The organism is Nonomuraea thailandensis (assembly GCF_024172165.1).
GTDB classification, from domain to species: Bacteria; Actinomycetota; Actinomycetes; order Streptosporangiales; family Streptosporangiaceae; genus Nonomuraea; species Nonomuraea thailandensis.
In genome coordinates this window covers 1,847,346-1,902,270 of sequence record NZ_JAMZEB010000002.1, presented here as the reverse complement: position 1 = coordinate 1,902,270, position 54,925 = coordinate 1,847,346, and the positions used below count along the sequence as shown (strand labels likewise).

Here is a 54,925-nt window from a genome sequence, read left to right as displayed (position 1 = left end):
GCACGGGCAGCACGGGGCGGGCGGTCGCGGTGCTCGCCGGGCAGGGGCCGGAACGGTGGAAGGAGCTGGTGTCCGGCCGACCGGCCGACGAGAGGGTGGCCGTCACGTTCGTGCCCGCCGAACGTGCCTCACACGCCGACGCCCAGCCACCTCACACGCCCACGAACGCAGGCGCAGATCCGAGTGCAGGCGCGGACGCGGACGCAGGCGCCGGCTCGGGCTCGGGCTCGGGCGCGCTGAGGGCCATCGCACGGGCCTTCGACGTGCTCCCCGCATCCGTCAGGCGCTCCCTGTACGTCGTGACCCGCCCTTCCACCGCCGGACGACCCCACGCCCCCGCCGACACCACCATCCACGAGGCCGCCACATCCATCGCCCGCGACCATCCCGCCCTCCATCTCCCCCGCATCACCCTCCACCCCGGAGACACCCTCGCCGCCGACGCCCGCAGGCTCGCCCACGAACTCCTCCACCCCACCCCGGACGAGCACGAGATCGTCCTGACCCCAAGAGGCCGCTTCGTCATCCGCGAGGTGCCCCACACCCCTCCCACCCCCTACGTCCTCGACCTCGAACCCGCGGGCCCCGCATGGACCCGCACCACCCCACCCCCACCCCCCGGCCCCGGCATGGTCGCCCTCGAAGTACGCGCCGCCACCCTGCCCCGCCCCCCGGGAAACAGGCCGCGGCGAACCGGACCCCCGCACGGCTGGTGGTCCTGCGCCGGCCTGGTCACCGCCGTGGGCGCCGGCGTGTCCGGCATCAGACCCGGCGACCGCGTGGCCGGGCTCGCTCCCGGCGCGCCCGCCTCCCACGTCCTCACCTCAGCACGCCTCCTGACCACCGTCCCCGCGGGCACGACCGACGCCGAGGCCGCCACCACCCCCCTGCCGAACCTGCACGCCCACCTGGCCCTGACCATCGAGGCCAAGCTCTCACCGGACGAAACCCTGCTCCTGCACGACGACGCCACCGGCCTCGGCCTGGCCGCCCTGCGGCACGCCCGCCACTGCGGCGCCCGCGTCGTAGCCGCCGCCCGGACCCCGGCCCAGCGCGACCTCCTGCTCACCTTCGGCGCGTGGCACGTGCTCGACGCCCTGGCCCCCGACGCACCCCGCCGGATGCTGGAGCTGACGGGCGGCCGGGGCGCCGAGGTGATGGCGGGGCCCGCTCCGTCCGGCTGGGACCGCGCGCTGTCCCCGGACGGGCGGTACGTGGAGCCCGGCGCCGCGAATCCCTCTGATCCGGACGTGTTCGCCGAGGTCATGACCGGAACGGCGCAGGACTGGTGTCGGCCGCTGCCGTACGGCGCCTACCCCGCGGCCCGCGTACGGGATGCCCTGGCGTCGATGCGAGACGGGGCGGCCCTCGGCGAGGTCGTGCTCTGCTTCGACCTGGCGGACGGCCCTGTTCCCACCCGGCCCGCGCCCTTTACAAAGTAGATCAACAGAATGCCCCTGTCTGATCAAGGGCCCGGATTTGTCTAGCATGGGCAGGGTTCGTGCGCGGAGGGAGGCCTGTGGAAGAGAGCGCGGCGCTGGCCCAGCTCGCCCGGCGGCTCGAAGAGGTGGTGAACGACCTGCGGGGGCTCCCCGTGGACGTCGAACGGCTGGCGGACAGCCCGCTCGTCCGGCAGCGCATCTCCGAGGCCGCCGCCTCAGCCGACGAGTTGCGCGCCATGCAGCCGGTGGGGCTGGCCGACACGGCGCGCGACGAGCGCACCACCCGGCGCGAGAACCTGGACGCCCTGGAGCGCGGCATGCGGATGCGGACGATCGTGCACGCCGACGTGCTGGCCAAGCCGCTCCACGCCGCGCGGATCAGGCAGTTGCACGCCGCCGGCGACCTGCATCGCGTGGTCGACGAGCCGATCCAGCAGCTGGTCATCTTCGACCGCACGGTGGCCTTCCTCCGGCCCACCCCCGTCGCCTACGCTCCCGGCGCGCTGCTGATCAGGCAGCAGAGCCTGATCACCGCCCTGATCGACCTGTTCGAGCGGACATGGGCCAGGGCCAGGGAGGTCACCGAGCCGACGCACCGGCTGACCGCGAGGGAGCACGAGGTCCTCGCGCTGATCGCCGAAGGACGCTCCAACAGCGCCGTCGCCCGCGCGCTGTCGATCACGGAGGCGGCCGTGGGCAAGCACGTGGCCAGCCTGTTCGCCAAGCTGGAGATCCCGGCCACGGCCGACGACAACCGGCGCGTGCTGGCGGTGCTCGCCTACCTGCGGGGAACGGCCAGATGAGCCCGCCCGGCGTGGCGGGCTCGTCCTCGCGCCGACGCCACCGGCCCCCGGGAAGCCTTGCGCCACCTGCCGGCCCGGCCGGCGCCCCGAACGTCAGCAGGCCGCTGCCGCGTGGCGCATCAGGGGCTCGGCGGCGCCGCGCAACTCGTCGCTGAACGGGGTGGGCCGCAGCGTGGCCGGATCGAGGTTGACGTTCACCCGGTAACCATCGGCGTGCACCACCTCCCGGTCCGGGGACAACACGCGGAACCCGTACACCCCGCTGGTACGGCCCAGCCGTTCGATCCAGAAGTGCACCAGAGGCTCGCCCGCCCCCACGATCGGCGCGTGGTAGGTCACCTTGAACTCCCGCACCGCCAGGAACACGTCCTTGAACACCGACCGAGCCGCGTCGGGCGACCAGCCGAGCCGCTGCCAGTACGCCCCGATGGCCCGCTCGACGAGCAACGCGTACCGGGAGTTGTGCAACAGGCCCATGGCGTCGAGATCGTCGAAATGCACCTGGACGGGCTCGTGCACGCCGTCTTCCATCATCATGATCAATCCTCCGGGAGAAGTGCGGGCTCAGGGCAGAGCGCGCGCAGCCGCTGCAGGACGGCGCGGCGGGCGTGGCCGAGGGCGGCGGGCCCGTCATGCAGGCGGGAGTGGATGATCACCATCTCCCCGAGCGCGTCGATCTCGTACGCGAGCTGCGCCGGATCCGCGCCGTCCACCAGCTCGCCCAGCTCCTTGGCCTGCGTCACCAGCCGCTGGATGAACTCCTGCCACTCGCGCATGGCCCGCGCGACGCGGTCGTGCACGGCTCCCGGCCGGTCGTCGAACTCGGCCTGCACGGTGAAGAAGAAGCACCCGCCCGGCAGCACGCCGTCGCCGTAGAACCGCAGCCGCGCCTCGTGCAGCGCGAACAGCCGCCGTACCCCGGCGGGAGCGCTCATGGCGGGGGCCACGACGTGCTCCTTCCACTGGCGGGCGGCCCATTCCACGGCGTCGAGCTGCAACTGCTCCTTGTCGCGCCAATGAGCGAAAAATCCGGACTTGCTGGTGCCAGTGGCCGTCGCCAGCCGCCCCAGCGAGAGCCCGTCCAGCCCTTCGACCGAGGCCAGGCCCACCGTCCGCTCGAGAATCGCCTCCCGGCTGCGCAACCCGCGCAGCCGCCGGCCGTCCTGCGTCATGTCGCCAAACTATACGAACGATCGGTCGTTTGCATAGTTGGGAGCGGCGATGCGCACCTCACCCGCCCTTGATCTGCCTGAGGATGCTCTCGTCGGTGATCTCCGTGTCCCTGGCCAGGAGGAGGGCCTTGCTGAGGATGAGCGCCAGCCGGTCGTCCTCCTCGAACGGCAGGAACAGCCGCTCGTCCCGCCCCCGCTCGGGCACGATGCACAGGTAGACGTCGCCCGGGTCCATGAGGACGTTCGCGCTGCCCACGTGGATCTTGTACGTGCGCAGGTCGCCGCGCACGACCAGGAACCGGTCCGTGAGCGTGCAGCGACCGCCGATGGCCGTGCGCGGCAGGATGCGCGCCAGGGCGTCGCGGCGCACCTCGCCCGAGGGCTGCAGCGGGCCGGCGGAGGTGTCGCGCCAGTAGGCCAGGTGGCGGTCGTGCCCGCGGTCGGCCCAGCCGGGGTCGCCCGCGATCGAGGTCACCGCCACGAACAGGTCCACGTCCCGCATGGCCTCGCTGAACACCAGCGGCGGCACCTCGGCCAGCGGCGCCTCCCGCCAGGCGCCCTCGTCGCCGCGCCGGTGGAAGCGCACCTGGTCGGTGCCGGCGTACTCGCCCGGCTCGTCGTAGAGGTAGTCGTGGTGGAACGACACCCGCCAGCGGCCCTCCGCCAGCACGCGGGTGGCGGCGTCCGTGTCGCCGCCGTCCCACGGGCCGAGCATCTTGGACTCCCAGTTCCTGGAGCGGAACATCGCGTACAGCCGCCGGTAGTCGACGACGTGCGCGGCGAAGCGGTCGGAGTAGGCGGCGGTCTCCTCCTCGGCCGGAGTCAGCGGGTAGACCTCGCGGAACGCCTGCTTGAACGGCTGCCTGACCCGCCCCTCGGTCACGGCCTCCCGCCGGCGGGCCACCTCCTCGGCGCCCGCCCGCGCCGGATGCCACAACCGCACCCGCCGCCCCTCACCCTCCGGCCCGCCCGGCCCGCCGAGCTCGCCCAGCCCGTCGAGCCCGTCGAGCCCGTCGAGCCCGTCGAGGCCGGCTTCCGGCGCGAACGCGGGCGGCAGGGCCCGCCACTCGCCGGGAGCGGTCTCCACCTCCCAGATCAACCGGGCCACCACCGTGCCCGCGATCGGGTGCCCGGCGACCTGCTCGCGCCACGTCCCGTACGGCCACGACATCTCCCCCGCGAACCCGGCCTCCAGCGCCCGGCACAGCGTCGTCACCTGCCGCCGCACCTGCTTGACCAGCTCGCGCAGCCGCTTGACCTCCTCGGGATGCTCCCTGCGCACCGCCGCCGGCACGCTCTTGAGCGCCTTGCCGCCCTGCCACCAGCCCAGCTCGAACTCACCGCCCGCGCCGGGCGCGATCACCGCCGTGTGCTCCCCCAGCGGCACCTCCAGCCGCCCTCCGGGCCCGAACCCCAGGTCCGGCATGCGGAAGGCCACCTCGACCCGGTCGGCCAGCCCCGGCTCGGCCTTCTTGATCATGCGGTCGAGCTGCTTGACCACCCCGGCGTGCCGGGTCGCGGCGCGGGCCGCGCGCAGCGCCGTGACGGCCTCGGGCGTCGGGAAGCGCCCGACCGCCCTGCCGAGCTCGAACAGCAGCGCCTGCGACGGCAGCGTCTTGGCCTTCGTCGGCGCGACGGCCACCCGGGCCAGCAGGCTGCCGAGCAGCTCGGGCAGCCACGGCGCGTCGCAGTGCAGCGCCAGCCGCGCGGCCCGGCCGAGCGCCGGCACCTCGGCCGCGCTGAACGCCTTGTCGGCCCGGTACGGCAGCTCCCCCGCGTGGATCGCGGCCAGCCGCGCCTCGGCCGCCTCCAGCGCGGAACGGGCGAAGCCGGCGTACGGCCTCAGCGCCGCCAGCCGCTCCCAGACGCCGGGCAGCTCGGGCGGCGACCCGTACGAGCGCGGCCCCACCTCGGCCACCAGCGCCCGGCCCGCCGGATCGAGCCCCAGCACCACCTCCCGCTCGGCCACCGCCAGCGACCCCGGCGCCTCGTCCATCGGCTCGCCCTCCACGTCCATCCCGGCGACCGCGGCCACGGCCAGCAGCGCGTACGGCGCCTCGAATCGCGAGTGCGCCACCATGAACCCGGTCAGCACCCGCGCGATCCCGGCCAGCTCCGCCCGCGGCGCCCCGCCGGGGCAGCGCAGCAGCGCGCCCGCCGCCAGGCACACGTCGGCCCACCGGCGCCTGCCCAGCCCGTCGGCCAGCGCCTCGTAGAGCGCGAGGCAGGACTCGGGGGTGAACTCCGGCTGCCGCCGCCTGACCTCGTCCTCGACGGCGCACCGCATGGAGAAGGCGGGGCCCGTGCCCCTGGTCCGGTAGGCGAGCGGCAGCAGATGCCCCAGGTCGGCCGCCGTCAGCCGGGACGCGTCAGGCCACGGGTCGGGGTAGCCGATGCCGGGCTCGGTCAGGTGGCGGTGGAGGTGCCGGGCCTCCGGGGAGAGCAGGTCGATCACGTTCACGGGTCAGCAGAGTGCCGCACCGGACCGACAAAAGCACATCGCCGCAGGCCGCGCGCGGTCCCGCGCTCCGCGCGGCTCTCTTCCTCATCGGCTCCTGCCCGGCTCGAAGCGATCCCCGGGTCAGGACTCGGGCCGGCAGACGGTGCCCGGCGGCGGCAGCGCGCCGCCGGGCTCGACGGTGTTGCGCGGCGCGAGGCTCACCACGTCGAACCGGTCGCGCAGCCGCGCGAACCGCCCGTGGAACTGCTTCAGGTCGTCGATCCCGGACGCCCCTGGGCCGCCCGGGATCGAGAGGACCGTGCCGATGCGGCGTTCCGCGCCCGAGGCAGGGAGCAGGCCCAGCGGGAATGGTGATCTTCCCAGGCAGGCCCGTCGTCCGCGAGCCGCCGCGCGTAGCGGGCGCCGTCCCGCAGTCCGCCCCGTCCGCGGGGCGTCGCACGTGGCGGGCGCCGTTCACCCGGCGCCGGGGCGCGGGGCCTGGAAACGCTCGTGGTTGGCGACGGTGGACAACGAGCGCGGCTCGGCCCGGTCGAGGTACAGGACGCCGTTCAGGTGGTCGGTCTCGTGCTGGGCGATGCGGGCCGGCCAGCCGGACAGCTCCAGCTCGTACGGCCGCCCGCCGCCGTCGGCGGCCGACAGCCGGACCAGCGCATGCCGCGCGACGACGGCGGTCAGCCCCTCGACGCTCAGGCACCCCTCGTAGAAGGCGCGGTAACGCGACCCGAGAGGGGTCACGACGGGGTTGACGAGCTCCAGCCGCGGTTGCGGCGCGCGCTCCCGCTCGGCGGCGATCTCCGCCGGCACCTCGGCGGGGTCCTCGATGACCGCCAGCGCCAGGGGGATGCCGACCTGCGGAGCGGCCAGCCCCACGCCCACGCCCGGCAGGTGCCGGAACATCGCGTCGAGCAGCTCGCGCAGCAGGGCGTCGGGGAGCTGGCCGTCGTACGGCTCGGCCGGGCGGCGCAGCACCGGGTCGCCGACCTGCGTGACGGACCAGGGTCTGGGCGCCGCCAGGAGGGCCTGCACCTGCTCGACCAGCTTCGCCGCGCCGCTCATCGCACGCCTCCCGCCGTGTGCTCGTGTTCCATGCGAGAGAGTCCTTCCGCGCGGTGGGCGTTCATCGGTCGCTCAGCAGACGGTAGAGCATGGGTGCGCCATGGCGCACCACCCCCTGCCCCTTCGGCTCCCGCTCACGGGGCGGGCTCGGCGGCCTCGGGCGGTGAGCCCGTCAGCGGCGTGGTGTCGTGGTACCTGACCCCTCGATCCGGATGACGCCCGGATGCGTCGTCTGCACCAGGAACTCCACGAAGCCCGGCACCCGCCGCCCCCACGCGCGGATCTCCTCGGGCCCGGCGAGCTCGGCCGGGATGTCGGGCATCCGCAGCACGCCGTCCGGCGTGAACAGCGACGCCAGGCGGTCGTAGTCACGCATCATCGCCGCATCGGTGAACTCGCCGCGCAGCGCCTCGATCTCGACGCGGTCGGCGATGGCCTGAAAATCGTTCATCGGTTTCCTGCTCGCTGGATGGGGTGTCCTTCTCGGCAGTACGACGAGGCGGCGCCGCGAATTGTGACGCGGCCAGGCGCGCGGTGCCGCCGGTTGTGGGAGCCTTTGCCCCATGCTCCCGAGCGAGGTGGAACGTGCGGTCTCCCGCTACCTGTCCGTGGCCGACCGGCTGCTCCCGGGGCGGATCCGCGGCTTCTACGTCGTCGGCTCGGTCGCGCTGGGCGCCTGGCAGGCAGGCCGCAGCGACATCGACTTCGTCGCCACGGTGGACGACGACCTCGGCGAGCGTGACCTGCGGCGGCTGTCCCTGCTGCACAAGGCCGGCAACGTGCCGGCGGCCTGGCAGGCCCTGACCCGGGCCCGGCCGGCCATCCCGGGCACGCTGAACGGCGTCTTCGTCGCAGCGGGCGACCTGGGCGAGCCGGTCACGCGCATCCGGCCGGTCGCCTCGCACAGCGGCCCGTCCTTCAGGCGAGGGCGGGGGTTCGAGGCGAACCCGGTGGTGTGGAAGGTGCTCCTGGACCAGGGCGTCACCGTACGCGGCCCCGCCCCGGGCGAGCTCGGCCTCGACCCCGAGCCTGGGCGGCTGCGCGAGTGGAGCCTGCGGCAGTTGCGCGGTCACTTCAGCGCGTGGGCCGGCAGAGCGCTGTCGAGCAGGCCGCCGCGCAAGCCGCTGCAGCCGGCGCATCGGGTGGCGATCGCCGCCGTGCTGTCCCCGCCCCGGCTGCACCACACGGTCGTGACGGGCGAGGTGATCTCGAAGGAGGCCGCGGCGGCGTACGCGCTGGACACCTTCGGGGCGCGCTGGCATCCGCTGATCCGCCTCGCGCTGGCCCGGCGGCTCGGGCTGCCGGCGCCCGCCGGCGGCGGCACGGCCCTGAGCGATCGGCGTGCGCTGCCTCGTCTGGCGGGCGAGTTCACGCGCGAGGTGATCGCGAGCGCGGGCTCCAGAGTGTGATCGCCCTGCGCGGGACCGGGCTCACGGCTCCTGCCCGGCGCAGCCGGCGAACAGGCCCGGCAGGAAGTGCTCGCGGTCCCCGATCTTCCAAGGCCGCCCGCTCGGCGGAGAGCCCGGACGGGAACGCCCGGGCGGGCGTCGTCAATGTCACGGGCCAGGATGGGGAACGGCCGAAGGGCCCCATTGAAATGGCTCGCCCCCGGCGGCTGCGCGCTTTATCCTCCGCGTATGCCTGGTCTCCTAAAGTCCGCGTGCCGCGGGCATGAGGAAAGGCCCCCTATTGAAGAGGCCTTTCCCGGGCCAATCTAGTGCGCGGCCTCGTACTTCTGGATCACAGAAGAGGCGATGCGGCCGCGTTCGCTGACCGGCAGACCGTGCGCCTTCGCCCACTGCCGGATCTCCTGGCTCTTCTCCTTGCTCATGGCCCGCGTCGCGCCGCCGGCGGTGCGGCGGCCGCGCGGCCGCGACGTGGCAGTTGTCTCGTCGCGCCGCGCCTTCGCGATGAAGGGCGCCAGGGCCGCGCGTAGCCTGTCCTCGTTCTCGGGCTTCAGATCCATGACGAACCGGTCACCCTTGATGCTGAAGGAGACGGGGTTCTCGTCCTCCATGGGGGAGCCGTCGAAGTCGTCCGTGATCGTTTCAATCAACCTCTTGGCCATGCTGGCACTCCAATTCAGCCCCAGGTTGTGCGGTACTGTAGCGCTCTGCGCGATGCCGTCAAGCCGTATCGAGATTTACCGGAAATTTTCTGTGCGCGGACAGGCGGACCAGCATGAGTTCGCCTTGGTCATTCTACCTAAATAAATCTCCGCACCGGAAGATTCAGACTTCAACCGTGCCGCATTGCGCCGCCGGTCGTTTCATTGGAACCCCGGCCGCCCCTGCTCCGAAGGTCTCCCGGCCCGGCTTTTCGGGTATGTCAATTTGGACATTTCGACCGCTCAGCCACTGTGATGAATGCGGCGGGCGAAGTAATTTGCAGCCATGCACAGGTCATGGGGCGCAAGTGCCCTGCCGCGAAAGACCGCTCGCCTGTCCGTCGCCGCCGCCGTTCTCGTCGCCGCCGTTCTCGCCGCCGTCTGGGCCGGCCCGCCCGCCGGGTACGCGGCCGACGGCGCGCCCACGAGTCCCGATCCGGTCGTCGTCTGGGACAGGAACGCCCAGACGGCCATCTACGAGGTCGCCGGCCAGCCGCCGCAGGTCACCGCGCGCAGCTTCGCGATGGTGCACGGGGCCGTCTACGACGCGGTGAACGCGATCGCGGGCGCCCCGTACGAGCCATATCTGGTCGCGCCGCGCGCCAGCGGGCGCGAGTCCACGAGCGCGGCCGTCGCCACCGCGGGCCACCTCGTGCTGGACGCCCTCTTCCCCGCCCAGCGCGACCGGCTGCGGGCCCAGTACGACGAGGCCCTGGCACAGATCCCCGACGGCAGCGCCAAGCAGCAGGGCATCGCCATCGGCACACGCACGGCCGGTGCGATGATCGCCGCGCGGAAGGACGACGGGGCGTTCGGCGGCCAGACCTGGCCCGTGGGCACGCAGCCGGGGCAGTGGCGGCCCACGCCTCCCGCCTTCGCCTCGGACGGCGCCTGGGTCGGGCAGGTCAGGCCGTTCGTCATCCCCAGCGCGTCCATGTTCCGGACCTCTGGGCCACCCGCGCTCACCGGCCGCCGCTACGCCCGCGACCTGAACGAGGTCAAGACGGTCGGCTCGGCCACCAGCACCGTCCGCACGGCCGACCAGACGCAGGCCGCCATCTGGTGGCACGACCGGCGGCTGACCGAGTGGGAGATCAAGCGGCAGCTCGCGGCGTCCCAGCGGCTGGACACGCTGCGGACGGCGCGCATGTTCGCGATGACGAACCTGGCCGAGGCCGACGCCACCATCGCCTGCTTCAACGAGAAGGCGGCGTGGAACTTCTGGCGGCCCGTCACCGCGATCCGGCTCGCCGGCGACGACGGCAACCCGGCGACGGCCCCCGACCCCGAGTGGACGCCGCTGCTCGTCACGCCGCCGCACCCCGACTACACCTCCGGGCACGCCTGCTTCACCGCGGCGAGCATGTCGGCGCTGACCCACTTCTTCGGGCGCGACGACCTCCCGTTCAGCGGCTACAGCGCCGACTCGGGGACCACGCGGCACTTCCGCGGCTTCTCGCACGCGCTCGCCGAGGTGATCGAGGCCCGGGTGTGGGGCGGCATCCACACGCGGTCGGCGGACGTGGCGGGGGCCGGGATCGGGAGGAACGTCACGGCCTACGTGGTCGCCCACGAGCTCCGGCCGAGGCGCTGACACCCCCGTGGCCGCGCACCGGCGCCGGTGCGCGGCCACGGGTCACCTTCCGGCTTCCTGCCCCGGGCTCATCCGGCGAAGTCGACGTCCTTCGTCTCGACCGTCCCGCCCGTGCGGCCCGGCGCCGCCTGGTACTTCCAGTAGAGGTTGGTGTGCGCGATCACCAGGTCGGGCGTGGGCGCGCCCCACTTCGACATGTCCTCGGTCGTGTGGGCGTCGCTGACGAGGATCGCGTCGTACCCCCTGACGAGCGCGCCGTGCAGCGTCGAGCGGATGCAGACGTCGGTCTGCGCGCCGGCGACCACCAGCCGCCCGACCTCGAGCCCCGCCAGCACGCTCTCCAGCGTGGTGTCCTCGAAGGAGTCGGGGTAGCTCTTCTCGACCAGCGGCTCGTCGTCCGACCTGCCCAGCTCGGGGACGATCCGCCACTCCTCGCTCTCCCGCTGGAGCTCCTCGTCGTTGTGCTGCACCCAGACGACGGGGACCTGCTCGACCCGGGCCTTGTCGACCAGGCTCGCCACGTTGGCGACCACCGCGTCGCGCTCGTGTGCCTGCCCCACGACGCCGTTCTGCACATCGATGACGATGAGCGCGGTCTTCGGCCGGTTCTCCAGTGTGGTCATGTTGCCCCCTTAATCGTGCTTTGTCGTGCACGACCGTACCGCTGGGGCTCCGCGTACCGGAAGTGCGCGGCCGGCCTCGGGGACGTCGCGCCTGCCCGCCGGAACTACCGGCTCGGACGAGCCGTTCAGCCGGTATGAGCACTGAGTCGAAGATCGATCGGTTCCGGCACCTTCCGGAGCGGCCCGACCCGGCCGCCTGGCAGGCCGGGCGGGACGAGGGGCCGTTGCCGCAGGCGATCGCCGAGCCGGTGGAGATCGGCGACACGGGCATGCGGTGGGTGGCGCCCGAGCTGGAGGCGGCCCGCCGGATCAGCGACGCGATCGTACGCCGCGCCCGCTGACCCGGCGGGCGGGCACGTGATCGGCTCTGCCGCGGCTTCCAGCACATCGCCGAGCTCGTCGGCCGCCGCTGGACCAGCGCGATCCTGCTCGCCGGGCAGCGCGGCGCCCGCCGCTTCAGCGAGTACCACCTGTCGGTGCCCGGCATCTCCGACCGGCTCCTCGCGCAGCGGCTGAAGGAGGTCGGCGGGGGCTTGCGGCGCAGCGGCGCAGCGCCGCCGGCCGGTCACCTTCCTGACCTGCGGTTACCAGCCGCCGCGGGCCCCTGACCGCGCACGCCCGCGCGACATACCGGCGGCATACCGGCGCGCCGTAGTGTGGCGTACCGCACCCATCGGCTGCGGGAGTGGGGAGCACGACGGTGGCCCCGGCGTACCAGTTCCTACGAGCCGTTCCAGTCGAGCGGCCCGTAGATGGACGCGGGGGCGCCCGTCGTGAGCGCCCAGTACCTGTCGCCGTAGGACCAGTGCCACCACTCGGTCGGATAGTTGATGAACCCTGCCGCGCTCATGGCCCGAGCGAGCAGGCGCCTGTTGGCTCGCGGCCGGGAGGAGACCGCCGGATGATGCGTGTAGCAGGCGCCGCCGCTCTCCTCCGGGCCGGCGTTGACGGGGGTGCCCATGTCGAGCTCGGCGCCGTCGGCGTCGATCAGTGTGAGGTCGACGGCGGCCCCGCACACGTGGGGCGCCACCTCGGGCGGCGCGAGCGAGCGGCCGGCCTGGACGTGGACGCGTTCCTCGGGCCACGAAGGGTTGGCGTCGCGGAGCTCGGCGGCGTACCGGTCGAAGTAGTGCCGCTGCAGTGTCAGCGGCCGGTAGCCCTCGACGATCAGCAGCCGGTGTTCCCCGGGCAGGTGTTCCTGTGCCGACAGCAGCCGATCGACGAGGCCGATGCGCAGCCGGGCGTACGCGCCGGCGTCGTCGGCCTGGCGGCCGTCGAGCGCCAGCTCCGGCACCCTGCGCAGGTCGAACAGCGGTTCACCGCACTCCATCACCGGAATGGCCAGGAGCCGGCGATCCGACATCAGCACGATGGATTCATCTGTCATGTGCAACGGTCCTTCGCTCGCCTTTCTCATCGAGCATGAGGGGGCCCGCTGTAAGTTCGCTGCAATTCCACGGATGCGAGGCTGTCGATGGAATTTCGCCTGCTCGGGCCCGTCGAGGTGTGGGACGGAACGCAACGGGTGCCGCTGGGCGGGCCCAAACCGCGGGCGCTCCTCGCCTCGCTGCTCCTCAGCCCCGGGCGCGTGGTGTCGGTCGACCGGCTGGTGGACCTGATCTGGAGCGACCGTGTTCCCGGCACCGCCAGGGAGCTCGTCCAGACGTACGTCTCCGCGCTGCGGCGCAGGCTGCGGACCGAGGTGATCGTGACCCGTCCCCCCGGTTACCTGCTGCACCTGGACGGCGAGCGGTTGGACCTCCAGGTGTTCGAGCGATTGGCCGCGGACGGCCGGCTGGCCGCGCAGCAGGGCAGGCATGAGGACGCCGAGCAGGCGCTGCGCGCCGCCGAGGCGCTGTGGCGCGGCCCCGCGCTGAGCGGGATCGGCGAGACGCTCCGGGCGGAGGCGGCCCGCCTGGAGGAGCTTCGCACAGCCGTCATCGAGGAGCGCATCGCCGCCGAGCTGCTCCTGGACCGCCACAGCGACCTGGTGGCGGAGCTCACCGCGCTGGTCGCCGCGCACCCGACGCGGGAGCGGATCCGCGGCCAGCTCATGACGACGCTGTACCGGCTGGGCCGCTCGGCCGAGGCCCTGGCGGTCTTCGACGACGGGCGGGTGAGGCTGGCGGAGGAGCTGGGCCTCGATCCGGGCCCGGAGTTACGCGCGTTGCAGGAGGCCGTCCTGCGTGGTGATCCGTCGCTGTCCGGGGCGGCGCCGCCGTACCTCAGGCGGCAGTTCGTGCCCGAGCAGCTTCCGCCGGACGTGCCGGACTTCACGGGCCGGGCGGAGGTCATCGGCGAGCTGACGCCGATGCTGGCCGGGAGCCGCACGGCGCCGCCCGTGGTGATCATCTCGGGGAAGGGCGGGGTGGGCAAGAGCGCCGTGGCGGTCCACCTGGCGCACCGGGTCGCCGAGCGTCATCCGGACGGCCAGCTCTTCGCCGACCTTCGCGGTACGAGCGGCACCCCGGCCACCGCCCAGGAGGTGCTCGGCCGTTTCCTGCGCGCGCTCGGCGTCGAGCACGAGGCCCAGCCCGAGTCACCGGCGGAGCGGGCCGCCCTGTACCGCAGCCTGCTGGCGCAGCGGCAGGTGCTGGTCGTGCTGGACGACGCCCGCAGCGAGCAGCAGATCAGGCCGCTGCTGCCCGGCGGGGCCGGCTGCGCGGTGCTGGTCACCTCACGCGCGCGGCTCGCCGGTCTGGCGGGCGCGCAACTGGCCGACCTCGACCTGCTCGACGGCGAGGCCGCGCTCACACTCCTCGGGGCCGTCGCCGGGGACGACCGCGTCGCCGCCGAGCCGGAGGCCGCCCGTGAGATCGTCCGGCTGTGCGGCCTGCTGCCCCTCGCGGTGCGGACCGTGGGCGCGCGGCTGGCCACGCGCCGGCACTGGCCCCTGGCCACCATGGCCGCCAGGCTCACCGACGAGCGCCGCAGGCTGGACGAGCTCACCGCCGGGGACGTGGAGGTCCGCGCCAGTGTCAGCCTGAGCTACCGGCTGCTGGACGAGCAGGACAGGAAGGCCTTTCGCCGGCTCGGCCTCCTGGGGGTGCCCGACTTCGCGCCGTGGATCATCGCCCCGCTGCTCGACGTGCCGGCGACGGACGCCGATGACATCGCCGAGCGCCTGGTGGACGCCCAGCTCGTGGACTTCGCCGCGATCGACGCCACCGGGCAGCCCCGCTACCGGCTGCACGATCTCCTGCGGGTCTTCGCCGCGGAACGCGCCGAGGCGGACGACACCGCGGACGAGCGCGCGGCGGCCGTCGCGCGCACCCTCGGCGGCTGGCTCTGGCTGATCGACAGGATCGACTCCCGGACGCCGTCCGGGGAGGTCGTCCTGCGCGGCGGCTACGCCTCGGCCCGCCCGGTCGACGACCTCGTCGCCGGCCGGGCGGCGGCGGATCCCGCGGCCTGGCTGGACGCCGAGGCGCCCTGCCTCATCGTGGCCGTGTCGCGCGCCGCGGCGCTGAACCTGGACGCCGCCGCCTGCGACCTGGCCGCGGCGCTGTCCTTCTCGCACGTCTTCAACGCCAACCGGCTGAGCGAGTGGCGCGCCAGCCACGAGGCCGCGCTGGCGGCCGCCCGGCGCGCCGGGAACCGGGCCGGCGAAGCGGTCCTGCTGGCCGGGCTGGGCCACCTCCACTACAAGCTGGACCGCTTCGACCAGGTGCACGAGCACCTGTCGGCGGCCCTGCCGCTGTTCGCGGAGACCGGGAACGTCAGGGGCGAGGCCGTCGCCCTGGCGGGCATGGGCACCGCCTGCCGCGAGCAGTGCCGGATGCGCGAGGGGCTCGCGTACCTGACCGGCTCCGCGGCGATCTTCCGGCGGCTGGGCGACCACGCCGCGATCGGCGCGACCTCGCGGATGGCCGCCGCCATCCATCTCGAGCTCGGCGAGTACGAGGCCACGTGGCCGCTGCTCGATGAGGCCCTGGACGCCTACCGCCGGGCGGGCAGCCGGCGCGGTGAGGCCCTCACGCTGCGCACCACGAGCCTCGTGCATCGCGCCCTGGGCCGTTACGCCGAGGCCGCCGAGCTGAGCACCCGGGCGCTGGACATGTTCCGCGCCGTCGGCGACCCGCTCATGGCCGCCTTCGCGGTGCAGTCCCTCGTCAAGGCGCGGATCCGGCAGGGCGACGGAGGCGGCCTGCCGCTCCTCCTCGACGCTCTGGAGGTGTGCACGAACCACTTCGACCGGTTCGGCCAGGCGCTCATGCAGCGCACCATCGGCGAGCTCCATCTGGTGAACGGCCAGCTGGATCTCGCCGAGGCCCATCTCCTGCGGTCGATCGCCCTGTCCGAGGAGATCAGGACGCCGCTCCCCGTGGCGCGGGCCAGGCGCGACCTGGCGGCGGTGCTGGAGGCGCGCGGCGACACGGCGGGGGCGGAGCTCCTGATCGCCGAGGTGTCGGCCGTCTTCGCCCGCCACGGCGCTCGGGAGAGCGACGAGCTCGGGCACCTTCGAGGGGTGACGAGCTCGGGGTCGTCTGGTCCGGGCATGCGGAAGGGCCGGATCCCGGGGACCCGGCCCTTCGGTCGTCAGGATCAGAAGTAGGGGCTCCAGCCGGGGCCGATGGGGGTGGCCGGGCCGAACTCGTTGCCGCCCTCGCCGTTCCAGACGTGCAGGGTGCCGTCGGTCACGGCGGCGATGTCGTCATGACCATCGCGGTTGACATCACCGATCGAGGTCAGCGTGCCGTCGAAGCGCGCCCAGCCGGCCCCGATCTCGACGGCCGGGCCGAACCGGTTGCCGCCCGTGCCGTTCCAGACGTGCAGCGCGCTGCCGTCCTTGATCGCGGCCAGGTCACCGATGCCGTCGTTGTTGAAGTCACCACCGACCGGCTTGCTGAAGGCTGACCAGCCGCCCCCGATCTCGACCGCCGGGCCGAACCGGTTACCGCCCATGCCGTTCCAGACATGCAGCGCGCTGCCGTCCTTGATCGCCGCGATGTCGTCATGACCGTCACGGTTGACATCACCGATCGAGGTCAGCGTGCCGTCGAACGGCCCCCAGCCGGCCCCCACCTCGACCGCCGGACCGAACTCGTTGCCGCCCTCACCGTTCCAGACATACAGCGTGCTACCGCCCTTGACCGCGGCCAGATCGCTGATCCCGTCGTCGTTGAAGTCACCCGCCACCGGCTTGCCGAAAGCCGACCAGCCGCCCCCCACCTCCACCCGCGTGGCGAAGTTGTTGCCGCCCCTGCCGTTCCACACGTTCAACGTGCCGGTCGCCGCCGAGAAGATGTCCCCGACACCGTCACCGTTGAAGTCCGCGCCGTGTACGGACGCGTGGTCGTCGACGATGTTCTTGTACCGGATGGGCGTGTAGTCCTGCATGCTCGCCCACGACTCGTCCCCGCGTTCGCCGTGGGAGTTGACCGACGGGCCCTTGGCCCAGTCGTTCTGCCATCCGTCGCCGTCGGGATCGCTGCCGCCGTTGAGCGAGTAGGTCCACGCGCCCTGGGTGTGGTCCTGCTCGTTCTTCCACCGGGCGAACAGCTCCATGTGGCCGCTCTTGAGGATCGCGTCGCCCGGCTTGAGGTCGTGGAGACTGCCCAGGTTGATCTTTCCGGAGTAGCCGGCGAAGTCGACCGTGCTGTTGCCGCCCTTGCCGGAGTTGGCCGTGATGTGCCAGGCCATGGAGACCAGGCCGGAGCAGTCCGGCCCGTACTTGTCGTCCCCCTCCGCGTCCGTGACCAGGGTGTTGGACCGGCGCGTCAGGTTGTAGCGGACGTTGCGGTCGACCCAGTTCTGGGCGCGTGCCAGCACCTCCGAGCGGGTGATCCTGCCGTCCGGGGAGCTAGCGGCCTGTGCGGCCCGGGGCGTGACCGTGGCGTCCAGGGCGGTGAAGGAGAACGTCGCGGCGATGAACGCGAGGCCGGCCAGGAGGCGGGCGGGGGCTGACGTGCTCGGCATGGGATTTCCTCCGGGTGAGGGGGCCGGTGTTCCGGCCCCGGGCAACGCCAGAGTGCCGAGCGGTGCTGGAAATCCCCTGCAATGCTTTTTCAGCGCCTTTCATCCGGCGCGCCGCCGTGCCCGCGGGTACCGCGCGGCCGGGGTGTGCCGTCCGGCACGAGCTCGCCGCAGGGGCCGGAGGAGCCCGTACGGGGCCGGACATGGGTCGGGCCCGCACCCGGTGGCGGGTGCGGGCCCGGACTCAAGGCCGCGTCAGATCAGGCGGGGACGATGTTCTCCGCCTGCGGGCCCTTCTGGCCCTGGACGATGTCGAAGGACACCTTCTGGCCCTCGTGCAGCTCGCGGTAGCCGCCGTTGGAGACGATGTTGGAGTAGTGAGCGAAGACGTCGGCGCCGCCGCCGTCCTGCTCGATGAAGCCGAAGCCCTTTTCCGAGTTGAACCACTTGACGGTTCCGGATGCCATGGCGATCTCCTTAGAAGAGATGTGGAGTGACGCTATTCGCACCGTGCGAATTGCGGTGTCGCCGTGATGAAAGCCCATCCGGAGATGACCGGAAACACAAAACGCACCTGGGGGATCGATCTGCCAGGTGCGTACGAAGTCTTTTATGGGTACAACAACTGCAACACTGACCAGTCTAGCACAGGCTTTCCGGCCATCCGACCGGCCCCGCCCGTCACCGCGAAAGCCGGGGCCGGGGCGGTGGCGGGCGGGGCGGTGTCAGGCCTCCTCGGGCGCGAGGGCCCGTACGGACGCCCGCCGCGTGGACAGGGCCCAGCGGCCGGGCCCGAAGACGGCGATGAGCAGGAAGCCCCAGCAGAAGAGGGCGGCCTTCTCGCCCCCGTTCTCGATCGGGAACAGCGCCTGGGGCTGGTGGACGACGAAGTAGGCGTAGGCCATGGTGCCCGAGCAGATGACGGCGGCGGCGCGGGTGGCCACCCCGAGGACGACGAGGGTGCCGGCGACCAGCTCGATGACGGCGGCCCACCACCCGGGCCACTGCCCGAAACCGGGCGCCGGGCCCTGGGGGCCGCCCATCACGTCGAAGAGGGTCGCCGCGCCGTGGCAGGCGAACAGCAGCCCCACCACGAAGCGGTAGAAGGCCAGGAACAGCCCCTGCTGTCTGAGCAGCGCATCCACGACGACGTCCTTTCTATCGAGGCGAATCCGGGGTTGCTGACCGGCGCGGCGCACCGGCCGCCTGGCCGGCAAGGCTTTGCGTTGAGTTGTCATACCAGGTCTTGTTTCCTGAACGGCGGAAAAATGTATGGGAGCGCTCCCATGAGCATCAAGAGTTGGACCCGGGAATGTCAAACATGAGCCACCCGCAAAACACCGGCCCATAAACATCCCGGGCGTGCTCACATGGCCGGACACCGATTCGCCAAAACTTTCTTGACCATGAAATTTTCACCGGAACGGCCGCCCCGGCATCAGGGATGCGGGGGCGCCGTCAGGCCCGCGGTGATGAAGGCGATCACGGTGGCGGTCTCGGGCAGCGGCGCGGCGGCGGCCGGGGCGGGGGCGACCGACCGGCCGTAGACCTCCAGCAGCAGCGTGAACGCCAGCCGCCACCGGTCGCCCACCTCCCGCACGGGCAGCCGGGGCAGCGCCCGGCCGAGCATGACCTCGAAGGGCGTGGTGCCGAACCAGGCCGAGACGTTGACCAGCCGCCCGCTGCGCAGCGCCGAGCGGGCCAGCAGATGGCAGAGCATGCGCCCCTTCTCGCCGCGCGACAGCTCCTCGAACGGCTCCACGATGGCCGCCACCAGGTCACGTACCTCGAACGGCTGCCCCTCCCCCTGGGAGCGGCGGGAGAGATCGTCCAGCCGATCGGCCCACAACGGCGCCAGCTCCTGCTCCAGCAGCGCCGCGATCAGCCCCTCGCGGGAGCCGAAGTGGTAGTGCACGGCGCCGGGGTTGAGCCCGGCCTCGGCGTTGATCGCCCGCACCGAGACCTGCTCGAAGCCCCTGTCGAGGAACAGCCGCTCGGCCGCGGCCAGCAGCCGGGCCCGGGTGGAAAGAGCGTCCTCCGTCATGTTCGCATCGTATTCAATCAGTGATTGGATGATGTCACACCGGATGACCAGGAGCCCGACATGGACGTGTTCGGCCAGGCCAGACTCGGCCCGCTCACCCTGCGCAACCGCATCATCAAGGCCGCGACCTTCGAGGGCATGTCCAGAGGCGCCCTCGTCAGCGACGACCTCATCGCCTTCCACCGCGCCCACGCGGCCGGCGGCGCCGCCATGACCACCGTCGCCTACTGCGCCGTCGCCCCCGAGGGCCGCACCCAGCGCAGCCAGCTCTGGATGCGCCCCGAAGCCCTGCCCGGCCTGCGCCGCCTCACCGACGCCGTGCACGCCGAGGGCGCCGCCGTCTCCGCCCAGATCGGGCACGCCGGCCCCGTCGCCAACAGCAGGTCCAACCGCCTGCCCGCGTTAGCCCCGTCGGCCTCGTTCAACCCGCAGGCCATGACCATGACCCGGCGCGCCACCGCCGCCGACATCGAGCGCGTCATCGCCGCCCACGCCACCGCCGCCGAGCTGGCCGTCGAGGCGGGCTTCGACGCCGTGGAGATCCACCTGGGCCACAACTACTTCGCCAGCTCGTTCCTCTCCCCCAGGCTCAACAGGCGCCGCGACGAGTACGGCGGATCGCCGGCCGCCCGCGCCAGGGTCGCCCTCGGCGCGGCCCGCGCCGTCCGCGACGCCGTCGGCGACCGCATCGCCATCCTGGCCAAGCTCAACATGGACGACGGCGTCCCCGGCGGCCTCTGGCTGGACGAGAGCCTTCAGGTGGCCCGGTGGCTGGAGCGCGACGGCAGCCTCGACGCCCTGGAGCTGACCGCCGGCAGCTCCCTGCTCAACCCGATGTACCTCTTCCGCGGTGACGCGCCCCTGCGCGAGTTCGCCGCCGCCTTCAGGCAACCCGCGCGCCTGGGCATCAGGCTCGCGGGCGACCGGTTCATCCGCGCCTACCCCTACAGGGAGGCGTACCTGCTGGACTCCGCCCGCCAGTTCCGCGCCGCGCTGAGGCTGCCGCTCGTCCTGCTCGGCGGCATCAGCCAGCGCGCCACCCTGGACCTGGCCATGGACGAGGGCTTCGAGTTCGTCGCGATGGCCCGCGCCCTGCTGCGCGAGCCCGACCTGGTCAACCGCATGCGCAAGGACGCCGGCACCCGCTCATTGTGCGTCCACTGCAACAAGTGCATGCCGACGATCTTCACCGGCACCCACTGCGTCCTGGCCTGAACGGGACGCCGGCCGATGACTTTCGCCGGGGTCCGCAGTCTGTATCGGCACATGCATCGACCGTACGCGAGGAGGGCCTCATGACCGCCACCTACACCTTCGACGTCTTCTCCAGCCTCGACGGCTTCGGCGCCGCCGGCGGCAACTGGACCGGCTACTGGGGCAAGCAGGGCCCCGAGCTGCTCGGCCACCGGCTCGCCGTGTACGAGCAGGAGCAGCGGATGGTCTTCGGGGCGAACACGTACCGGGCGTTCACCCGGATGCTGGCCGAGAGCCCCGAGGGGGCCGACGTGCGCGACCCCTGGGTGAAACGGATGCGGAACCTGCCGGCGACGGTGGTCTCGAACACGCTGGACGAGCCCCTCGACTGGCCGGACGGGACCGTCGTGCGCGGCGACGCCGTCGAGGCCGTCGCCCGGCTCAAGGAGGAGTCCAAGGTGCCGTTGCGCTCGCATGGCAGCCTGTCGCTGAACCGGGCGCTGATGGCGGCCGGTCTGGTGGATCTCGTCCAGGTGACGCTGTTCCCCGTGATCACCGGACGGACCGGGCTGGACCCGATCTTCCACGGCGGGGCCGACTTCGACCTCGAACTCGTCGAGCGCCGGACGCTGGACGGCCACATCCAGGAGCTCGTCTACCGGCCTGCCCTGCATCTCTGAGCCGGGCTCGTCTAGCCGAGCTGTTCGGCCAGCCCGACGATAAGGCCCTCGGGGCCGCGCACGTAGCAGAGCCGGTAGCTGTCCTCGAACCGCGACAGCTCGCCGACCAGCTCCGCGCCACGGGCGCGCAGGCGGGCGACGACGTCCTCGATGTCGTCGACGGCGAACATGATGCGGCGGATGCCCAGCGTGTTCACCGGCGCGTCCTCCGGCGCCGGGCTGATCGCCCGCGGCGTGTGGAACCTCGCCAGCTCGATCCGCCCGTGCCCGTCAGGGGTGCGCAGCATGGCCACGTCCTGCCGGACGCCGTCGATCCCGATGATCCGCTCCACCCACCGCCCCTCGACGGGCCCCCTGCCCTCCAGCTCCATGCCGAGCTCGACGAAGAACGCGATGACCGCGTCGAGGTCGTCGACCACGATGAGGACGTTGTCCATCCGCTGGATCGTCATGCCGGTCCTCCTTGTCCGGTGCGGCCACGGTGACCCGCATCTGCCCCTGGGACGGAGCCGCCGGGCCGTTCTCGACATCACGGCGAGCGGCATGCCGGCCCGCCGTCACCGCCCCGTCACCGCCCCGTGGCCGTCATCGCGGTCTTCAGCAGCGTGCGCAGTGTCCCCAGCGCCCGGTCCGGGTCGACCAGGGCGGGCGCCAGCAGCCACTGCTGGTGAACGCCGATCCCGGCCCCGATGATCACCGCGGAGAGCGCGTCGGCGGGCAGCTCCGGCGGCAGCGGCAGCCGTTCCAGTGACCGCCTGCAGTGCTCGCGCAGGGTCTTGTGGATCTCGACGTACCGGCCCTGGATCGGCGAGCCCGGCTCCAGCGCCTCCACCAGCAGGGTCACGAACAGCTTGGTGGTGGGCAGCGTGAACAGGGCGGCCACGGCCTCCGCCATCCGGTCGAGGCCCTCCTCCCCGCTCCGGCCCGGATCCTCCTCGCTCTCGCCCGGCTCGTCGCCGAGGCGCGCGCGGATCAGGCCCGTCGAACGTTCGAGCACGGCCAGCAGCAGGCCCTCCTTACTGCCGAAATGCCACGGAATCGACCCTCTGCTGATGCCGGACCGCTCCGCCACGTCCGCGAACGTGGTCTGCCGATACCCCTTGGCGGCGAAGAGGTCGGCCGCCGCGGCCAGGATCAGCTCGCGGCTCTCCTGGCTGGTCTGCTCTCGTCGTGTTGTCACACCATCGCCTCCTATGCTAGCAATCATAATCTATGCTGGCCAACACAGGAGGCCGAGGAGAGATGAGACTTCCCGACACCGCGCACACCACCCGCCCCTGGCGGATCCACGCGCTGACCGGCGACTTCCGGGTCGAGGACGTGTGGGCGCTGCCCACCCCCGGCGGCCCCGGCGACCTGACCCTGCTGGTGCGGCAGATGTCGACCCGCGAGGGCGGCTTCTCCGGCGCCGCCCGCGCGCTGTTCGCGCTGCGCTGGAGGATCGGCCGGCTGTACGGCTGGGACGGCCCGCGCACCGGCGTCGGCGCGCGGGTGCGCAGCCTGCGCGAGCGGCTGCCCGCCGACCTGCGTGACGGCGACCGCGGGCCGGACCTGCGTGCCGTCCCGCTGACCTCGGTCTTCCTGACCGGCGACGAGTGGGTGACCGAGACGGCCAACCGGACCGTGCACACGATCATGCACATCGGCTGGGTCCCGGACGGCTCCGGCGGCCACAGCGCGCAGATGGCCGTGCTGGTCAAGCCGAACGGGCTGTTCGGCACCGCGTACATGGCCGCGATCAGGCCGTTCCGTCACCTGATCGTCGACCCGGCGCTGGTACGGCTGATCGGGCGCGGCTGGCGGGACCGCTCCGGCGAGCCCGGCCCCGCCTGACCCTCCCGGCACATGCCGGCCGAGACCTGGCTGACCGGCGAGGCGGTGGTCTCGTGCGGTGGGAGCCGGAGGAGGCGCCCGCCGCCTCGCTGACGGCCGTCAGGCCGGGTGGCGATCTCCCGTGCCGGGATCTGCCTGCCGGTGCCCAGCCACCAGGTGATGGACCGCAGGAACATGCCGCCCAGGAGGGCCGGCACCAGGTCGCCCGGCTGCTGGGGCGTGCGGGTGCGCCGGACCCGGACGTTCTCCCGGGACATGCCGAGCCTCCTGTCCCCTGGAGTGCGGACAGTGCGTCCGTCGAAAGACGGCATGTCTCGCGCGTCCGTCCAGGCGGCCTGTCCCCCGTGCGAGCTACCCGCGAATGCCCTCTGGATGGTGACGCTTCCGGAACCGCCGATTCCATAGCGTTACGACCTGGCCGCCGGGCACCCCGCCGGGCAATCGGCCCCCCTCGTTCCCTGGAGGACATCGTGCTCCGCAAGCGCAAGGCATTCCTGGCGGCCGCACTGTGCGGCACCGTCATCGGCGTCTCCGGCTGCAACGCCGACTCGCTGGAGAACTGGGACCCCCTCGCCCCCGCGTCGAGCACCCCCGACGCGAGCCCGATCACCGGCGCCCGGAAGATCGACGTCGCGGGCCGGTCGGTGAACGTGTCCTGTTCGGGCGAGCCGGCGAAGGGCGAGCCGGTCGTCATGCTGATGCACGGAGGCGGTGACGGGCTCGACAAGCTGGCCGCCCTCCAGAAGACGCTGAGCGAGCAGCACCGCGTCTGCTCCTACGACCGGCTCGGCGCGGGCGCGAGCGACCAGCCGCAGGGCCCGCAGGACTTCGCCGCCGCCGGCCGGACCCTGACCGGGGTGCTCGACCGCGTCGCCGGCGACAGCCCGGTCGTGCTGGCCGGGCACTCGCTGGGCGGGCTGCTCGCCGCCAGGTACGCCCCCGGCCACCAGGACAGGGTCAAGGGGCTGGTCCTGATGGACGCCACCCCGCCCACCATGGCGGCGGACATCGCCAGGACGATCCCCGAGTCCGCCACCGGCCCGGCGGCCGAGCTGCGCGCCCAGAACCTCGCGATGTTCCAGGGCCAGAACCCGGAGAAGCTGGTCATCGCCGACGGGAAGGTGCTGTCCGCCGGGGACATCCCGGTGGAGGTGATCCAGCACGGCAAGCCGTACCTGGCGGCCGTCCCCACGTACGGGGCGCGCCTGGAGAAGGCGTGGGCCGCGGGCCAGCGCAAGTGGCTCGCGCTGTCCAGCGGCAGCAAGCTGAGCACGGCCGCGAACAGCGGCCACTACATCTACCTGGACCAGCCCGAGGTCGCCGCGCAGGCCGTCGCGCGCGTCACCGCGCAGGCCGCGCGTCAGGGCCGGTGACCGGCCCGCCCGGCGGTGACCCTCCGGAGGGCGGCTCACGGAGCGGGACGGCAGCGGTTGCCTTCACCCGGAGCCGGTCCCTACTCTGAAGGGAGCGTGCGAGGGCGCTGCCAGTCCGCGGGCAGGGATCTTCCCACCTCGAGCGGCACCTCGACGCACTGGACGAGTCCAACCTCTTTCCGGCCGGGCCAGCGGACCTCGGCGACGAAGGAGGTTGCCATGCGCGATCGCCATTTCGAGCTGCCGTCCCGTCCGAGCCTGGAGTACTACCGCAAGCAGGCCAAGCACCTGCGGCACGCGTACGCGGCGGGCGACCCCGCGGCCGGAGCCCGGGTCGCCGACGTGCTGAGCGACCGGGCCGCCGAGCGGTTCCTGCTCGGTGACGCCCAGTTCGTGCTCGCGCAGGAGCACGGGTTCCGGACCTGGGCCGACTTCCGCGCCTACGTCGAAGGCCGCGGCGCCACCGCCGAACGGCCGGTCTCCCGGCTGATGGGCGTCAGGCCGGGCGTCTACGCCTCGATGGCGGGCGCCCTTCTCGCCGAGTTGCGCCGCGACGAGCCCGGCGCGCTGCGGCGGCTGCGGGCGTACGTGCCCCGGCACGCCACCGCGACCTCCGCCGCGACGGCGGAGCTGCGCGACGCGCGGCTGGTCATCGCGCGGGAGCTCGGTTTCCCGACCTGGCGGGAGCTCGTGTCCTTCACCGAGAAGTCCCGGCGCGACCTCGGCGAACGCCGGGAGGAGCGGCGGCGGCTGCACCGCGAGGCCGAGGCCCTGCTGGCGGGCGACGGCGACCGGCTGGCCGCACTGACGGCCGCGCAGGCCGGCACCCTGCTGCAGATGCTCGCGCGCCCCGAGCCGATCCCCGGCGTCCGGCTCGGGCGGGAGCTCGGCGTGCCGCGCGCCGCGGTCGAGGTCCTGCTCGGCAAGGCCACCGACCTGGATCTGCCGCTCCTCTGGGCCGCCCGCTCCGGCCGGGTCGCGTACGCGCGCCTGCTGCTGGACGCCGGCGCCGACCCCGGCGCCCGGACCTGGGGCGGCACCCCGCTGGAGAACGCGATCCACCACGACGACACCGAGGTCGTCGACCTGCTCGCCGCGCGCGCGATCGTCCCGCGGGCGTTGTGGACGTTCGCGGCGTGCGGCCGGCTGGATCTGGTGCGGGCCTGCTTCGGCGCGGACGGCGCTCTCCGGCCGGACGCCGCGCCGGCGCGCCCCGACCTCGCCGACACCGGCGCCGGCTTCCCGTCCCGGCTGCCGCCGTCCGATGATCCGGCGGAGATCGTGGGCGAGGCGTTCGTGCACGCCTGCCAGCACGGCCGGATCGAGGTGGTGCGCTGGTTCCTCGATCGCGGCGTGCATCCCGACGTCGCGCCCTACCTCGGGCGGACCGGCCTGCACTGGGCCGTCCGGGGCGGCCGTCCGCACGTGGTGCGCCTGCTGCTGGAGCGTGGCGCCGACCCGTCGGCCCGGGACGATCTGCTCCGGGCCGACGCCGGCGGCTGGTTGCGCATCGCCTTCGCCGCCCGCCCGCACGATCCCGTGGCCCGGCGGATCCGCGCCCTGATCGGGTCAGAACCGGCCCCCGCCGTCCGATGAGGGGTAGAGGTGTACGCCGACATCGCGTGCCCGTGGTGCCGTCTGGGCACGCACCGGTTCCGCCGCGCGGTGGCGTCAACACCCTGACCGCGCACCGGCTGCTGTGGCCGGGCCCTGCGCGTAGGCGGCGCCGGGGTGCAGGCCCAGCTGGCGACCGCCCTCTTCGAGGCGTACTTCCGCGACGGCGTGAACGTCGCCGACCACGCACGGCTGACCGAGCCGGCCGAGCGGGCCGGCCTGGACGGCGGCCGGGTGCGGGGCTTTCTCGCCGGGACCCCGTGGCGGACGACGGGTGGGTGTCAGGGTGCGGCGGTCTGGCTGCGGTCGATGAGGTCCAGGACGGCGTCGCGGATCTCGCGGAAGATCGCCAGGGTCTCCTCGGCGGCCGCCTCGACGGCCGCCTCGCCTGGCGCCTGCGCCGGTTCGAGCAGCAGCGCCACGGTGTCGGCGAGCACCGCGTCCGGGTCGTCGACCCCGGCAGGGGCGGTCTCCGGGTGGTAGACGGCGGTGGAGAACCCGTCGAGCAGGGCGTGCAGGGCGTAGGCCTGGCTGGGCAGCGGGCGGTCGTCGCGGATGAGGCCGTGGCGGCGCAGGATCGGCATGACCGCGTTGCACATGGCGGCCGGCCTGGTCCGGGCGTACAGCTCGCGGTCGCCGGCGTCCTGCATGAGCAGCCGCAGCAGCTCCGGGTCGCCGCTGTACAGGCGGCGCCCCAGCGGCAGCCGCAGCCCGGTGCGGACGACGAGCGGCGCCAGGCGGCGCGGCCGGACCATGCCGGCATCGGCGCTGATGCGGGCGATGCCCTCCTCCAGCAGGGCCAGCAGGTCACGGGCGAACAGCCCGCGGATGAGATCCTCCTTGCTCGGCCAGTACAGGTAGACGGTGCCCTTGCCGACGCCGGCCGCCCGGCTGATCTCCGACACGGTCACCTTGCCCGCGCCGTGGTCGAGCACCAGCCCGCGCGCGCTTTCCAGGATGCGGGCGGCCTTGCGCGAGTGGAGTTCGACCAACTGGCTCACCGGGATTCGTCCTCTCTGGCGCTCAGGCAGCGGCGACGTCGACGTTCTTGGCCTGCATGTCCTTGGCCATTATCCTGCCCAGCGCCTTGCCGATGCCCGGAGCCCGCATCAGGCGCAACATGCCGGTGCGCAGAACCTGCTCCCTGCGGTCGTCGGGGGTGAACAGGCGGCGCATCGACAGGATGTTGTCCTGCTGGTGGCCGATGAACGGCCGCATCTGCGCCTCCCAGGCCCGCAGCGCGCCGGGCAGGTCGTCGCCGTGGCGCCGCAGCATGGTGCCGAGCAGCTCTCCGCCGGCGATGCCGCTGGAGGCGCCCATGCCGGAGTAGAGCGTCAGGCACCAGGCGGCGTCCCCCATCAGGACGACCCGGCCGCGGTGCCAGCGCGGCATCTTGACCTGGTGCACCGAGTCGAACAGGAACTCCGGGGCCTGCTCGAAGCGCGCCAGCAGGCTCTCCAGCAGGGGGCCGGTGGGCTCGGGGCCGTAGGCGGCGCGGACGGACTCGATCGGCGGCCTGGCGAACTCGGCGTCGATGTCGGCGGTGCGGTAGGAGAACAGCAGGCCGGGCGCGTGGTCGGCGAAGGGGAAGGTCCACACGGAACGGCCCGGCTCGGCCAGCACCAGCCCTTCGTGCCGGCCGAAGCCGTCGACCGGCGCGTCCAGGACGGTGGCGGCGATCATGTAGTTCAGCGGGTGCAGGTACTCCTCGGGGCCGAAGGCCAGCCTGCGCACCGTCGAGCGCATGCCGTCGGCGCCGACCACCAGGTCGAAGCGCTCGGTGACGGTGGTGCCGGCCGCCGTGTCGTGCAGGGTCACGTCCGCTCCGGCGTCGTCCTGGGCGATGTGGGACGGCACGGTGGAGTAGCGGATCTCCACGTCGTCCGGCAGAGACGCGAACAGGCCGCGCTCGATGTCGCTGCGCAGCAGCTGACGGGGGCCGCCGGGGAGGGCGGCCGGGCTCATTCCCGGACGGCGGCGCCCGGCCCGGTCGATCTCGTGCATCGTGAGGCCGGCGTTGCTGCGGTCGCCGATCGCGTCCAGCACGCCCAGCCGTCGCGCGGAGGCCACGCCGGTGCCGAACAGCATGACGAAGTACCCGTTCGAGCGGCGCCCAGGCGACCGCTCCACCAGGACCGGCTCCCACCCGACCTGCCGCAGCCGCAGGGCGGTGGCGATGCCCGCGATGCCCAGCCCGACCACCAGCGCCTTGCGTGTGTCTGTCATGACGGCTCCTTCTCTAGGCTCGCCACCAGACTATGGTACTTACTGACCAAATTGGTTCTGCTGGTCAGTTCGGATACGGCAGACCACAGGAAGCAAAGGATCTTGATGGCCGCGGCAAAGATCGGTTCTGAGCGGCCGGACGGGCGGCGGACGAATCTAGACTCGGACCAGTGAACCCATCGAAAACGCCTGGTAGACGGCGTACGGAGCCATCACAGTGATCACGATCATCGTCTTCGCGCTCGCGGCGGTCTGCGCCGTGGAGGCCGTGCTGGGCCTGGTGCTGCTCGGCTGGGCCGTCGTGGAGCTCGCCACCTTCCTCCGCCGGCACCCGGAGGGCCTCGCCGGCGGCCTGCGGGACCTGGTGACGGGTGCGCGGCGGGTCTGGCCCGCCGCCAGGGCCTCCTCACGCAGCACCGGGCGGCGCGTGCTGCGGAGCCGGCCCGGCCGGTGGGTGCTGCGAAGCCGGACCGGCCGGTGGGTGCTGCGGGCCGGCCGGACGTCGGCCACGGGCGCCCGCGCGGTGGCGGCCGGGCGGGGCCGCCGGGACGCTTTGAGAGCGTCCCGGCGCAGGACCGGCGGGCCTGGTGCGAGCCGGCCGCGCGCGGCGCGGCGGGAGCGGACGCGCGGCTGACCCGGCCGGCCGCGTGTGCGGCACGGCGGGCGGAGACGGGGGTGGCCTGGGCGGGCCGCCCGTGAGGTCGCCGCAGGTGGGCGGGTGTGCGTGCGTATCGCGGCCTCCGCTGGGCAGGGGTTGCGGTGATGGACGAGCTGCCTAAGGGGACGATCGACGTGTTGCCAGGGTTCCGGTTGGCGTGGCCGATCTCGGATGATCTCGCCACGCTGCGGGCGGCCGTACGGGCCTTCGGCACCGGCGCCGGGCTGGCCGACAGCCGGCTGATGGATCTGGTGATCACGGCGAGCGAGGCCGCTGCCAAGGTGCTGGAGCACGGCGGCGGCGGCACCCTGATCGCCTGGAGCGACCAGGACGGGGTGAGCCTGGAGCTCGTGGACGTAGCCGGCGTGCTCTCCACGGCGTACTGGGCCACCGGCCGGGAGCCGGCCCCCGTCACCGGTCAGGACGTCAGCCGCCGCCTGATGCGCCGGCTGTGCGACGAGATCGTCCTCGACGACAGCGACGGCACCGCGCGCCTGCATCTGCGCTTCCATCACCGAGGCCGGCGCCGGACGCACCTCACGCCGGCGTAGGAACGCCGGGCCGCCCGCCCCTCTCCCAGGCCGGAGCTCGACGGCAATGACCGCGCGGCTACTGTTGCCTTCATTCTTTCTTGCCTAGGGCAAGAGACTGCTATCGTCGGCCGAAAGCAGACCCTTCGCTCCCGTGGTCGATGACAACGGCCGGAGAGCCGGTCGGCGGCAGCGCCTCGGCCCGATCGCCCGCGCGTGCCGGTCGGCATGTCCCCGCACGCCGAGGTAGGAACGCCATGAGCCAGTCGCCCGGGCCTTCCCCCGCGGGAGGCCGTCCCGCCTTCCGCATCGAACGGTGGCTGTGCGGGCCGGTCACGGTCATGAGCCTGATCGGCGCCTTCAACCAGCCGGCCGCCGGCCGGGTGTACCCGCTGCTCGTGCAGGCGCTGATCGCGCGCGTGCCGCCCTATCTCGTCCTGGACCTGCGCCGGATCACCGAGCTGACCCTGTGCACGTGCCTCATGCTGCTGCTCGTCGAGCGGCACGCGCGGGAGGCGGGCGGTCGCCTGGTGGTGGTGTGCGACAGGAAGGAGCTCGCCTGGGCCGGCGGCGTCGCCCGTGCGGGCACCATCGAGCAGGCGCTGGCCGAGCTGGCCGCCCGCGATCGGGACCACCGGCTGGGCCTGCTGCGCCACAAGAGGAGCCGGACGGCCGGCCAGCAGGCCGGCATCCCGGTCAGCGGTGCTCCTCCGGCCAGCCGAGCGGGTGCACCGGCGTGGCGACCGACTCCTCCCCCGCCTGGTTGAAGACCGTCAGCGCCTCGATCACGGCACGGCGCTGCTCGGAGGTCATCCGCGAGACGATGGCGGCGACCTCGGCCTGGCGGCGGGCCATCACCTTGGCGACGAGCCGGCGGCCCTGCGAGGTCAGATTCATGATCGATTCGCGCCGGCTGTGCGGGCTGACCTCGCGGACGACCAGCTGGGCCAGGACGAGCCGATCGGCCATCCGCATCGCCGTGGGAGAGGTGACGCCCAGGAGCCCGGCCATGGTCACCAGGTTGGTGGGCCCCTGCTCGTTGAGCACCACCAGCATGCGGAACTGCGGCAACGTCACCTTGCCCTCGACCTCCGCCAGCGACCGGACGGCGATCCCCACCAGCAGCCGGGAGGCCGCCACCACCGCCGACGTGACCGCCAGGAGATCGGCGCCGTCAGCTTCGTGCGAACCGCTCTGCGTCATACGTCTCTTCTACAGCGCCCCCGCCGGTCATGCCGGGGAAGAGAGAATGATCAGGCGAGGTCGGCCAGGTCCTGCTCGGTGAGGCGGATCGACCGGGCGGCCAGGTTCTCCTCCAGGTGGGCCACGGAGCCGGTGCCCGGGATGGCCAGCGTCGCGGGGGAGACGGCCAGCAGCCAGGCCAGGGCGATCTGGTGGGCGGTGGCGCCGTGCCGTCCGGCGACCTTGACCAGGGCGGGGTCGTCGATGTCGGCCCTGCCGCCGCCCAGCGGGAAGAAGGGCACGAACGCGATGCCGGCCTGCTCGCAGGCGTCGAGAACGGCCCTCTCGGCCCGGTTGGCGATGTGGAAGTGGTTCTGGACGGCCGCGACGGGAGCGATCGCGCGGGCCTCGGCGAGGTGGCCGGTGTCGACGTTGCTGAGGCCCAGGTGGCGGATCAGGCCCTCCTCGCGCAGCGCGGCCAGCGCCTCGAAGCGCTCGGCCAGCGACTCGCCGCGCGGCGGGTCCGTCTTGCCGATGCGCAGGTAGACCAGGTCGAGGCGGTCCAGGCCCAGGCTCTCCAGGTCGGCTTCGACCTGTGGCCGGAGCTCGGCGGCGCTCGCCTGGCGCAGGCCGCCGGGGCCGAAGACCGGGCCGGCCTTGGAGGCGATGACCAGGGTGTCCGGGTACGGGGCCAGGGCCTCGCGGATCAGCGCGTTGGCGCTCGTCGAGCCGTCCGGGCCGCGGTAGAAGCCGGCGGTGTCGAGGTGGTTCACGCCGAGCTCGACGGCGCGGCGCAGGACGGCGCGCCCGGACTCGGCGTCCCGGGCGGGGCCGCCCGGGTGGCTCTGGCACAGGCGCATGGCGCCGAACCCCAGCCGGTCGATCGTCAGGTCGTGGCCGAGGCGGAACTGGTCGGTCATGTCTCTCCCCGTGAGGTGAGGTGGCGTCGGAGCAGGGCTCCTCTGGTTCAGGAGCGGGACCGCTGGTCCAGGCGCAGACGCCCGCCGGGCCAGGCCACGGTCCAGTGCGGCCCGCCGTCGCGGAGGTCCCGGCCCGTGATCCGCCCGAAGGGGCGGAACGAGCGCGGCGGCGTGCGCGGGCGGTTCCGGCGCAGCGGCCGTCCGGTCGTGAGCCTGATCGGCACCCGGCTGCGGCAGCCGCTGCGGCGCGCGAACACCACCGGCACGTCGTGCGCGTCCGCGGGCCCGGCGCCGGTCACGAACGTGACCGTCTCGTCGAGCGGCGCCCGCCCCGTACGGCCGTAGTCGGCCTTGACGTCCTCGAAACCGATCGACATGCCGCAGAACAGCATGAGCTCGTCCGGCGGACGCAGGACGTCCGCGACGCTCTCGCGGTACACCGACCACGCCATCTGCGGGCAGCTGTGCAGCCCCTCCTCGCGGAGCAGCAGCATGACCGTCTGCAGGTACATGCCGAAGTCGGCCCACTGGGGCAGGCCCATGTCGCGGTCGATGTAGCAGAACAGGGCGACGGGCGCGCCGAAGCACTCCCAGTTCCCCGCCGCGGCGCGCTGGCGCGCCTCCCAGTCCTCGCGGGCGATGCCGAGCCCGCCGTAGCGCTCCCGCCCGAAGGCGGACCGGCGCTCCCGGTACGGGGACTTCAGGTCGGCCGGGTACATCTCGTACTCGCGCTCGTCCCAGGCGTCGCCCGAGGCGAGCCGCTCACCGGCGCGCCTCTTGATCTCGGCGAGCGGCTCGCCGGTCACCACGTAGACGTGCCACGGCTGAAGGTTCGACCCGGACGGCGCCCAGGCCGCGGCCGACAGCACGCGCTTCAGCACCTCCATGGGAACGGGTCGGCCGGTGAATCCGCGTACCGCCCGGCGGCTCGTGACTGCCTCGTAGACATTCATGATCGTTACCTCCTGCCCGCACTCCTCATCTATCTGTTGACAGTTAGATCGTATCAGATGCGACCGTATCATTCAATACGACCTTAGGTCAGAAAGGCACCATGACCTGGCAAAACGTGCAGATTACGTGTCGCCGTCGGCGGGATAGGCGACCCGGGTCAGCAGCTCCTTCAATCGCTCGGTCTCATCGGGGCCCAGCCCGGCGGCCAGGCGCGCGGCCTGCGGCTCGGCCGCCACGTGGGCCGCGTCGAACAGCTCGACGCCCTGCGGGGTGATCTCCACCACCCGCACCCGGCGGTCGCCGGGAACCGCCTTGCGCACGGCCAGCCCCTTGCCCTCCAGGTCGTCCACGACCCGCATGACGCCCGCCTTGTCCGAGCCCGTCGCCGCCGCCAGGTCCCGCTGCACCGTGGGCCCGCGGTCCATCAGCACGATCAGCACGGCGAAGTGCCGCAGCTCGATGCCGAGCGGCCGCAGCGCCTCCGTCATCACCGAGGCCGCGCGCCAGTGCGCCTGGCGCAGCAGCAGCCCGAGGGCGAAGGGCGAGGTGTCCCCCGGGCGGGCGGTCGCCCGCGCGGTGGCGGCACGGTCCGGGACGTCGGCGTTCATGACGTCATGGTACCGAGCACCCTTCATCCGAAACTGTTTCATTCGCAACGAGATCCGTGACGAGAGTGACGCCTGTCACGATCCCTCGGGGCCGTCCGGTCTCAGGAGGGTGAGCGAAACCAGGACGCCGCACCACCGGCCGGCAGAGGGTGACCACCTGATCGAGCCGGATCGCACACCGTGGCACGCGCTGCCGGCAGGCGAGGTCGCCGCCCTGCTCCAGGCGGCCCCGGAGCAGGGCCTGTCGGCCGGCGAGGCGGCGCGGCGGCTCGGCCGCCACGGCCCCGACCGCCTGCGGGAGGCGGCCCGCGAGCGGGTGCCGGCGGACGGCCGGCTGCTGTCGGCGGCCTCCCTGGAGGTGCGCGAGTCGGAGCTGACCGGTGAGGCGCAGCCGGTCGCCAAGTCCGCCACCGGCCGCGTCGAGGAGGAGGCGCCGCCGGCCGACCGTGCGAACGCGTTGTTCATGAACACCTCGGTCACCCGCGGCCGGGGCGAGATGCTCGTCACGGCCACCGGCATGGCGACCGAGACCGGGCGGATCGCCGGCCTGCTCGCCTCGGCCAAGCCCGCCCCGACCCCGTTACAACGGCAGATCAGCACGCTCAGCAGAACCCTGGCGCTCATCTCCGCCGTGGTGGTGGCGGTCGTGGGGGCACCGACCGGCTCGCCCGCCGCGGCGCCATCGTCAAGCGGCTGTCCTCGGTGGAGACCCTCGGCAGCACCTCGCAGATCTGCACCGACAAGACCGGCACGCTGACCCTCAACCAGATGACCGCCCGGGAGATCTTCCTCGCGCGGCGGCGCTTCACCGTCTCCGGTCACGGATACACCGCCGACGGGCGCATCCGCTCCACCGACGGCCGCCCGCCGCCGGACACCCTGGACGAGGCGCTGACCGCGATGGCGCTGTGCACCGACGCGGTGTTCCGCGACGAGGAGGAGGCGGCGGTGGTCGGCGACCCCACCGAGGCCGCCCTGGTCGTGCCGGCCGAGAAGGGCGACATCGACGTCACGGCGCTGCGCCGGCGACGCCCGCGCGTGGCGGAGGTCCCGTTCGACGCCGACCACAGGTTCATGGCCACCTTCCACCGCTGGACCGGCGACGACGGCCGGCCGATCGTGCGCTGTTTCGTCAAGGGCGCGCCGGACGTGCTGGCCGCGCGGGCCACCCACTACCTGGGCCCGGACGGCGTCACCGCGCTGGACCCGCAGGAGCGGCGGCACTACGACGAGGCGAACGCGACCCTGGCCGGACAGGGCCGGCGGGTGCTGGCCGTGGCCCGCAAGGACTTCCCCGACGGCTTCGACGGCGACGGTGGCAGCGGCGGCGACGTCAAGGAGCTCCTTGACCGGATCGTCCTGATCGCCCTGGTCGGCATCGTCGACCCGCCGAGGCCGGAGGCGCGGCAGGCCATCGAGCAGTGCCGCGAGGCGGGCATCCGCGTCCGCATGATCACCGGCGACCACGCGGTGACGGCCGCGGCCATCGCCCGCGACCTCGGCATCCCCGGCCGGGCCGTCACCGGCGCCGAGCTCGATCTGTCCGCCGGCGACGCCGGCCTGGCGCGCCGCCTGGACGACATCGGCGTCGTCGCCCGGGTCTCGCCCGAGCACAAGCTCCGCATCGTCGGCGCGCTCCAGGCCCGCGGCGACGTGGTCGCGATGACCGGCGACGGTGTCAACGACGCCCCCCGCGCTGCGCAAGGCGGACATCGGCGTCGCCATGGGCCTGACCGGGACGGAGGTGACCAAGGAAGCGGCGACCATGGTGCTCACCGACGACGACTTCGCCACCATCGTGGGAGCCGTCAGGGAAGGGCGCGGCACCTACGACAACATCGTCAAGTTCACCCGCTTCCAGGTCCCGCCCGGCGCGCGAGCCCGTCCTCACCGGGGAACGGCTCATCCGCATCCTGCTGACCAGCACGATCATGGCGGCCGGCACCGCCGCCGTCCTCGCCTGGGCGCCGGGCCCCGCCGCCGCCGTCGGCCAGGCCACCGTCGCGGGCACGATGGCGCTCGTCACGTTCGTCTTCTTCCAGGCGTTCAACCTGCTCACCGTCCGCCACCCCACCCGCAGCCTGTTCCACCGCGAGAGCCTGCACCACCCGAACCCGCTGGTCGCCACCCTCGCGGTGGTCGTCCTGCTGGGGATCATCGTGGAGGTGGACGCCCTGCACGGCTTCTTCACCACCATCGATCTCAGCCTCGGCCAGTGGCTGGCCTGCGTGGCGGTCGGCTCGGCCATCCTGTGGGCGGGCGAGCTCGTCCAGGCCCTGCTCCGCGCCCGTGACCGCCGCCGGGGCGGCCACGGCGCGTGAACGGCCGGGCGTCAGACGGTCTCGTCCCTGCCTTCCAGCAGCGTGGCGCGGATCTGCTTGCGGGAGACGATGCCGAGCTTCACGAAGATCTTGCGCAGGTGCCATTCGACGGTGTGGGGGCTGATGAAGAGCTGGGCGCCGATCTCGGAGTTCGTCAGCCCGTCGCCGGCTAACTGCGCGATCTGCGCCTCCTGGGCGGTGAGCGTGGCGCGCACCTCGACGGGGCGCTTGCGCACCGTCTCGCCGGTGGCCTGCAGCTCACGCCGGGCGCGGTCAGCGAACGCCTCGGCCCCCATCTGCCCGAGCAGCTCGTACGCGGCGCCCAGCTGCTCCCGGGCCTCGGCGCGGCGGTTCTCCCTGCGCAGCCATTCGCCGTGGAGCAGCCGGCTGCGGGCGCCGGCCACGCCGACCTCGGTGCGACCGAGCCGCTCGATCGCCTCCCGGTAGAGGGCGTCGGCGGCCGGTCCGCCGCTCACCTGGGCACGCACCAGGGCGGAGGTGCCGAGGGCCCAGTCGGTGCCGGCGGCCTGGGCCATCTCGTCGATGTGCAGGGCGGCGGCAGCGGCGCGGGCCGGGCGCCCGCTCCGGGTGGCGGCCTCGACGAGCTCGACCATCGAGGAGATGGCCAGCCCGAGCTCCTGCGGGTTCTCGCAGCCGCGCTCGGCCGCGACGTACGCCTCCTCGTAGCGGGCCAGGCCGTTGCAGAGCACCGCGCTCGCCCAGTGGGTCGCGGTCAGCACCTTCCCCTCTCCTTGGAGGGCCAGGTCGCGGGTGATCGCTTCGATCGCCTGACGGGTGGCGGCCTCCCTGCCCCGCCACGGCTCGATCACCAGGGCGCAGTACTGGGCGAAGAAGCGGCTGCCCGTGGCCTCGCCGATCGTCACCGCCTCGGCGACGAGCGATTCCGCGACGGCGAGCTGGCCCGCGTGGGCCCGGTTCGGCACGAGCAGCAGCAGGGCGGGCGGCAGGATCGACATGGCACCCGTCTCGCGCGCGAGCTCGACCAGCTTGGCCGAGAGCGTCGACCAGCCGTCGAAGTCCCAGACGTTGTAGGCCATGCGGGAGGCGAGCGGGAGCCAGCCGAGGCCCTCCTCCCTGGAGACGCCTTCGGTGCGGAAGGCGTCCAGGGCCCGCCGGACCATCGGCACGCCTGCCGCGTACCCCTCGGTGACCATGGCCGCCACGCCGTTCATGAGCAGGTCGTTGCGCTCCGGCAGCGGCCCGGGCGGTGCGGCGAGCGCCGCCGCCGCCACGTCCGCGAGCTGGGCGCCGTCCGGCAGGCGGCCGGCGGTGAAGGCCGCGTACAGGGCGTCACGGTAGGTCTCGCGGGCCAGCCCGGCGTCCAGCGGCTCCAGCCGCTTGGCGGCCTTGAGCAGCAGCGGCAGGCCGGCGCCCGCGCTCCTGGAGGCGAACATGATCTGGCCGCGCAGCAGGTCGGCCTGGGCGAGGTCGCGTTCGTCCAGGGGGCTGAGCCCGGCCGCGTCCAGCAGCTCCAGCGCGGCGTCGTAGCCGCCGGCGCGGTGCTTGGCCCGGGCCGCCGCCAGCGCCCTGGCGCCGCGGCGGGCGGAGTCGGGGGTCAGCTCGGCCGCCCGCTCCAGGAACGCCGCCGCCGCCGCGACCCCGCCGCGGGCCTGCGCCCGGCCGGCGGACCGCTCCAGCTCGGCGGCCACCGCCTCGTCGGGGGCGGGGGCGGCGTTGGCCAGGTGCCAGGCCCGGCGGTCGGGGTCCGCCCGCGGGTCGGTCGCGTCGGCCAGCGCGCGGTGCACGCCCTGCCGGTCCTCGGGGGACGCCACGCGGTAGGCCGCCGAGCGGACGAGGGGATGGCGGAACCGTACGCGGGTGCCGAGCGTGATCAGACCCGCCGATTCGGCCGGCGCCGCGGCGGCCGCATCGATGCCCAGCAGGTCGGCCGCCCGCGCCAGCAGGCTCACATCGCCTACCGGCTCGGCCGCCGCGATGAGCAGCAGGCGCTGGGTCTCGGCCGGCAGCGACTGGACCCGCCGCAGGAAGCTCTGCTCGATCTGGCCGGCCAGCGACCGCGCGTCGGGCCGCCCGAACCCGCCCGCCAGCTCCGCGGGCGTCAGCCCCCGGGGCAGCTCCAGCAGGGCCAGCGGGTTGCCCTGCGTCTCGGCGACGATGCGGTCCCGTACGCGCGCGTCGAGCCGCCCTGGCACCACGGAGTCCAGCAGTGCGCGGGCGTCGCCGTCGCTCAGGCGCCCGACCTCGAGCTGCGGCAGCCCCGTCAGGTCGTCCTCCAGGCGGGGCTCGCGCACCGCGAACACCAGCCCGATCCGCTCGGCGAGCAGGCGCCGCGCCACGAAGGCGAGCGTCTGCGCGGAGACCCGGTCGAGCCACTGGGCGTCATCGACGAGGCAGACCAGCGGCTCCTTGTCGGCCACGTCGGCGAGCAGGCTGAGCACCGCGAGCCCGACCAGGAAGCGGTCCGGCGGGGCTCCCGCGCTCAGCCTGAACGCGGTGGCCAGCGCCTCGCGCTGCGGGGGCGGCAGGTGCGCGAGGTGGCCCAGGAACGGGGCGCAGAGCTGGTGCAGCCCGCCGAAGGCCAGCTCCATCTCCGACTCCACGCCCGCCGCCCTGGCGATCCGGCAGCCCGAGGCCGCCGCGCGCGCGTACTCCAGCAGGGCCGTCTTGCCGATGCCCGCCTCGCCGCGCACCACCAGGACCGCGCTGTGGCCGGACTGCACCGTGGCCACGAGCTGGTCCAGCGTCTCGCACTCGCCCTGCCTGCCGCGCAGCCGCTCCTTGGGATCCCTGCTCGCCATGCCATCGCCTCCACCGGCCGTGTGCCCGGCGATGGAAGGCGGGAGCCGATCGCCCTGATTCGGCAGGTAGCCTATCGTTCCGGTCCAGATCACGGCAAAGAGCTCGTCGCCGCTGGTGGAGGGGCCGTGGCCGCGGCTGTCACGGTTGTCCTGCCCGGCAGTGGGCGCGGATGAGGTCGATGACGGTGCCGGCGGTGCGCTCCAGGTGGCTGCGGCCGTCGGGCAGCCGCGCCTCCGGGCTGATGTAGCTGTTGCGCCCGACGTGGGTGGCCGGGTCGAGCCTCCGGGTGGTGATCTTGCCGTCGCGGCGGGCCCGGTTCCACGCGCTGCGGCGCCACACCCGCCAGCGCTGCGGGAAGAGCCAGGTGCCGGCCCACTCGATCCAGTCGTGGTCGCTGGTGAGCTGGTAGAGGTGGTCGGCGTGGCTGAGGTCGTTGGCGCCGTTGTGGAACCCGCCGAGGGTGATCAGCAGCAGCGGCGCGCGCAACCCGGCGTGCAGCGCCGGGACCGCGCCGATGGCGACCTGGGCGCCGCCGCTGTAGCTGACCAGCACCACGGGTATGCCGCTGCCGGGCCGGTAGCCGGCCCGGCGCAGCTGGTCGGCGATCTGGGCGCCCACGGCGCGGTTGTACAGCGGGCGGTAGCGGTGGTCGGCGGCGACGAAGATCTGCATGACGTTGTGCAGGAACAGCAGCAGCGCGACGTGGTGGCGCAGCCACTCCCACACGGGCCGGTCGACCAGCGGGGCGGCCAGCGGGGAGTACGGCTGCACCTGCCCCAGCACGCGCAGCTCCGGCGCCCCACCGATCAGGGCCTCGACCAGCTTGCCCCCGTCGCGGGTGTCGCGGAAGCGGCGTTTGCCGATGCCGTCCAGGTACACCAGGTACGCCTCCGGCGGCCGGTCCGGGTCCGCGCCCCTGGCGTAGGGCATGTCCTGCGGCAGCTCGGTGGTGGGCGCCCGCCAGCCGGCGGCGTAGGCGAGCACCTCGTACCGGGCGAGCAGCGCCTCGGCGAGCAGGACCGGGCCGAGCACCAGGACCAGCAGCGGGAACTCGCTCATGTGGCCGGCCCCCGCACCCCGGTGATGGCGCTGGCCGTGACCACCAGCCGGCGGACGACCTCGACGGCGATGCCGAGCCCGAATCCGGCGACGGCCACGCAGCCCGCGGCGGCCCACCAGCCCAGCCCGGTCGCCGCGGCGAGCGGGGCCACCAGGCCGGCCCCGACCGCCACCAGCAGCAGCAGGTGCAGCAGCGGCCCGAGCAGCGGGAACGCCAGGACGGCGGCGAGCAGCAGCGGGGCGGCCAGGTCGGGCGTCCAGGTGAACGCGGCGTCGCCGGGCAGGGGCGCGGAGCGCATCAGCCCGGCGAGCGTCCACGCGGTCAGCGGCCACAGCGCGAACACCGCGCCCTCGACGACGGCGCCGATCAGCACCAGCGGGATCAGCAGCGGCCGCGACGTGCGGGGCCGGCGGGCGAGCAGGGGCAGGAGGCGGCCCGCGGCCTCGGACAGCCCGGCCAGCAGCAGCAGGATGATCACGAGAGACGACATGGGTCACCGCTCCCGCGGCGAGTCGGCCGGGGCGGGCCGGCCGCTGCGGCGCAGGTGGCGTTCGAGCTCGTCGGCGGCGCGCACGTAGCCGCCGGCCTCGCGCTGCGCGACCTGAAGGCGGTCCGCCGCGGCCATGAAGCGCGGCTCGTCGAGCAGCCGCCGGGCCAGGGCGTGCACGAGCCCGGGACCCGCGTCGCGGGGGCTGATCGCCAGGCCGGCGCCGAGCTGGACGACCCGGCGGGCCACGAGCGGCTGATCGGCGCCCTGGGGGATCACCAGCATCGGGACGCCGGCGTACATGGCCTCGTTGACGCTGTTCATGCCGCCGTGCGTGACGAACAGCGCGGCCCGCTCCAGCACCTCGGTCTGCGGGACGAAGCGGCGCGCGATCACGTTGTCCGGCAGCGGGTCCAGCGCGGCCGGGTCGGTCCCGCCGGTGGCGAGGACCACGGTGCCGCCCAGCGGGGCGAGCGCGATGACCAGGTTGCGCAGGAGCTGCGGGCCGACGTTGAACACGGTGCCGAGGGAGGCGTACAGGACGGGGGCGCGCAGGCGGCCGGCCGGGAACGACGGGTCGGGCGGGCGGGAGCCCAGGCTGGGGCCGACGAACTGGAACGACTCGCCGAGGGTGCCGGCGCCCGGCTGGAAGTCGCGCGAGGTGAAGACCAGGTTGAGCGGCTCGCGCACGTTCGGGAAGTCGAAGCGCGGCAGGCCGCTCGTGTCGTAGCGGCGGCGGAGCCTGCGCCGCCACCGCAGGAAGTCGCGGGCGTTGCGGGGATGGGCCGCCGCCTCGGCCAGCAGCCTCCACGACAGGCGGGTGGGGCTGGGCGCGTGGCGGCTGTACGCGAACGTGGTGAACAGCGACACCGCGGGCACGCCGAGCTCGCGGGCGGCGACCGCGGCCCACATGCAGGCGGAGTCGTGCACGATCAGGTCGGGCCGGATGTCGCGCAGCTCGGCGAGCACCCGGGGCAGCAGGCCGACGGTGGTGCGCGCGAGCCCGTCCAGCATCGTGATCGGCATCGGCGGGTCGGCGAGCGGCCGGTCGGCCTCGGGGTAGAGGCACACGGTCGCGCCGGTGGCCTCGATCTCCGCCGAGAACGGGGCGGAGATGTGATAGGTGACGGTGTGGCCGCGCCGGACGAGCTCGGCCACGACGGGCAGCGTCGGGTTGACGTGCCCGTGCATCGGGATGTTGAGGAAGGCGATGGTGCTCATCGGCTCGCCTCCGCCGCCGTGCCCGCTGGATGGCAGCTCACCCCGTAGAGGCCGGGCCCGTCGACCCGCAGCCCGTCGAGGAAGCGGCCCGCCGTGCGGGCGGCGGTGCTGATGAGCCGCTGGGCGTGCCGGAAGTCCCACGGGGCGGGCCAGGCCTCGATGCCGGTCGGCAGCACGACGGTCGGGACCCGGGTGGCGACCTCGCGCAGGTCGCGCTCGATCTGGCGGTGTCCCAGCAGCAGCGCCGCCCTGGCGGCGACCGCGCCGGCCCGCCTGGGTGGCAGGGCCGGGCTCAGCGGCCATTCCGGCCCGGCCGACAGCACCACCACGCTGGCCGCGCCCGCCTCCCGCGCCGCCCGTACGGGGACGTAGGCGATCACGCCGCCGTCGATGAGCGTGCGGCCCTCCCGTTCCACCGGGGGCAGCACGCCCGGGATGGCCGCGCTGGCCAGCAGCGCGGACACGAGGTCGCCCTCGCTGAGCAACGCCTCGGCGCCGGTGGACAGGTCCGTGGCCACCGCGGTGAAGGGGATGCTCAGCTGTTCGATGCGCTCCGGCAGGTCCGCCCCGGCGATCAGCCTGCGCAGGCCGTGGTCGGCGACGATGCTGACCCGGGAGGCCAGGAAGCCCAGCGGGTACACCTCGCGGCGGCGCACCCGGCTCCAGACGTGGTCCAGCCGCGCGGCGGCCGTGCCGGGGTGGGCGGCCACGATGGCGCCGTTGAGGGCCCCGACCGAGGTCCCGATGATCATGTCGGGGGCGAATCCGCGCTGTTCCAGCGCGTACCCGATGCCGACCTGCGCGGCTCCGAGCACTCCCCCGCCGCCGATCACCGCCGCCACGGGGCGGGGCAGGGCGCTCAGGCCCGGCAAGGGAGCGTGCGTCCCCTCATCGCGGGTCATGACCTGGCGCCTTCCATGGCCGGGACCGCCCGGCCGGAAGCCGTGGAGGGCCGGCGAGGCCGGCCTCCTGCGATGTGTCACCCACATGATCCGCCCTTCTCACCAGCGCGCCGAATCGGACAGGTGTCACAGCTATGACAAGACGGCCCCCCGGACCCGTGACACCCGCGGCGGCTTTTCCCGGTGGCCGGGGACGGACGTCACGCGGCGGGCCGGCGTCCGGTCTTACCAGCACGAGCCGGGCGGTACGGCCCCGGCCGCGGCTCCGGCGTGACCGTCTCCGCTCTCCCGTCCGCCGGAGCCGCCCCTCTCACACGGAACAGGACCAGCCATGATCAGTCCCACCATGAGACGGCCCCGCACCGCGGCGGCCCTGCTCGCCGCGGCGGCCCTCATCCTGGCCGGCGTCAGCCCGGCGCCGGGCGCCGCCGCCCAGGACGGCCGCTCGCGTGGCGCCAGGCCCACCGTCGTGCTCGTGCACGGAGCCTGGGCGGACGCCTCGAGCTGGAGCGGGGTCGTCGCCAGGCTCCAGGCCGACGGCTACCCGGTCAGGGCGATCGCCAACCCGCTGCGCTCGCTGACGGGCGACGCCGCGTCCGTGAAGACCTTCCTGGCGACGCTGACGGGGCCGGTCGTGCTCGTCGGCCACTCCTACGGCGGGGCTGTGATCACCAACGCGGCCACCGGGAACCCCGCCGTCAAGGCGCTCGTCTACGTCAACGCCTTCGCGCCCGACGCCGGCGAGTCCGCGACCCAGCTCGCGGGGCCGGACTCCGCCCTGTCGGTGCCGGACCCGGCGACCGTGTTCGACCTCGTTCCCCCGGCCCTCCCGCCTGCCGCGGACACCGACCTGTACCTGAAGAAGGCGACCGTCGTGACGTCGTTCGCGAGCGGCCTGAGCCTCGACGACAAGGCGATCGTGGCCGCCACCCAGCGGCCGGCCACGGTGGGGGCGCTCAACGAGCCGTCCGGCGCCCCAGCCTGGCGGTCGATCCCGTCGTGGTACGTCATCGGCGCCAAGGACCGGATCATCCCGCCCGGCGCGCAACGCGCCATGGCCGAGCGGGCCGGCTCCACCGTCGTCGAGTACGACGCCGGGCATGTCGGCCTGATGACGGCGCCCAGGACCGTCACCCAGGTGATCGAGCAGGCCGCGCGGGCGAGTACGCGATAGCGGGACCGGACGTGACGAGGGCACCGGCCGTGACAGGCCGGTGCCCTCGTCACGTGTGGCCTGCTCAGCCGGCGAAGTCGATCGTGGCGGGGATGCCCTGGCGGGCCATCTTGGCGTACGGGCACAGCGCGGTCGCCTGGGCGAGCAGCGGGGCGGCCTGGTCGCGGTCCACCCCCGGCCAGGTCACGACGAGGTCGGCGCGCAGCCGGTAGCCGCCGTCGGCCGGGTCGCGGCCGAGCGGGCCCGGCCGGTGGCGCGCGCGTGGCCGGAGCCGCCGCCGGTCACGGCGACGCGCGTGACGTAGAGCGGTTCGAAACCGCTGTGGTCGTGCTCGGTGGCTGGGGTGTGCTCGTTCATGAAGACGCCTTTCAACGGATCACCATCCGGTCGCCGGCCAAGACCGGAGAGCCTCCGGCCTCCGTGACAGCTCCGCGGGCCCCCTAGTCGCCGCCGAGCTCGGTGTCCGGCAGGCGGAGCTGCCTGCGTGAGGTGATGCCGAGCTTGCTGAAGACCTTGCTCAGGTGCCACTCCACGGTGTGCGGGCTGAGCAGGAGCCGGGCGCCGATCTCGGCGTTGGTCAGCCCGTTGCCGGCGAGCCTGGCGATGTGGGTCTCGCGCGGGGTCAGGGTGTCGCGGGGGCGGGTGGCGCGCTCGGTGACCGGCTCGCCGGCGGCGGCCAGCTCGTGGCGGGCCCGGTCGGCGAACGCGTCGGCGCCGGCCGCCGTGAGCAGGTCGTAGGCGATGCGGAGCTGGCCGCGCGCCTCCCGGAGGCGGTTCTCCCGCCGCAGCCACTCGCCGTACATCAGGCGGGCGCGGGCCAGCTCCATCCGGATCCGGGTCCGGCCGAGGTGGTCGATCGCCTGCCGGTACAGGTCCTCCGCCGTGCGGCCTGCCGCCAGCAGGGCCTCGGCCCGGGCCAGCACGCCGAGCGCCCAGTCGGTCCCGGCGACCCGGGCCGTCGCGGCGAGGCGGTCGCGGGCGGCGGCCGCGAGCTCGGCCTGCCCGCTGCGTACGGCGGCTTCGACCAGCTCCGACAGCGCCCAGTAGACGACGGCGGACTCGACCGGGTGCTCGGTCGCGGCGCGGGCCGCCGTGACGGCCTCCTGGTGCCGGGCCAGCCCGTTCAGCATCAGTGCCCGCGCCCAGCAGGTGACCAGGACTCCGCTGTCCTCGCCGCGGGCCATCACGTCGGCCGTGCTCGCCTCGATCAGCGGGGCGGCGGCGCTCTCGTCGCCGTGCCAGGCCGCCAGCACCAGCGCGCCGTACGGGGCCAGCGCTCCCCCGGTCGCCTCCGCGATCGCCTGGATCTCCGCGACCAGGGAGACGGCCGCCGCGCGCTCGCCGGAGAAGAGCCGCACGACCGCGAGCGAGTTGAGGGTGAGCGGCAGGACGCTGAGATCGCCGACGTCGCGGGCCACGCGGACGTGCCGCTCGGTGAGGATCACCCAGCTCTCGTCATCCCACATGTCGGCGGCGGTGACCCCCGCCAGCCACAACCAGGGCTGTTCGTTCGCGCCGGACTTGTCCTCGGCCCGGAAGGCCAGCAGGGCCTCCCGCGCCGGCGGCACGGCGGCCGGATATCCATCGGCGTACAGCGCGGCGAGGCTGTCCAGCAGCAGGTCGCCGGGGCGGTGCCGGGCCGGTTTCGGCGCCGCGCGCACCGCGCCCGCCACCGCGAGCACGCCGCCGCCCTCGGCGAACCCGCCGGCGAGCAGGGCCGCGCCCATGGCGTCGCGGTAGGTGTCGCGGGCGAGCTCGATGTCCAGCGGCTCCAGCCGGCGGCCCGCTTCGAGGAGCAGCCGCGGCGCGGCCATGTCGTGACCGGAGGCGAAGGCGACCCGCGCCCGCATCAGCTCCACCCGTGCCCGATGGAGCTCGTCGGCCGGCGCCTCGTCCGCCATGTGCAGCAGCCGCAGCGCGATGTCGAAGGCGCCGCAGCGCAGCGCCGCCTCTGCGGCGGACAGGGCGCGGAGCGCGCGCGTGGCCGCGTCCGGGGTCAGCTCGGTCGCGCGCCGCAGGAACTCGGCCACGGCCGCGACGCCGCCGCGGCGCTGCGCCCGGTCGGCGGAGCTGACCAGCTCGGCGGCGACCTCCTCGTCGGCGCCGGCCGCCGCGTGCGCCCGGTGCCAGGCGCGCCGGTCGGGGTCGGCGGCCGGGTCGATCGCCTCGGCGAGGGCCCGGTGCACGGCGCGGCGGTCGGCGGGCCCGGCCGCGCGGTAGATCGCCGTGCGCACCAGCGGATGCCGGAACCGCACCCGGGAGCCCAGCTCGATCAGCCCGGCCTCCTCGGCCGGCGCGCCCGCGCTCATCGGGAGGTCCAGCAGCCGGCTCGCGCGCAGCAGCAACGTCATGTCGCCGAGCGGCTCGGCCGCCGCCGTGAGCAGCAGCCGCTGCGTGGGCTCGGGCAGCGAGCGCACCCGCCGGGCGAAGCTGTGCTCGATCCGGCTCACCAGCGGCTGCGCGTCGGGCCGCCAGAACCCGCCTGCCAGCTCCGCCGCCGTCAGCCCGCGCGGCAGCTCCAGCAGGGCCAGCGGGTTGCCGCGCGTCTCGGCCACGATGCGGTCCCGCACCCGTTCGTCGAGCCGCCCGGGAACGGCCGAGTCCAGCAGCGCGCGGGCGTCGTCCTCGGGCAGGCCGCCGACCGCCAGCTCGGGCAGGCCGCGCCACTCGGGCCCGGCCGCCGGCTCGCGCACGGAGAAGACCACGCCGATCCGCTCGGCGAACAGGCGCCGCGAGACGAACGTCAGCGTCTGCGTCGAGGCCTGGTCCAGCCACTGGCCGTCGTCGATCACGCACAGGAGCGGCTGGTCCTCCGAGGCCGCCGCCAGCAGGCTCAGGACGGCCACCCCGATCAGGAACCTGTCCGGCGGGCTTCCCGCGCTGTGGCCGAACGCGACGGCCAGTGCCTCGCTCTGCGGGCCCGGGATGCGGTCGCGCCGGTCCAGCATCGGCGCGCACAACTGGTGCAGGCCGGCGAACGGCAGCTCCATCTCGGACTCGACGCCTGCCGCGCGCACGACCTTGCAGCCGGCCGAGCGGCCCACGAGGTAGTCGAGCAACGCCGACTTCCCGACGCCCGCCTCGCCCCGGAGCAGCAGGGCCCGCCCCGGGCCGGAGCGCACGTCGGCGAGCACCCCGTCCAGCACCGCGCACTCCACGCGCCGATCACGGAGCTCGAACGCCCCCGCACCACCACTCGTCATGGCTCCACCACCCCGACAGGAGAGTAGAGCCATGGACGATTCAGGACGCAGGCGGGGTCTACCGGCCGGCAGCCGTGACAGCGCCGGCGCGCGCGGCGGGCCATGTGCCGTCCGTGATGGTGGTCCCGGCGGTGCCGGCGAGCACGGCGGGCGCGTCCCGCAGCGCCCCGATCACCGCCTGCCGGCCGGTCGCGGTGACGAACCGGACGCAGGCCTCGACCTTCGGCCCCATCGATCCGGCGGGGAAGCGCATGGCGCGCAGCTCGGCGGCGTCCGCCGAGGGCAGCGGCCGCTCCCGCGGGGTGCCGAAGTCCTTCCGGACGGCGTCCACGTCGGTGAGCACCACGAGCCGGTCCGCCTTCAGCTCGACGCCCAGCAGGGCGGCCGTGAGGTCCTTGTCGACGACGGCCTGCGCCCCCTCGTACCGGCCGCCGTCCCCGGCGAGCACCGGCACCCCGCCCCCGCCGCCGCAGATCACGGTCGTGCCGCCGTTCACGAGCCGCCGGATCGTCGGCAGCTCGACGATCCGGCGGGGCGCCGGGGAGGCGACGACCCGCCGCCAGGCCCGGCCGTCCCTGGCGACGGTCCACCCGTGCTCCGGCGCCAGCCTCCGGGCCACCGGCTCCGGGTAGCCCTGGCCGACGAACTTGGCGGGGGCGCGGAAGGCCGGGTCGCCGGGGTCGACCTCGGTCCGCGTGACGATCGTGACGGCCGGGCCGGCCAGGCCCGCGTTGCCGAGCTCCTGCGCCAGCCAGTATCCGATCATGCCCTGGGTCTGGGCGCCGAGCGTGTCGAGCGGGAACGGGTGGGTCAGGGCCGGGTCGTTCTCGCTCTCCAGGGCCAGCATGCCGATCTGCGGCCCGTTGCCGTGGCACAGCACCAGCGTGTGCTCGGCGGCGAGCGGGGCCAGCGCCAGGGCGGCGGCGCGCACGTGCCGCCGCTGCACCTGCGCGTCCGGGCGTTCCCCGCGTTCGAGCAGGGCGTTGCCGCCCAGGGCGACGACGAGCAGCATGTCACTCCCCCAGCGCCGTGACGAGCAGGGCCTTGATGGTGTGCATCCGGTTCTCCGCCTGCTGGAAGACCACGGAGGCGGCGGAGGCGAACACCTCGTCGCTGACCTCGGCCCCGGCCGGCCCGTAGCGCCGGTGGATCCGCCGCCCCAGCTCGGTGGTGGTGTCGTGCACCGCCGGGAGGCAGTGCAGGAAGCGGGTGCCGGGCCGGCCGGTGGCGGCCATCACCTCCGGCGTCACCCGGTAGGGGGTGAGCAGCGGGACGCGCCGGTCCCACTCGGCGTCGGCCTCGCCCATGCTGACCCACACGTCGGTGTAGACGAAGTCGGCGCCGTCGAGCGCCGCCGGCAGGTCGCCGGTGACCGTCACCCGGGCGCCGCTGGAGCGGGCCGCGTGCTCGGCCTCCTTCACCAGCGCCTCCGGAGGGCGCAGCCCGGCGGGTGCGGCGATGCGCACGTCCATGCCGAGCATGGCGCCGGTGACGAGCAGCGAGCGGGCGATGTTGCCGCGCCCGTCGCCGACGAAGCAGCAGCTGATCGCCTCGATCCCGCCGGGCCGGTGCTCCCGCATGGTGAGCACGTCGGCGAGCATCTGGGTCGGGTGCCACTCGTCGGTGAGGCCGTTCCAGACCGGTACGCCGGCGTGCCGGGCCAGCTCCTCGACCGTCTCCTGGGCCAACCCGCGGAACTCGATCCCGTCGTACAGCGCGCCCAGCACCCGCGCGGTGTCCGCGACGCTCTCCTCCTTGCCGAGGTGCGACCCCGACGGCCCGAGGTAGGTGACGTGCGCGCCCTGGTCGTAGGCGGCCACCTCGAACGCGCACCGGGTGCGGGTGGAGTTCTTCTCGAACACCAGGGCGATGTTGCGGCCGGTCAGCGCGGGTCGTTCGCGCCCCGCCCGCTTGGCCTCCTTGGGCTCCGCGGCGAGATCGAGCATCGCCAGGAAACCCGCGCGGCCCAGGCCGGTCGGGGTGAGCAGCGAGCCGGGCGCGGTCGCGAATGTCATGACGACTCCTTCGGGGCGGGCGACACGGGGTCACGCAGGATGGGGCAGGTCATGCAGCGGGCGCCGCCGCGACCACGGCCGAGCTCGCCGCCCGCCAGCGGGATGACATTCGCGACCGCGCCCGTCGGGGGTGAGCAGCCAGACCCGGGCGGCGGCCTGGTCGAAGTAGGGGTAGGCGACGAAGGTGGCGACGTCGACCATCGTCAGCACGGTGTCCAGGTGCATCGTCGAGCGCGCCTTGGGCAGCTCGACGGCCAGGACGCGGCGGGCGTGGCCGCCTTCGAAGAGCCGCCGGGCCAGCGCCTCCATGCCCATCGGCGTGGTGCGCTCGCCCATCCCGACCATGGCGACGCCGTCGCCGATGACGTGGATGTCGCCGCCCTCCAGCGTGGCCGGGGCGTGGTCGAGGTCGTCGTCCCCGTAGACGATCTCGAAGCCGGCGCCGGCGAACAGCGGATGGTGGCGGTAGACGGTCCTGGTGTTGATCGACTCGCGGCTCCTGGCCGCTCTGGCCATCGGGTTGACCGCGACGGCCCGCCCGATCCAGGCCGCGTTGTCCCGCTGGAACAGCGTGTTGGGCAGCGGGGCGAGCACGAAGTCGTCGGCGCCGAGGCTCTGCCACGCCACGCTGCCCCCGCCGAGCGTGCCGAGGTCCGACTTCACCACCCCGCCGATCAGGTAACCGGCCAGCAGCGCCGGGTCGGTGTCCAGGAACAGCGCCCGCAGCTCCCTGGCCAGGGCGGCGCCGAAGCGCCGGCCGGTGCACACCCGCTCCACGGCGAAGCTCCGGCCGCCGTCCGTCGCGAGCGCCTGCGCCAGCAGCTCCTCGAACAGGTGCACCCGTACGCCGTGGCCCCTCATCACCCCGGCGAACTCGTCGTGCTCGCGGCGGGCGCGCTCCGCCCACAGGACGTCGTCGAAGAGCAGGCCGGCGGCGTTGTCCGGGGTCAGCCGGTCCAGCTCGCGTCCCGGCCGGTGCACGACGACCTCGCGCAACCTGCCGATCTCGGAGTGGATGCCGGCCCGCAGCGTGAGGTCCTGGCTCGTGGTCATCGCGCCACCGCCGGGCTCTGCCCGTAGGCGCCGCGGCGGGCCTTGACCCACACGTACACCGGCACGCCGAGCAGCAGGCAGAACGTGCCGTAGTAGACGGCCTGGTAGCCGCTGCCCGCCAGCGCCCAGAACCCGAAGGCCAGCGCGAGCGCCGAGACGGTGACGTCGCGCGCCAGGTGGCCGGCGCGCAGCCGCCTGCCCTCGGTGCACAGCCAGTAGAGCTGGGCCGCGGCGGCCAGCACGTACGGGACGACCGAGGTGAGCACCGACAGCAGCACCACGGTGATGAACACCTGCTCGAAGCTGGTGTAGCTGACGACGGTGAGCCCCGCCGCCAGCAGCGTGGACACGACGATGCCGGACGCGGGCACCCCGGCCCTGGTCTGCCGGGCGAAGGCGGCGGGGAACAACCCGTCCCGTGCCGCCGCCCGGGGCATCTCGGCCACGATCAGCGTCCAGCCGACCAGCGCCCCGAAGCCGGACACGACGGCCGCCGCCGCGACCGTGGCGCCCGCCCACTCGCCGCCGAAGATGGCGTTGGCCGAGTCGGTGAAGGGGGCGGTGCCCGACGAGATCGCCGTGCGCCACGGTGCCGAAGACGGTGCCGAGGACGTAGACGACGGCGCAGGCCAGGGTGCCCAGGACGGTGGCCCGGCCGACGTTCCGCCTCGGGTCGCGGACCCGGGCGGCGGCCACCGACGCGGTCTCGACGCCCAGGTAGCTGAACAGCGCGATGGCGCCCGCGGCGCTGATCGCGCCAAGCCAGGACGTGCCGCCGGCGTTGAACTCGCCGAAGTTCGCCGTGTCGACGAACAGCAGGCCGACCGTCGCCATGAACAGCAGCGGGATGAACTTCAGCACCGTCGCGACGATCTGGAACGCGGCGAAGCTGCGCAGCCCCATGAGGTTGACCAGCGCCGGCAGGAGCAGCCCTGTCAGCGCGATGACGATCGACCATCCCACGTCGTGGCCGGTGTTCCAGAACACCTCCACGTAGCCGACCCAGGCCACCACGATCGCCGCGTTCCCCGCCCACGCGGTGATCCAGTAGCTCCAGGCGATGAGGAATCCGGCGAACTCGCCGAACGCCTCGCGGGCGTAGACGTACGGGCCGCCCGCGCCGGGCAGCCGCACCGCCAGGGCGCGGAACGTCAGCGCCAGCGCGATCGCGCCGATCGTGACGAGCCCGAACGCCACCAGCGAGATCGGCCCGAAGACCGCCAGTGCGGACGGCAGCGCGAACACCCCGGTCCCGATGACCGAGCCGACCACCAGCGCCGACGCCGTACCGAGCCCGAAGCGGCCCCCACCCGGCTCCGCTCCCGCCTCGGCGGGCCCGCCCGGCTCCGCGCCGGCCTCCAGGCGCCCGCCCGCCTTCGCGCCGGCCTCCAGGCGCCCGCCCGGCTGCGCGCCGGGCTCCGCGGGCCCGGCCGGGGCCGTGGGGGGCGCCTCCGGAGGCCGGGCGCCGCTGTCAGGGGCCTCGTCCCGGCCTGGGGCGCCGGGTCGCGCCCAGGGGGCCGGTGTTCGGCGACGGGAAACCCGCATGATCCACCTCTCTCATCGCGGACGGTGATCGCTTCGCTCACTTGGACCCGGCGGCCGCCGCGTCCGTGACAACGAGCCAGCGTGATCGCGGGAAGCTCTACCGGGCGGCCCCGAACGGCCGCCGGGCACGGCGGACCCCGGAGCCCGGCGCCGCCTCGCGCGCGGGACTCGCGGCGATCGTGATCGCGACCGCCAGGACGCAGACCGCGGCGATGCCCGTGGCCACGCCGTGCACGCCGATCCACGGCACCGCGAGCGGCAGCGCCAGCACGACGGCGGCGCACCCAGAGATCACGGCGGGATGGATGACGGACTCCGGCTCGATCGGCGTGTGCACCGTCCACAGCAGCAGGAGGAACACGCCGACGGGGATCGCGACGGCGTAGGCGACGGTGAGCGGGGCGGCGGCGATCGGGTGCCCGCTCTGCTCGACGGCGACCTCCAGGCCGGCGCCGAGCGCGGCCAGGGCCGCGAAGATGCCGTAGTGCCCGTATCCCCACCGGTAGGAACGGTCCCGGCGCCCGCTGAGCCCATCACCTGCCTCCACCAGGAAGTACAGCCACCACAGGGCGAACAGCACCACCAGGCCGGAGACGGCGATCATGACGAAGGGGCTGCTGATCGCGCTCGTCCCCAGCGCCCTGGCGACGCCTCTGGAGGCGGCGAGCACGCTCTCGCCGAGCAGGATGATCGTGAACAGGCCGTAACGCTCGGCGATGTGGTGGGGGTGCCAGGTGGTGGGCTCGGCCCGCTCCGCCCACAGCGGCACGGCCAGCTCCAGGGCGGCGAGCAGCAGGAAGAGCGGCAGCTCGATGCTCAGGGGCGCGACCCACGAGTGGTACATCCAGCCCGCGGTCAGGACGGAGATGCCGGTGGCGTAACGCAGCGCGGTGCGCCGGCGCGCCGGATCCTCGAAGGCGACCCGCAGCCACTGGGCGACGAGCCCGATCCGCATGATGACGTAGCCGAGCGTGACGAAGCCGTAGTCGGTGTGCTCGCCCGCGGCCGGCACCCCGGCGGCCAGGACCAGCACGCCGGCCATCTGGACCATGGTCAGCACCCGGTAGGCGACGTCGTCGGTGTCGTAGGACGAGGCGAACCAGGTGAAGTTCATCCACGCCCACCAGATCGCGAAGAAGACCTGGAGGAACGGGACGATGCCGGCCAGCGCGTGCCCCTCGACGATGTGGTGCGCGAGCTGGGCGGTGACGGCCGCGACCGCGACCACGAACGTGAGGTCGAACAGCAGCTCCAGCTGGCTGGCGACGCGGTGCGGCTCGTCGATGGGGCGCGCGCTCATGCGGATGCGGATGCGGATTCTGGCGGGTGGCAAGCTGGCGCTCCTGTCGCGTGCGTGAGGCGGTCCTGGCGCTGGGACAGGACAGCGGCCCCGATTCGTGACAGGTCTTCGCGAAAACTATGAGAGAGCGCTCTCTTTACAGGCATGCTCACCTTGCCGGAGTGTTTCCGTAAACTCTCACCCGATGAGGTGACTCACATGGCACGCACCCCCCGTTCCAGCACGCTGCTCGCCGTCGGAAGCGCTCTCGCCGTCATCATCGCGCTGATCGTCCCCCTGGCCGGCACGGCCGCCGCGGCTCCCGCCCCCGGCCCCCTGGTCTGGTCCGACGAGTTCAACGGCGCCGCCGGCAGCGCCGTCGACCAGTCGAAGTGGCGCTTCGACATCGGCGGCAGCGGCTGGGGCAACAACGAGCAGCAGTACTACACCAGCAGCACCCGCAACGCCGCCATGGACGGCGCGGGCAACCTGGTCATCACCGCCCGCCGCGAGAACCCGGCCAACTACCAGTGCCACTACGGCACCTGCCAGTACACCTCGGCCCGCCTGCTCACCTCCGCCACCTTCACCCGGGCCTACGGCCGGTTCGAGGCGCGCATGAGACTGCCGCGCGGCCAGGGCATCTGGCCCGCCTTCTGGATGCTCGGCAACGACATCGGGACGGTCGGCTGGCCCAACAGCGGCGAGATCGACATCATGGAGAACATCGGCCGGGAGCCCAACACCGTGCACGGCACCCTGCACGGGCCCGGCTACTCCGGCGGCGGCGGCATCGGCGCCGGCCACACCATCGGCAGCCCGTTCGCCGACGCGTTCCACACCTTCGCCGTGGACTGGTCGCCGAACCTGATCATCTGGTACGTCGACGGCGTCGAGTACCAGCGCCGCACCCCGTCCGACCTGGGCGGCAACCGGTGGGTCTTCGACCACCCGTTCTTCATGATCATGAATGTGGCGGTGGGCGGCCACTGGCCGGGCTACCCGGACGCCACCACCACGTTCCCGCAGGCCCTGACCGTCGACTACGTGCGCGTCTACGCCCCGCCCACCAGCGGCTCCGGCGGCCGGATCACCGGCTACGGCGGCAAGTGCGTGGACGTCGCCGGCGCGAGCACCGCCAACGGCACGGCCGTCCAGCTCTGGGACTGCAACGGCACCGCCGCCCAGAGCTGGACGTGGAACGCCGACGGCTCCGTACGGGCACTCGGCAAGTGCATGGACGTGACCGGCGGCGCCACGGCGAACGGCGCTCAGGCGCAGCTCTACGACTGCAACGGCACCGGCGCGCAACGCTGGACCTTCGACGCGGGCACGGGCCGGATCGTCAACCCGCAGTCCGGCAGGTGTCTCGACGCGACAGGCGTCAGCTCGGCCAACGGCACCCGGCTGCAGATCTGGGACTGCTCGGGCGGAGCCAACCAGCGGTGGGCCCGCTCCTGACCCGTACCGCCCGCACGTCCTGACGTTCCCCTTGACGTTCCCCGCCCGAGCGGCGACGGTCGAGAGCGAGTCCCACCGATCTCACCATGAGGTAGGCGGCGATGCTGCACAGACTCCTGACCCTCGCGCTCGTGGCGGCGGGCCTGACCGCCGCCCCCGCGGATCCGGCCTACGACGTGCTGGTCTTCTCCAAGACCGCCGGCTTCCGGCACGACTCCATCCCCGCGGGCATCCAGGCGATCCGCGACCTCGGCGCCGCCCACGGCTTCACCGTGACCGCCACCGAGGACGCCCGCGCCTTCACGAACCTGTCCGCCTACGAAGCCGTCATCTTCCTCAACACCACCGGCGACGTGCTCGACGACACCCAGCAGAACGCCTTCCAGGCCTACCTGGACACCGGCGGCGGCTACGTGGGCGTGCACGCCGCCGCCGACACCGAATACGGCTGGCCCTACTACGAGAAACTCGCCGGCGCCTACTTCCGCAACCACCCCGCCATCCAGCAGGCCACCGTCCGCACCGGCAACCGCGCCCACCCCGCCACCGCCCACCTCGCCCCCGCCTGGACCCGCACGGACGAGTGGTACAACTACCGCACCAACCCACGCCCCACGGTCCGCGTCCTGCAGTCCCTGGACGAGACCACCTACACCGGCGGCGACATGGGCGACCACCCCATCACCTGGTGCCACCCCCAAGGGCAGGGCCGCGCCTTCTACACCGGCCTCGGCCACACCATCGACTCCTACGCCGACCCCGCCTTCCGCGCCGTCCTGCTCGGCGGCATCCGCTACGCCGCCGCAGCGGCCCAGGCCGACTGCCGCCCCGAGAACGGCTACACCCCGCTCTACAACGGCTCCACCACCGGCTGGTCCCAGGCCGGCCCCGGCGGCTTCACCGGCACCGACGCCACCCTCACCTCCCACGGCGGGCTCGGCCTGCTCTGGTACTCCGCCGAGGAGTTCGGCGCGTACTCGCTGAAGCTGGACTGGAAGCTGACCGGCGACAGCAACTCCGGCGTCTTCGTCGGCTTCCCTGCCTCCGCCGATCCGTGGTCGGCGGTCGACCACGGCTTCGAGGTGCAGATCGACGCCACCGACACCCCCGACCGCACGACCGGGTCGATCTACGGCTTCCAAGCCGCCGACCAGGCCGCCCGCGACGCCGCGCTGAACCCGCCCGGCTCCTGGAACACCTACGAACTGCTCGTGGAGGGCGAACGGCTGCGCGTCCACCTCAACGGCGTGCTCATCAACGACTTCACCAACACCGACCCGCGCCGCTCCCTGCGCCAGGGCCACATCGGCATCCAGAACCACGGCGACGCCGACCAGGTGTCCTTCCGCGACATCCGCGTCAAGCGGCTGAGCATCGCCGTGGAGGGCGAGGCGTGCACGTCGGGCCGCGGGGTGCGGGTGGTGCAGCGCGCC

The 54,925-nt window shown here is 73.7% G+C and carries 56 protein-coding genes and 2 pseudogenes (2 of these 58 only partly in view); 22 read left to right on the top strand and 36 right to left on the bottom strand.

Going from position 1 to position 54,925, the window contains the following annotated elements; translation table 11 throughout:
- Window positions 1–1,442, top strand: partial view of a methyltransferase gene (locus HD597_RS64405; RefSeq protein ID WP_276082898.1) — the 3' portion only. It extends 1,402 nt beyond the left edge of the window; only the last 1,442 of its 2,844 coding nucleotides appear in the window; its start codon lies beyond the left edge, outside the window; the stop codon is at window positions 1,440–1,442.
- Window positions 1,443–1,519: 77 nt separating this feature from the next.
- On the top strand, window positions 1,520–2,245 hold the full coding sequence (locus HD597_RS12780; RefSeq protein WP_253742237.1) for a helix-turn-helix transcriptional regulator: 726 nt from the start codon (window positions 1,520–1,522) through the stop codon (window positions 2,243–2,245).
- 93 nt (window positions 2,246–2,338) lie between these two features.
- On the opposite strand, the gene HD597_RS12775 is transcribed toward HD597_RS12780, so the two are convergent.
- The 5 genes from HD597_RS12775 to HD597_RS12755 form a co-directional block, all read right to left on the bottom strand.
- Window positions 2,339–2,782 carry an acyl-CoA thioesterase gene (locus HD597_RS12775; RefSeq protein ID WP_253742236.1) on the bottom strand — a complete coding sequence of 148 codons (444 nt, stop codon included), beginning with the start codon at window positions 2,780–2,782 and terminating at the stop codon, window positions 2,339–2,341.
- Window positions 2,783–2,784: 2 nt separating this feature from the next.
- Window positions 2,785–3,417, bottom strand: a complete 633-nt coding sequence (locus tag HD597_RS12770; RefSeq protein WP_253742235.1) for a TetR/AcrR family transcriptional regulator — start codon at window positions 3,415–3,417, stop codon at window positions 2,785–2,787.
- A gap of 58 nt (window positions 3,418–3,475) precedes the next feature.
- The gene (locus HD597_RS65785) at window positions 3,476–5,878 is read right to left on the bottom strand and encodes a DUF4132 domain-containing protein (protein WP_253742234.1); all 2,403 of its coding nucleotides are present in this window, start codon (window positions 5,876–5,878) and stop codon (window positions 3,476–3,478) included.
- Between the two features lie 453 nt (window positions 5,879–6,331).
- Window positions 6,332–6,934, bottom strand: a complete 603-nt coding sequence (locus tag HD597_RS12760) for a peptide deformylase (protein WP_253742233.1) — start codon at window positions 6,932–6,934, stop codon at window positions 6,332–6,334.
- A gap of 172 nt (window positions 6,935–7,106) precedes the next feature.
- Window positions 7,107–7,385, bottom strand: coding sequence for a nuclear transport factor 2 family protein (locus HD597_RS12755; protein WP_253742232.1), 279 nt, complete (start codon window positions 7,383–7,385; stop codon window positions 7,107–7,109).
- Window positions 7,386–7,497: 112 nt separating this feature from the next.
- On the opposite strand from HD597_RS12755, the gene HD597_RS12750 reads away from it, so the two are divergent.
- On the top strand, window positions 7,498–8,343 hold the full coding sequence (locus HD597_RS12750) for an aminoglycoside adenylyltransferase domain-containing protein (protein ID WP_253742231.1): 846 nt from the start codon (window positions 7,498–7,500) through the stop codon (window positions 8,341–8,343).
- 305 nt (window positions 8,344–8,648) lie between these two features.
- Here HD597_RS12750 and HD597_RS12745 read toward each other — a convergent pair whose 3' ends face one another.
- Entirely contained in the window at window positions 8,649–9,002 is a 354-nt protein-coding gene (locus HD597_RS12745) for a histone-like nucleoid-structuring protein Lsr2 (RefSeq protein ID WP_276082897.1), read from the bottom strand.
- 325 nt (window positions 9,003–9,327) lie between these two features.
- Between HD597_RS12745 and HD597_RS12740 the strand changes: the two genes are divergently transcribed.
- On the top strand, window positions 9,328–10,635 hold the full coding sequence (locus tag HD597_RS12740) for a vanadium-dependent haloperoxidase (protein WP_253742229.1): 1,308 nt from the start codon (window positions 9,328–9,330) through the stop codon (window positions 10,633–10,635).
- A 68-nt stretch (window positions 10,636–10,703) separates the two neighbouring features.
- Here HD597_RS12740 and HD597_RS12735 read toward each other — a convergent pair whose 3' ends face one another.
- A complete protein-coding gene (locus HD597_RS12735) occupies window positions 10,704–11,258 on the bottom strand; it encodes an isochorismatase family protein (RefSeq protein WP_253742228.1) in 555 nt (184 codons plus the stop codon).
- A 134-nt stretch (window positions 11,259–11,392) separates the two neighbouring features.
- On the opposite strand from HD597_RS12735, the gene HD597_RS12730 reads away from it, so the two are divergent.
- Window positions 11,393–11,599 (top strand): hypothetical protein, encoded by a 207-nt coding sequence (locus HD597_RS12730; protein WP_253742227.1) that lies wholly within the window; start codon window positions 11,393–11,395, stop codon window positions 11,597–11,599.
- Window positions 11,600–11,644: 45 nt separating this feature from the next.
- Window positions 11,645–11,866 carry a winged helix-turn-helix transcriptional regulator gene (locus HD597_RS12725; RefSeq protein WP_308210962.1) on the top strand — a complete coding sequence of 74 codons (222 nt, stop codon included), beginning with the start codon at window positions 11,645–11,647 and terminating at the stop codon, window positions 11,864–11,866.
- Between the two features lie 113 nt (window positions 11,867–11,979).
- On the opposite strand, the gene HD597_RS12720 is transcribed toward HD597_RS12725, so the two are convergent.
- A complete protein-coding gene (locus tag HD597_RS12720) occupies window positions 11,980–12,645 on the bottom strand; it encodes a M15 family metallopeptidase (RefSeq protein ID WP_253742226.1) in 666 nt (221 codons plus the stop codon).
- Window positions 12,646–12,732: 87 nt separating this feature from the next.
- On the opposite strand from HD597_RS12720, the gene HD597_RS12715 reads away from it, so the two are divergent.
- The gene (locus HD597_RS12715; protein WP_253742225.1) at window positions 12,733–15,813 is read left to right on the top strand and encodes an AfsR/SARP family transcriptional regulator; all 3,081 of its coding nucleotides are present in this window, start codon (window positions 12,733–12,735) and stop codon (window positions 15,811–15,813) included.
- Here HD597_RS12715 and HD597_RS12710 read toward each other — a convergent pair.
- The 4 genes from HD597_RS12710 to HD597_RS12695 form a co-directional block, all read right to left on the bottom strand.
- A complete protein-coding gene (locus tag HD597_RS12710) occupies window positions 15,804–17,177 on the bottom strand; it encodes an FG-GAP repeat domain-containing protein (protein WP_253742224.1) in 1,374 nt (457 codons plus the stop codon). The two genes, HD597_RS12715 and HD597_RS12710, sit on opposite strands and share 10 nt — an antisense overlap.
- Before the next feature lie 257 nt (window positions 17,178–17,434).
- Entirely contained in the window at window positions 17,435–17,641 is a 207-nt protein-coding gene (locus HD597_RS12705; protein ID WP_253742223.1) for a cold-shock protein, read from the bottom strand.
- A gap of 258 nt (window positions 17,642–17,899) precedes the next feature.
- Complete coding sequence (locus HD597_RS12700) at window positions 17,900–18,319, bottom strand: DoxX family protein (RefSeq protein WP_253742222.1); 420 nt, start codon at window positions 18,317–18,319, stop codon at window positions 17,900–17,902.
- A gap of 293 nt (window positions 18,320–18,612) precedes the next feature.
- Window positions 18,613–19,218, bottom strand: a complete 606-nt coding sequence (locus tag HD597_RS12695; protein ID WP_253742221.1) for a TetR/AcrR family transcriptional regulator — start codon at window positions 19,216–19,218, stop codon at window positions 18,613–18,615.
- A 60-nt stretch (window positions 19,219–19,278) separates the two neighbouring features.
- Between HD597_RS12695 and HD597_RS12690 the strand changes: the two genes are divergently transcribed.
- Together HD597_RS12690 and HD597_RS12685 are read left to right on the top strand one after the other, a co-directional pair.
- Window positions 19,279–20,433, top strand: a complete 1,155-nt coding sequence (locus HD597_RS12690) for an NADH:flavin oxidoreductase (RefSeq protein ID WP_253742220.1) — start codon at window positions 19,279–19,281, stop codon at window positions 20,431–20,433.
- 80 nt (window positions 20,434–20,513) lie between these two features.
- Window positions 20,514–21,092: a dihydrofolate reductase family protein gene (locus HD597_RS12685; RefSeq protein WP_253742219.1), complete on the top strand. Its 579-nt coding sequence runs from the start codon at window positions 20,514–20,516 to the stop codon at window positions 21,090–21,092.
- A gap of 11 nt (window positions 21,093–21,103) precedes the next feature.
- Here HD597_RS12685 and HD597_RS12680 read toward each other — a convergent pair whose 3' ends face one another.
- Both HD597_RS12680 and HD597_RS12675 read right to left on the bottom strand, forming a co-directional pair.
- A complete protein-coding gene (locus HD597_RS12680; protein WP_253759329.1) occupies window positions 21,104–21,529 on the bottom strand; it encodes a VOC family protein in 426 nt (141 codons plus the stop codon).
- Window positions 21,530–21,660: 131 nt separating this feature from the next.
- The gene (locus tag HD597_RS12675) at window positions 21,661–22,272 is read right to left on the bottom strand and encodes a TetR/AcrR family transcriptional regulator (protein WP_253742218.1); all 612 of its coding nucleotides are present in this window, start codon (window positions 22,270–22,272) and stop codon (window positions 21,661–21,663) included.
- A gap of 62 nt (window positions 22,273–22,334) precedes the next feature.
- Here HD597_RS12675 and HD597_RS12670 point away from each other — a divergent pair, with 62 nt between their 5' ends.
- Entirely contained in the window at window positions 22,335–22,925 is a 591-nt protein-coding gene (locus HD597_RS12670; protein WP_253742217.1) for a DUF2867 domain-containing protein, read from the top strand.
- Here HD597_RS12670 and HD597_RS12665 read toward each other — a convergent pair.
- Window positions 22,844–23,182: a hypothetical protein gene (locus HD597_RS12665; protein WP_253742216.1), complete on the bottom strand. Its 339-nt coding sequence runs from the start codon at window positions 23,180–23,182 to the stop codon at window positions 22,844–22,846. The genes HD597_RS12670 and HD597_RS12665 overlap by 82 nt on opposite strands.
- A 213-nt stretch (window positions 23,183–23,395) precedes the next feature.
- Here HD597_RS12665 and HD597_RS12660 point away from each other — a divergent pair, with 213 nt between their 5' ends.
- From HD597_RS12660 to HD597_RS66720, 3 genes are all read left to right on the top strand, one after another.
- Entirely contained in the window at window positions 23,396–24,298 is a 903-nt protein-coding gene (locus tag HD597_RS12660; RefSeq protein ID WP_253742215.1) for an alpha/beta fold hydrolase, read from the top strand.
- Window positions 24,299–24,517: 219 nt separating this feature from the next.
- Window positions 24,518–25,894: an ankyrin repeat domain-containing protein gene (locus HD597_RS12655; RefSeq protein WP_253742214.1), complete on the top strand. Its 1,377-nt coding sequence runs from the start codon at window positions 24,518–24,520 to the stop codon at window positions 25,892–25,894.
- A 9-nt stretch (window positions 25,895–25,903) separates the two neighbouring features.
- Window positions 25,904–25,981 (top strand): hypothetical protein, encoded by a 78-nt coding sequence (locus HD597_RS66720; RefSeq protein ID WP_372513618.1) that lies wholly within the window; start codon window positions 25,904–25,906, stop codon window positions 25,979–25,981.
- Between the two features lie 212 nt (window positions 25,982–26,193).
- On the opposite strand, the gene HD597_RS12650 is transcribed toward HD597_RS66720, so the two are convergent.
- Both HD597_RS12650 and HD597_RS12645 read right to left on the bottom strand, forming a co-directional pair.
- On the bottom strand, window positions 26,194–26,913 hold the full coding sequence (locus tag HD597_RS12650; protein WP_253742213.1) for a TetR/AcrR family transcriptional regulator: 720 nt from the start codon (window positions 26,911–26,913) through the stop codon (window positions 26,194–26,196).
- Window positions 26,914–26,935: 22 nt separating this feature from the next.
- Window positions 26,936–28,138: an FAD-dependent monooxygenase gene (locus tag HD597_RS12645; protein ID WP_253742212.1), complete on the bottom strand. Its 1,203-nt coding sequence runs from the start codon at window positions 28,136–28,138 to the stop codon at window positions 26,936–26,938.
- A gap of 217 nt (window positions 28,139–28,355) precedes the next feature.
- Between HD597_RS12645 and HD597_RS12640 the strand changes: the two genes are divergently transcribed.
- From HD597_RS12640 to HD597_RS12630, 3 genes are all read left to right on the top strand, one after another.
- Entirely contained in the window at window positions 28,356–28,772 is a 417-nt protein-coding gene (locus HD597_RS12640; protein WP_253742211.1) for a hypothetical protein, read from the top strand.
- 128 nt (window positions 28,773–28,900) lie between these two features.
- Window positions 28,901–29,347 (top strand): ATP-binding protein, encoded by a 447-nt coding sequence (locus HD597_RS12635; RefSeq protein WP_253742210.1) that lies wholly within the window; start codon window positions 28,901–28,903, stop codon window positions 29,345–29,347.
- A 236-nt stretch (window positions 29,348–29,583) separates the two neighbouring features.
- On the top strand, window positions 29,584–30,093 hold the full coding sequence (locus HD597_RS12630) for a hypothetical protein (RefSeq protein ID WP_253742209.1): 510 nt from the start codon (window positions 29,584–29,586) through the stop codon (window positions 30,091–30,093).
- Here HD597_RS12630 and HD597_RS12625 read toward each other — a convergent pair.
- From HD597_RS12625 to HD597_RS12610, 4 genes are all read right to left on the bottom strand, one after another.
- Window positions 30,023–30,529 carry a MarR family winged helix-turn-helix transcriptional regulator gene (locus HD597_RS12625; protein WP_253742208.1) on the bottom strand — a complete coding sequence of 169 codons (507 nt, stop codon included), beginning with the start codon at window positions 30,527–30,529 and terminating at the stop codon, window positions 30,023–30,025. The two genes, HD597_RS12630 and HD597_RS12625, sit on opposite strands and share 71 nt — an antisense overlap.
- Before the next feature lie 50 nt (window positions 30,530–30,579).
- Window positions 30,580–31,428 carry an aldo/keto reductase gene (locus tag HD597_RS12620; protein WP_253742207.1) on the bottom strand — a complete coding sequence of 283 codons (849 nt, stop codon included), beginning with the start codon at window positions 31,426–31,428 and terminating at the stop codon, window positions 30,580–30,582.
- A gap of 47 nt (window positions 31,429–31,475) precedes the next feature.
- Window positions 31,476–32,381 carry a nitroreductase gene (locus HD597_RS12615; RefSeq protein WP_253742206.1) on the bottom strand — a complete coding sequence of 302 codons (906 nt, stop codon included), beginning with the start codon at window positions 32,379–32,381 and terminating at the stop codon, window positions 31,476–31,478.
- A gap of 123 nt (window positions 32,382–32,504) precedes the next feature.
- Window positions 32,505–32,990, bottom strand: a complete 486-nt coding sequence (locus tag HD597_RS12610) for a MarR family winged helix-turn-helix transcriptional regulator (protein ID WP_253742205.1) — start codon at window positions 32,988–32,990, stop codon at window positions 32,505–32,507.
- Window positions 32,991–33,099: 109 nt separating this feature from the next.
- Here HD597_RS12610 and HD597_RS12605 point away from each other — a divergent pair, with 109 nt between their 5' ends.
- From HD597_RS12605 to HD597_RS12595, 3 genes are read left to right on the top strand one after another with little or no spacing between them, the layout of a single operon-like run.
- A complete protein-coding gene (locus HD597_RS12605; protein ID WP_253742204.1) occupies window positions 33,100–33,747 on the top strand; it encodes a P-type ATPase actuator domain-containing protein in 648 nt (215 codons plus the stop codon).
- Window positions 33,693–34,910, top strand: coding sequence for an HAD family hydrolase (locus HD597_RS12600; protein WP_253742203.1), 1,218 nt, complete (start codon window positions 33,693–33,695; stop codon window positions 34,908–34,910). The genes HD597_RS12605 and HD597_RS12600 overlap by 55 nt, the downstream gene beginning before the upstream one ends.
- A complete protein-coding gene (locus HD597_RS12595; RefSeq protein WP_308210961.1) occupies window positions 34,895–35,311 on the top strand; it encodes a cation transporting ATPase C-terminal domain-containing protein in 417 nt (138 codons plus the stop codon). The genes HD597_RS12600 and HD597_RS12595 overlap by 16 nt, the downstream gene beginning before the upstream one ends.
- 11 nt (window positions 35,312–35,322) lie before the next feature.
- On the opposite strand, the gene HD597_RS12590 is transcribed toward HD597_RS12595, so the two are convergent.
- The 5 genes from HD597_RS12590 to HD597_RS12570 form a co-directional block, all read right to left on the bottom strand.
- Window positions 35,323–38,091, bottom strand: a complete 2,769-nt coding sequence (locus HD597_RS12590; protein WP_253742202.1) for a helix-turn-helix transcriptional regulator — start codon at window positions 38,089–38,091, stop codon at window positions 35,323–35,325.
- Between the two features lie 139 nt (window positions 38,092–38,230).
- Window positions 38,231–39,151 (bottom strand): hypothetical protein, encoded by a 921-nt coding sequence (locus HD597_RS12585; RefSeq protein WP_253742201.1) that lies wholly within the window; start codon window positions 39,149–39,151, stop codon window positions 38,231–38,233.
- On the bottom strand, window positions 39,148–39,642 hold the full coding sequence (locus HD597_RS12580) for a hypothetical protein (protein WP_253742200.1): 495 nt from the start codon (window positions 39,640–39,642) through the stop codon (window positions 39,148–39,150). The genes HD597_RS12585 and HD597_RS12580 overlap by 4 nt, the downstream gene beginning before the upstream one ends.
- Before the next feature lie 3 nt (window positions 39,643–39,645).
- Window positions 39,646–40,860: a macrolide family glycosyltransferase gene (locus HD597_RS12575; RefSeq protein WP_253742199.1), complete on the bottom strand. Its 1,215-nt coding sequence runs from the start codon at window positions 40,858–40,860 to the stop codon at window positions 39,646–39,648.
- On the bottom strand, window positions 40,857–41,762 hold the full coding sequence (locus HD597_RS12570) for a patatin-like phospholipase family protein (protein WP_253742198.1): 906 nt from the start codon (window positions 41,760–41,762) through the stop codon (window positions 40,857–40,859). The genes HD597_RS12575 and HD597_RS12570 overlap by 4 nt, the downstream gene beginning before the upstream one ends.
- A gap of 346 nt (window positions 41,763–42,108) precedes the next feature.
- Between HD597_RS12570 and HD597_RS12565 the strand changes: the two genes are divergently transcribed.
- Window positions 42,109–42,936, top strand: coding sequence for an alpha/beta fold hydrolase (locus tag HD597_RS12565; RefSeq protein ID WP_253742197.1), 828 nt, complete (start codon window positions 42,109–42,111; stop codon window positions 42,934–42,936).
- 64 nt (window positions 42,937–43,000) lie between these two features.
- Here the strand turns inward: HD597_RS12565 and HD597_RS64395 are convergent, their stop codons facing one another.
- The 10 genes and pseudogenes from HD597_RS64395 to HD597_RS12525 all read right to left on the bottom strand — a co-directional run bounded on the left by HD597_RS64395 (window position 43,001) and on the right by HD597_RS12525 (window position 52,085).
- Window positions 43,001–43,123, bottom strand: coding sequence for a hypothetical protein (locus tag HD597_RS64395; RefSeq protein WP_276082895.1), 123 nt, complete (start codon window positions 43,121–43,123; stop codon window positions 43,001–43,003).
- The gene (locus tag HD597_RS12560) at window positions 43,120–43,293 is read right to left on the bottom strand and encodes a hypothetical protein (protein ID WP_253742196.1); all 174 of its coding nucleotides are present in this window, start codon (window positions 43,291–43,293) and stop codon (window positions 43,120–43,122) included. The genes HD597_RS64395 and HD597_RS12560 overlap by 4 nt, the downstream gene beginning before the upstream one ends.
- 83 nt (window positions 43,294–43,376) lie before the next feature.
- A complete protein-coding gene (locus tag HD597_RS12555) occupies window positions 43,377–46,139 on the bottom strand; it encodes an ATP-binding protein (protein ID WP_253742195.1) in 2,763 nt (920 codons plus the stop codon).
- Between the two features lie 58 nt (window positions 46,140–46,197).
- Window positions 46,198–47,151, bottom strand: a complete 954-nt coding sequence (locus HD597_RS12550; RefSeq protein WP_253742194.1) for a carbamate kinase — start codon at window positions 47,149–47,151, stop codon at window positions 46,198–46,200.
- 1 nt (window position 47,152) lies between these two features.
- A complete protein-coding gene (gene argF / locus HD597_RS12545; protein ID WP_276082894.1) occupies window positions 47,153–48,154 on the bottom strand; it encodes an ornithine carbamoyltransferase in 1,002 nt (333 codons plus the stop codon).
- A complete protein-coding gene (locus HD597_RS12540; RefSeq protein ID WP_253759324.1) occupies window positions 48,151–48,252 on the bottom strand; it encodes an arginine deiminase family protein in 102 nt (33 codons plus the stop codon). The genes argF and HD597_RS12540 overlap by 4 nt, the downstream gene beginning before the upstream one ends.
- Before the next feature lie 79 nt (window positions 48,253–48,331).
- A pseudogene (locus HD597_RS12535) lies at window positions 48,332–49,021 on the bottom strand (arginine deiminase family protein); the annotation flags it as partial.
- A 182-nt stretch (window positions 49,022–49,203) separates the two neighbouring features.
- Window positions 49,204–49,740 carry an amino acid permease gene (locus HD597_RS66715; RefSeq protein ID WP_372513617.1) on the bottom strand — a complete coding sequence of 179 codons (537 nt, stop codon included), beginning with the start codon at window positions 49,738–49,740 and terminating at the stop codon, window positions 49,204–49,206.
- A gap of 64 nt (window positions 49,741–49,804) precedes the next feature.
- A pseudogene (locus HD597_RS12530) lies at window positions 49,805–50,752 on the bottom strand (APC family permease); the annotation flags it as partial.
- Between the two features lie 97 nt (window positions 50,753–50,849).
- A complete protein-coding gene (locus HD597_RS12525; RefSeq protein WP_253742193.1) occupies window positions 50,850–52,085 on the bottom strand; it encodes a low temperature requirement protein A in 1,236 nt (411 codons plus the stop codon).
- A gap of 165 nt (window positions 52,086–52,250) precedes the next feature.
- Between HD597_RS12525 and HD597_RS12520 the strand changes: the two genes are divergently transcribed.
- Complete coding sequence (locus tag HD597_RS12520) at window positions 52,251–53,492, top strand: RICIN domain-containing protein (protein WP_253742192.1); 1,242 nt, start codon at window positions 52,251–52,253, stop codon at window positions 53,490–53,492.
- A 101-nt stretch (window positions 53,493–53,593) separates the two neighbouring features.
- Window positions 53,594–54,925, top strand: partial view of a ThuA domain-containing protein gene (locus HD597_RS12515; protein ID WP_253742191.1) — the 5' portion only. It continues 168 nt past the right edge of the window; the window shows 1,332 of its 1,500 coding nt (coding positions 1–1,332); its start codon is at window positions 53,594–53,596; its stop codon lies beyond the right edge, outside the window.

Excerpts from the sequence above, each read along its gene's own strand:
- HD597_RS12775 (WP_253742236.1), bottom strand. The coding sequence starts at position 2,782 with ATGATGATGGAAGACGGCGTGCACGAGCCCGTCCAGGTGCATTTCGAC.
- HD597_RS12770 (WP_253742235.1), bottom strand. The coding sequence starts at position 3,417 with ATGACGCAGGACGGCCGGCGGCTGCGCGGGTTGCGCAGCCGGGAGGCG.
- HD597_RS12760 (WP_253742233.1), bottom strand. The coding sequence starts at position 6,934 with ATGAGCGGCGCGGCGAAGCTGGTCGAGCAGGTGCAGGCCCTCCTGGCG.
- HD597_RS12755 (WP_253742232.1), bottom strand. The coding sequence starts at position 7,385 with ATGAACGATTTTCAGGCCATCGCCGACCGCGTCGAGATCGAGGCGCTG.
- HD597_RS12750 (WP_253742231.1), top strand. The coding sequence starts at position 7,498 with ATGCTCCCGAGCGAGGTGGAACGTGCGGTCTCCCGCTACCTGTCCGTG.
- HD597_RS12745 (WP_276082897.1), bottom strand. The coding sequence starts at position 9,002 with ATGGCCAAGAGGTTGATTGAAACGATCACGGACGACTTCGACGGCTCC.
- HD597_RS12740 (WP_253742229.1), top strand. The coding sequence starts at position 9,328 with ATGCACAGGTCATGGGGCGCAAGTGCCCTGCCGCGAAAGACCGCTCGC.
- HD597_RS12735 (WP_253742228.1), bottom strand. The coding sequence starts at position 11,258 with ATGACCACACTGGAGAACCGGCCGAAGACCGCGCTCATCGTCATCGAT.
- HD597_RS12730 (WP_253742227.1), top strand. The coding sequence starts at position 11,393 with ATGAGCACTGAGTCGAAGATCGATCGGTTCCGGCACCTTCCGGAGCGG.
- HD597_RS12720 (WP_253742226.1), bottom strand. The coding sequence starts at position 12,645 with ATGACAGATGAATCCATCGTGCTGATGTCGGATCGCCGGCTCCTGGCC.
- HD597_RS12715 (WP_253742225.1), top strand. The coding sequence starts at position 12,733 with ATGGAATTTCGCCTGCTCGGGCCCGTCGAGGTGTGGGACGGAACGCAA.
- HD597_RS12710 (WP_253742224.1), bottom strand. The coding sequence starts at position 17,177 with ATGCCGAGCACGTCAGCCCCCGCCCGCCTCCTGGCCGGCCTCGCGTTC.
- HD597_RS12705 (WP_253742223.1), bottom strand. The coding sequence starts at position 17,641 with ATGGCATCCGGAACCGTCAAGTGGTTCAACTCGGAAAAGGGCTTCGGC.
- HD597_RS12695 (WP_253742221.1), bottom strand. The coding sequence starts at position 19,218 with ATGACGGAGGACGCTCTTTCCACCCGGGCCCGGCTGCTGGCCGCGGCC.
- HD597_RS12690 (WP_253742220.1), top strand. The coding sequence starts at position 19,279 with ATGGACGTGTTCGGCCAGGCCAGACTCGGCCCGCTCACCCTGCGCAAC.
- HD597_RS12685 (WP_253742219.1), top strand. The coding sequence starts at position 20,514 with ATGACCGCCACCTACACCTTCGACGTCTTCTCCAGCCTCGACGGCTTC.
- HD597_RS12680 (WP_253759329.1), bottom strand. The coding sequence starts at position 21,529 with ATGGACAACGTCCTCATCGTGGTCGACGACCTCGACGCGGTCATCGCG.
- HD597_RS12670 (WP_253742217.1), top strand. The coding sequence starts at position 22,335 with ATGAGACTTCCCGACACCGCGCACACCACCCGCCCCTGGCGGATCCAC.
- HD597_RS12665 (WP_253742216.1), bottom strand. The coding sequence starts at position 23,182 with ATGTCCCGGGAGAACGTCCGGGTCCGGCGCACCCGCACGCCCCAGCAG.
- HD597_RS12655 (WP_253742214.1), top strand. The coding sequence starts at position 24,518 with ATGCGCGATCGCCATTTCGAGCTGCCGTCCCGTCCGAGCCTGGAGTAC.
- HD597_RS12645 (WP_253742212.1), bottom strand. The coding sequence starts at position 28,138 with ATGACAGACACACGCAAGGCGCTGGTGGTCGGGCTGGGCATCGCGGGC.
- HD597_RS12635 (WP_253742210.1), top strand. The coding sequence starts at position 28,901 with ATGGACGAGCTGCCTAAGGGGACGATCGACGTGTTGCCAGGGTTCCGG.
- HD597_RS12630 (WP_253742209.1), top strand. The coding sequence starts at position 29,584 with ATGAGCCAGTCGCCCGGGCCTTCCCCCGCGGGAGGCCGTCCCGCCTTC.
- HD597_RS12625 (WP_253742208.1), bottom strand. The coding sequence starts at position 30,529 with ATGACGCAGAGCGGTTCGCACGAAGCTGACGGCGCCGATCTCCTGGCG.
- HD597_RS12620 (WP_253742207.1), bottom strand. The coding sequence starts at position 31,428 with ATGACCGACCAGTTCCGCCTCGGCCACGACCTGACGATCGACCGGCTG.
- HD597_RS12615 (WP_253742206.1), bottom strand. The coding sequence starts at position 32,381 with ATGAATGTCTACGAGGCAGTCACGAGCCGCCGGGCGGTACGCGGATTC.
- HD597_RS12610 (WP_253742205.1), bottom strand. The coding sequence starts at position 32,990 with ATGAACGCCGACGTCCCGGACCGTGCCGCCACCGCGCGGGCGACCGCC.
- HD597_RS12590 (WP_253742202.1), bottom strand. The coding sequence starts at position 38,091 with ATGGCGAGCAGGGATCCCAAGGAGCGGCTGCGCGGCAGGCAGGGCGAG.
- HD597_RS12585 (WP_253742201.1), bottom strand. The coding sequence starts at position 39,151 with ATGAGCGAGTTCCCGCTGCTGGTCCTGGTGCTCGGCCCGGTCCTGCTC.
- HD597_RS12580 (WP_253742200.1), bottom strand. The coding sequence starts at position 39,642 with ATGTCGTCTCTCGTGATCATCCTGCTGCTGCTGGCCGGGCTGTCCGAG.
- HD597_RS12575 (WP_253742199.1), bottom strand. The coding sequence starts at position 40,860 with ATGAGCACCATCGCCTTCCTCAACATCCCGATGCACGGGCACGTCAAC.
- HD597_RS12570 (WP_253742198.1), bottom strand. The coding sequence starts at position 41,762 with ATGACCCGCGATGAGGGGACGCACGCTCCCTTGCCGGGCCTGAGCGCC.
- HD597_RS12565 (WP_253742197.1), top strand. The coding sequence starts at position 42,109 with ATGAGACGGCCCCGCACCGCGGCGGCCCTGCTCGCCGCGGCGGCCCTC.
- HD597_RS12560 (WP_253742196.1), bottom strand. The coding sequence starts at position 43,293 with ATGAACGAGCACACCCCAGCCACCGAGCACGACCACAGCGGTTTCGAA.
- HD597_RS12555 (WP_253742195.1), bottom strand. The coding sequence starts at position 46,139 with ATGACGAGTGGTGGTGCGGGGGCGTTCGAGCTCCGTGATCGGCGCGTG.
- HD597_RS12550 (WP_253742194.1), bottom strand. The coding sequence starts at position 47,151 with ATGCTGCTCGTCGTCGCCCTGGGCGGCAACGCCCTGCTCGAACGCGGG.
- argF (WP_276082894.1), bottom strand. The coding sequence starts at position 48,154 with ATGACATTCGCGACCGCGCCCGGCTCGCTGCTCACCCCGACCGGCCTG.
- HD597_RS12520 (WP_253742192.1), top strand. The coding sequence starts at position 52,251 with ATGGCACGCACCCCCCGTTCCAGCACGCTGCTCGCCGTCGGAAGCGCT.